Genomic DNA, 49,488 nt, shown 5'->3' with positions numbered 1-49,488 from the left:
ACTTCTATTTCGCCTTGTTTGTTGTAGAAGTTCTTGGTAAGATCTTTGACTTCTATTATTGTTTGCATTATGTCACTCCCTGTGATTTTTATTCATATAATTTATATTATTAAAAGATGACATGAATTTGGACCTATTTTAACTGAAACGGAATAATATAAGGAAAATATATAAAATTAGGATTAGAGGGGTCGAGTAATAGCCCAACATTAAACTAAAATATAAATCTATTTAGTAACGCTACATAAATTAGCAACTTCAGAAATAGATTTTGCAGTGATTAGGTTAAATTAGTATTAAAAAGTTAGCTTAGAATATTTAGAAATTGATTTATTTATATGTTTTGAAATGTTAATTAATAATTTAAATACAAAAATGTCTAAAAATAAAAAAAATTAAAAACATTTAATAAATTATGTTTTAAAAAATCGAAATTTGTGATAATATGTAATTGCAATAGTATTAAACTACAAAGAAGGAGGAATAGAAAATGGGAAATTTAATCAACAAATGGAATGAAATCAGTTTAGTTAAAAGAATTATAATAGGCTTAATCGTTGGTGTTATATTAGCTGTAACGATTCCCGATACAGCAAAGCCAATCGTTATCTTTGGTTCATTATTTGTAGGTGCACTAAAGTCTGTAGCACCTATACTGGTATTTTTCTTAGTAATGTCTGCCATTTCTCAACATAAAAGTGGTCAGAAAACTAATATGAAATCAATTATAGTTCTTTATCTTCTAGGTACATTTTTAGCAGGAGTTGTTGCTGTTGTAGCTAGCTTTATGTTCCCGGTAACATTGACACTTGGAGCAGGTGTTGAGAATGTGACACCACCTGGAGGTGTAGTAGAGGTTCTGAAAACGTTATTATTGAATGTTGTTGACAATCCAGTAAAAGCACTTTTTAATGCTAACTATATAGGCATATTGTCTTGGGCGATACTTCTTGGTCTTGCATTAAAAAATGCTCCTCAATCTACGAAAACGATGATAGTTAATGTTTCAGACGCATTATCACAAATAGTTAGATGGATAATTAACTTTGCACCACTTGGTATTATGAGTCTTGTATTTGATACTATTGCTACACAGGGTATAAAATCTCTACTTAGCTATGGACAGTTACTTGTTTTATTAGTTGGATGCATGTTATTTGTAGCTTTTGTAGTTAATCCAATTATCTCATTTGTGGGTATACGTAAAAATCCATATCCACTAGTATTTAAATGTTTGAAGGATAGTGGAATTACAGCATTCTTTACACGTAGCTCAGCTGCAAATATACCTGTAAATATGAAATTATGTGAAGAACTAGAATTGGATAAAGATACTTATTCAGTTTCAATTCCATTAGGTGCAACTATTAATATGGCAGGTGCAGCTATTACAATTTCAGTATTAACACTTGCAGCAGTTCATACACTTGGAATTAAAGTTGATGTGGGTATGGCAATAATATTGAGTATATTGTCAGCTATAAGTGCTTGTGGTGCTTCAGGAGTAGCTGGAGGTTCATTATTACTAATACCACTTGCATGTAGTTTATTTGGAATTTCAAATGATGTAGCTATGCAGGTGGTAGGTGTAGGATTTGTTGTAGGGGTTATTCAGGACTCTTGTGAAACTGCACTTAACTCATCAACAGATGTACTTTTTACAGCTGTAGCTGAATTTACAAAATGGCGCAAAGAAGGAAAAAAAATTAAAATCTAGTTTGTCTAGAAATTAATATAAATATAAAAAATCCAAGGGGCAATAATTAATTCCTTGGATTTTTTTTGTGATTTATTATGTGAAGTACAATTATCTTGATTTAGATAAAAATGTATACTTAGCATAAGAATTAGTAATATAAAGATCAGCAAATTAATTTATTGGCCTTGTTTCATAATATAGGAATGTTTTTTCACAGTCTTAACTTAATACTGCTTTTACCCAAAAAATTTTATTATTTAAGCTAATTTTATAGTAAAAAGTCTTTAAAAGGATATAATTATAATTGTTTTTTAGGAATAAAGATAACTTCAGGTGTTCTTTTGATATAATTAAATATTTTCAACCAATCTTCTTTATTTATTGACAATACAATATTATTTACATTAGGGTGACAGTCAAATGCCTTCTCATTCCAAATTTGTTCATCTATTAAAAGCCTTACCGTAGTATCTTCTGCATTTAAAAATGCTAACATAGAAAGAGCTCCAGCTTCTACATTTAAATATTCTTGAAGTTCTCCTTCAGAAGCCATACCTAGACTTTTTACACCTAATTGATTGGATAAGCTTTTTAAATCTACTAACTTATTTTCATTTACTACAACTACAAAATAGCTTTGTTTTTTTTTATCTCTTAAAAACAAATGCTTTGTTCTTACTCCTGGGATATCATCTGGTAGTAATGCAGTTGATTCTGCACAAGTCTTAACAGGTTCATGCTCATATTTTTTAAAATTCACTTCTAAATCTTCTAATATTTTGAAAATATTTTTCATTTAATTCCCTCCCATATTACATAATTATATCTAAATTCTTTCCTTTTATCTATATTTTCAAACCATAATATAATCTTATGAGTGCTAAGTAACTAATGTATAGAATATTAAAATTAACACTATATAATATAAATTAAAGTGTTAATAGGTTTATATATTGAAAAACTAGTAGATGCATGATATTATTTAAATATATAAAAAAATAAACACTTTTGTTTTGCTACCGAGTAAAACAAATCAAAGTGCTCAAACTCATTCCATTAGGTCTTAGGAGGAATGTTGTCTGGGCATTTTTTTATGGGAGGTTTTATATGAATAAATACTACGTACTAAAAAACTTTTTAAAATATGTGAGTCTTAATGTTATAGGAATGATAGGACTGTCATGTTATATTCTTGTAGATACTTTTTTTGTTTCCAAGGCACTTGGATCAAATGGACTCGCTGCACTTAACTTTTCTATTTCAATTTATTGCCTCATAAATGGTGCAGGCTTGATGATTGGTATTGGAGGTGCAACAAAATATAGTATTTTAAAGTCACAAAATGAAGATGAAAAGGCTAATTCAATTTTTTCTAACACTGTGATTATAGGAATGGTTGTAGGCATTATTCTGCTTATTATAGGAATATTTTTATCAACATCAATCGCAAAGCTACTTGGAGCAGATGGTACTACATTAACAATGGCGAGTAATTACTTAACAACAATACTTTGCTTTTCACCATTTTTTATTCTAAACAATATAATGCTTGCATTTATACGAAATGATGGAAATCCAAGATTGTCTATGGCAGCTATGCTTACAGGAAGTTTTTCAAATATTGTTCTTGACTACATCTTTATTTTTCCACTTTCAATGGGAATGTTTGGGGCGGCTTTTGCTACAGGACTAGCACCGATTATAAGTCTTTGTATTTTGTCATCATATTTTGTAAAGCGAAAAAATAATTTTGAATTTATAAAATGTAAGGTAAATATAAAAATCATAAAAAGTATTTTGGGACTTGGTTTGTCAGCATTTATTACCGAAATTTCATCAGGACTTGTTCTTATTCTATTTAATCTTGTAATATTGGATCTTACAGGAATTGTAGGAGTAGCGGCATATGGAATAGTTTCAAATGTAGCGCTTGTAGTAATTTCAATATTTACAGGAATTGCACAAGGAATACAGCCACTGCTAAGTGAGGGGTATGGAAAAAATGATAGTATATTGATTAAGCGAGTATTAAAATATGCTATTATTTTATCTTCAGGTCTAGCAACTGTTATATATATATTGACGTTCCTTTTATCGGATAATATCATTGTTGTTTTTAACAGCGAAAACAATTCAGAGTTAATTCCTATTGCTACAAGTGGATTAAGATTATACTTTACTGGATTTTTCTTTGCTGGATATAATATTATTATAGCAGCATTTTTAAGCGCAACAGCAAAAATGAAGAGTGCTTTTGTTGTTTCTATAATGCGTGGGTGCATAGCTATTATACCTATTTTATTCATTCTTAGAGCATTTTTCGGAATGAATGGTGTATGGCTATCATTTACATTTGCTGAGATTATAACAACAATAACTGCAATAATGTTTTTAACTAAATTAAAATCAAAAGAACAAAAGAATGTTGAAATAATAAATTATTAAATAGGAAAATTATGATATAGATAAAATTCTATGTTATAATGGTGGAATATATAAAGAGGGTATAAAAGATTCCATTAAGAAAATTTGAATTTCATAGTAATTATATTATATTTAAAAATATAATATAATTACTATGAAATGATAGTAAGATTATTTAAATACTATAATATAAATTGTATGATTTAACGTTAATAAAATCTAAAATTTAATAGGTATGCAAATAACAAATAAAATTTTTTCAAATTCAGTGGATATTAGTTTTATGCTTCCACCATGTTTTTCTATTATTTTTTTTGTTATAGCCAACCCAAGGCCACTTCCACTGGAATTACTATTGTCTGATTTTACAAAGGGATTAAATATCGTCTCACTTATGGATTTATCAATAGCATCTCCATTGCTGCCAATTTTTAAGATTAAATCATTATCTTTTAAATAAGATTCAATTTTTAAACTTGTATAATTTTCATTATGATTTAGAGCATTGTTAAAAATATTAGAAATTGCTCTTTTCATTAGTTTTTTATCAAATTTAAATATAATAGAAGATTCACTAATATTAAGTTCTAAGTTAAAATGTTTATTTTGAAATTCTTCATAATATTCTACAATAATACATCTTAGCCATTCATTAAATTCAAGTTCTGCTAAGGAAAGTTTGTATGCAGAATCCTCTAGTTTTGAAAGCTCAAATAGATCTTCAATAAGTACTGCAGAATATATTGCCTTACTATGTATTATTTTTAAAAACTTATCTCTTTCTTCAATAGTTATATTTTCCTCTAATAAAAGCTTGGAGAAACCTTGAATAGATGTTATGGGAGTCTTTAAATCATGGGAGATGTCAACTAAAAGTCTTTTCTTACTTTTATCAATTATTTTATTTTCTTCTTTTACCTCCTCAAGCTTTATTACCATTTCATTAAATTCATTTTGAACTTCTTGAAGCTCATTTAAACCTTTTAGAGTAGACCTAGTACCATAATCAAGTTTCTTGAAATTTTTTATACTGATTACAAAATTTTTCAGAGGAGTTGTTATAAATTTTGAACTTATAGCACTATAAATATATATACCTATTAATAATAAAAGAGCTTGAATTAAATATAATGTACCATAGGTTTTTAAAGAAAGAAAGCTATCTGATTTACTAGAAAAATTAGGCTTGTATATAAATGAATGTTTAACTTTTAATCTATCAATTTTACAAAGAAAAAGATAGTGCTCTCCATTTTTACCTTCCACTGGCAATACTTCTCCAACATAAGGATTTTCAGGTGAATCTCCTATAGAAGAACTTAATTCAAATAGTTGTTTTTCAGTATATTGCATTATATCATCTTTCTTTTCGCCTTTTACATAAATTACTTTTTTATTTTCATCTAGAACTTCTTCCCAAGCACCCATTTCTGAGAGAATTCCTAGTTTTATCTGACTAAAATTCTTATTATAGTATGTGGATATTGATGTAATATTAATTTGTTCATTATTAAAAATAAACTTTTCTAGAATAAAGGTTGAGGATTTATACGATAACTGCATAATTATATATAATATTAAAAAAGTTATTAAATAATTTATGATAAGAAAGCCTTTTACATCTAATTTTTTATTAAAAATATTAAAGTTTATCTTCATAACATCACTTACTTTCAAAAATATAACCAAGGCCTCTTATGGTTTTAATAAATTTAGGATCTTTAGGGTTATCCTCTATTTTATCTCGTAACTTACTTATATAAACCATTATAATTTTTTCATCTCCAAGATAAGATTGGCCCCATACTTGTTCATATAATTGACCTTTAGTAAAAACCTTATTTTTGTTTTTCATAAGAAAGCATATTAGCTTGTATTCAAATGAAGTTAGCTGAAGCTCTATATTATTTCTATATACTTTGCAAGTTTTTTCATCTAATTTTAAATGTTCATTAATGATTATGTTTGCACTTTCTTCATGTTGATTATTAAGTACAGTACTTCTTCTTAAAAGAGCTTTAACTCTTGCAATGAGCTCTATAGGATTAAAGGGCTTGGCAAGGTAATCATCTGCTCCAAGGAATAACCCATCAATTTTATCGATATCTTCACCTTTAGCAGATAAAAATATTATAGGTGTATTACTTTTTTTCCTAACTTTTCTTAAAACTTCTTTTCCATCAAGCTTAGGCATCATTATATCTAATATTATAAGATCTATCTGTTCCTCTTCAAAAATTTCTAATGCTTCTTTACCATTAAATGCTCTGTATGTATTATATTCATTATTCTTTAAATAGAAATCTATTAGCTCTACAATTTCTTTCTCATCGTCTACAACTAAAACTGAATTCAATTTTTTCACCTCTTATTTGATATATTTGTGTTTTATTATAATGCTTATCAATAATTAAACTACCATAGTTTAACAGCTAATTCAATTTTATTATAACAAAATTAGATTTTAGTTTTTATATTTCATTAAGCTTATATTAATAAGAGATTAATTTTAGTGATATATACTTTGGTTCATAAAGGAATTTTACAGAACAAGTTAGATAGAGTTTAGCACAATTAAGATGGATATTTTAAATTTAGGAGGCAAAGTTATGATAAAAAGAATATTACAAGTTTTATTGGCTATTTTGGTGGTGGTTTCATTAGGTTGGGGCATAGTATTTTTGTTACCAGATAGAACAACTAATGAACAAAGAATTTTTACTTCGGAAGAAATAGTAAATTTAAAGGAGATATCATTAAATGGAAATTTTGCTATTAATATTACAACGTCTGATTCGAAGGAGATAAAATGCAACATATCTAAAATCAAAAAAGGCTATGTGAGTGGAGACTATGGATTAGTCGAAAGTAAGATAGAGGATAATATTTTATATGTTAATGAAGGTAATAAAAAAGATATAGTATGTATTGGAGGAGGTATAACTGAAAAAATAGATATTGATATTCCGAAAAGTTATAAGAATAAATTATATATAAAATCCAAGTTAAACAAAATAAATATACTAAACTCAAACTCAAAAGATATAGAATGTGATGTTAAAAACAGCAATATTACAATTTCTTTAGATGATATATGTGGTAATATTACTGTAAATTCACACTTAGGAGATATAAATTTAAAACTACCTAAAGATGAAAAATTTAATTTATCTGCTGAATCAAGATTAGGGAAAGTAACTAATAATCTTTCTTCAAATGTAGACTCTTCAATAAAGGAAAAAAATATTAATTTATCATCTTCAGACAGTAATATAACTATAAGTGGAAACTGATAAGGAGAATCATATCATAAATAACGGAGGTTTTTACTAAATTTGGATTGAATGTTTTGGGGAGAAATATACTGTAAGTGATGCAGATTTTTTTTAAAAGGACTTACTATTAAAAGTAAGTCCTTGATGTGTCTTATAAGAAAATTGTAAATTAGTTTAGCTAAATATTTAGTAATACTTTTGAAATTTCATCAAGTCTTTCATCAGATACGCCAAGTTTTTTCTTAAACTTTTCATCATTTATTCTTTCAATAATTATCTTGTCTGGAGATAATTTATTAATAATGTTTTTTATCTTATTAATAGATTCTTCTGTGTCGTTATAGCCCTTGATAATTGTTACTTCTAAAATAAACTTGCCTTTATATTGTTTATTAAATAAAATCATATTGGAAATATATTCTTTTAGTGTATATCCTTCAATTGGTCTTTTAGAATTATCTATGCCATGACAAATAACAATTCCGATTTTTGCATTAGGAAATAGACTCCAAAAAGAATCTTCAATGGCAAAACTTTTCATTAAAATACCTCCTAGATTAGAATAATTAAAAAAAGCCTATAGAAATATTATTCAATATCTCCCAGGCTTTTATCCTTCCGTGTACACAGTTAACTGTGCGTTTTCTCTCGGACCTGCCAACTATAAATTGCGGAACCCTAGAAAACTAAATTATATATTTTGTGATTTTTAAGATAAACTATATATGAATTTTAGTGTAACATACTATTTAAATCAACACAATATTATTTCTTCACAAAATACGACTAGTTTGAATTAAAAAAAAGAATATATCATCTTATAATATAGGCACGTTATTTATAAAAAACTATACTGTTTTAGGTCAGTTTCCTATATCAAACTATATATACAGATGTATGAAATTAGTAGTGACATAGTATCTAAAAAAGATGATAGGTATGAAGAGTTTTTTTTAGTTTAGAAGAAGAAAAAGAAGTATTTAGAATCTAGAAGATGGAAAAAATATTAAAAAATATAATGTTATTTTGGGGAAAATGATGTATAATATATATGATAGACACTTTTTATGTTGAGTATTGTCGCTGAGCATAAGAAGTGTTTCTTTTTTTACACTGTAAATAATTACACTAATATAATAAGCAATATAGAAGGAGATACAATGTTATTTAAAGATTTAGATATAATACAGCCTATACAAAAGGCATTAAAAGAAGAGGGGTATTCAAAGCCTACTCCAATACAAGCAAGATCGATACCACCATTATTAGAAGGAAGAGACTTACTAGGATGTGCACAGACTGGTACTGGAAAGACAGCATCTTTTGCTATTCCAATATTACAACAAGTATATAACGAAAAGAAATCATCAAAAGAACCAAGAACTATAAAGGCAGTGATATTAGCCCCTACAAGAGAGTTAGCTATTCAAATTGGCGAAAGTTTTACAGCTTACTCAAAACATACGAATATAAAAAATCTAGTTATATTCGGAGGCGTATCTCAACATCCTCAAACAAAAGCATTAAAAGAGGGAGTAGATATATTAATAGCAACTCCAGGTAGAATGCTTGATTTATATAGTCAAAAATTCCTTAAGTTAAATAATGTAAAGTACTTTGTATTAGATGAGGCAGATAGTATGTTAGACATGGGAATGATTCATGATGTAAAGAAAATAATAAGCCATCTTCCAAAAGTACGCCAGAATATATTTTTCTCAGCTACTATGCCAAAAGAAATATCAAAGTTAGCAGATTCTATTTTCAAAAATCCAGTTAAGGTAGAAGTTGCACCTGTATCATCTACTACTGAAACTATTAAGCAAAGTATTTATTTTGTAAGTAAAAAGCAAAAGAGAGCTTTACTTATAGATTTATTAAAAGATAAGTCTATGGAGTCTGTACTTGTATTTTCTAGAACAAAGCATGGTGCAAATAAGATTACTGAAGATCTTATGGCTTCATCAATACAAGCAGCAGCTATTCATGGGAATAAGTCTCAAAATGCAAGACAGCTTGCACTAAAAAACTTTAAAGATGGAAAAATTAGAGTGTTAGTAGCTACAGATATAGCTGCAAGAGGAATTGATATAGATGAGTTATCACATGTAATCAATTATGACTTACCAGAAGTTGCAGAGACTTATGTTCATAGAATAGGACGTACAGGGAGAGCAGGAAATACTGGTACTGCAATAGCATTTTGTTCTATGGAAGAAAGAGAACTTTATAAGGCTATAGAAAAGCTTATAAAGAAGAAAATAGAAGTTGTAGAGGAACATGCTTTTATAGGTAGTGCTAATGATGTTGCAGAGGTAGTTAAAAGAGATAATAGAAGAAATAATAATAGAAATAATGGTAGTCAAAATAAGAGTGGTAATAAAAATCGAGCAAACACAAAAAAGTGGAATTCGAATGGAAGAAAAAAACCAGCTAATAAAAAAGCTGATAATAAATAAAATAATACGAGACTGTAGGTAGGTTTGTTTAAAAACAAACTTATTTACAGTCTCATTACAGTTTTTGAGAATAAGTATTATTAAGCTATCATAGAATATATAGCAAAACTATTACTTAGGAGATGAAATATTATGAAACAAATAATTATAGATAAAAGTATACTAAAAAACAATGATAAAATAGCTAGCAAAACCAGACAGCTATTAAATGATAAAAAAATATGCACTATAAATTTATTAGGATCTCCAGGATCAGGAAAAACATCATTACTTGAAAAAATTATAGTTAATATAAAAAAACAGTATAATATGGCAGTTATTGAAGGAGATTTGTACACAGTAAAAGATGCAAAAAGAATAGAAAATCACAATATAGATGTTGTTCAATTAAATACTAATGGAGCATGTCATTTAGATGCTTCTATGGTAGAGAAAGCATTAACTCATGTAAATATTGACAATTTAGATTTTTTAGTTATAGAAAATGTTGGAAATCTAGTATGTCCTGCATCGTATGATTTAAGTGAAGATATGAAGGTTTTAGTTATGAGTATTACAGAAGGAAATGATAAGCCTTTAAAATATCCTTCTATGTTTCAACGTTCTTCAGTAATTATATTAAATAAAATAGATATAATAGATTTTACAGATTTTGATAAAGATGAGTTTTATAGAGATATATATTCATTAAATAAAGATATTAAGGTATTTGAAGTTTCTTGTAGAGATAGTGAAGGAATAGATGATTTAAGTGATTATTTTATAGAAAAAATTAAAGAAAAGAAGAGAGATTAAGTTATAGATGATGGAGAGTAAATATGTAATAGTAAATGGTGTTGTTCAAGGGGTGGGCTTTAGACCATTTGTATACAAGCTAGCCTTAGAAAATAATTTAAAAGGTAATGTAAAAAATGCACCAAGTGGAGTATATATAAATATAGAGGGTAATAAAAAAGCTATAAATAATTTCTTATACAATATAAAGGATAATTCTCCAAAGTTATCAAAAATAGAGGAAGTTTTTGTACAAGATAAAAAGCTAAGAAATTACAAAAACTTTGAAATAATAAATAGTGATATAAAAGAAGATGGAATAACGCTACTTTCACCTGATATTGCTATTTGCAAAGACTGTATAGATGATATAAATAATAAAAGTGATAAAAGAAGATATAAATATGCATTTACTAATTGTACAAATTGTGGACCTAGGTTTTCAATAATAAAAAGTATGCCATATGATAGAAATAAAACATCTATGGAACACTTTGATATGTGTGATAAGTGTAAAAACGAATATAAAAATCCATTAGATAGGAGATTTCATGCGCAACCTACTTGTTGTAGTGATTGTGGACCAAGTCTTAGCTTATTAGATAAATATGGTAAAGAAGTGATTTTTAAAGAAAAAGTAGAAAATAAAGCAGAAAATATACAAACAGAAAGTATAATTGAAAAAGTAAAAGAATTATTAAAAGAAGGAAAAATTATAGCTATAAAAGGCTTAGGTGGATTTCATTTAGCTTGTGATGGAAAAAACTATAAAGCAATACAAACCTTAAGAAATAGAAAAAATAGAAAGTCAAAACCATTAGCCTTAATGATGAAAGATATAGATATAGTTAATAAGTATTGCAAAATAAATAACAAAGAAAGAGAAATTTTATTAGGAACTAAAAAACCAATTTTGATACTTAATAAAAAAAATAATAACCTACCAAATAATATATCATATAAAAACACTACACTTGGGGTAATGATTCCCTACACACCACTACACATTTTACTCTTTGACAATGATTTAGATATTCTTGTAATGACTAGTGCAAATATAAGCGGACTACCTATAATATATGAAAATAAACAAGCTCTAGATAGTCTGAAAAATATAGCTGATTACTTCTTGATTCACAATAGAGACATATATATACCAGTAGATGACTCCGTTGTAAAAGTAGTACTTAATGAAGAAAGGGTAATAAGAAACGCAAGAGGGTATGCTCCTATGAATTTTAAAAAAGATGTAGGAAGTATAATAGCACTTGGGAGTGAACTAAAAAATACATTTAGTATATCAAAAAAATCCTATATATTTATGAGCCAGTATATAGGAAATATGAGTTTTATTGAAACATTAAATAATTATAAACTTAGCATTAATCATTTAATGGATATATACAATATAAATCCTCAAAAAATAGTTTACGATAATCATCCAAATTCTTGGGATAAAAATTATTTAGGTAAATTTAATTGTGAAAAGATAGGAGTATATCATCACCATGCACATGTAGCTAGTTGTATGTTTGAAAATAATGTAGAAGATAAAGTTATTGGATTAGCTTTTGATGGTGTTGGATATGGGGAAGATGGAAACTTATGGGGAAGTGAATTTTTTATATGTGATTATAAAAACTTTATAAGAGTTGGACATGTAGAATATATGAAAATGCCAGGTGGGGATAATGCAACTAAAGAACCATGGAAAATGGCTATAAGCTTAATCAGTAAATTACAATATGAAAAGTTGGAAAGCAATAATTTAAAGTATCTAAAAGATAAAGATTATAAATTTATATTAACCATGTTGAAAGCTAATATAAATTGTCCACTAACTAGCAGTATGGGGAGACTATTTGATGGAGTATCAGCTATACTTGGATTTAAGGACAAGGTAACATTTGAAGGAGAAGCATGTATAGAACTTGAGAATCTAGCAAAAGAAAATCTATATATAAAAGATTATTATTATTTTGAAATAGATTATATAGATAAAGTATTTATTATAAATATTAATTCTATTATAAAAGAAATTTTAAAAGATTTAAAAAGAAATGTATCTAAATCTATTATAGCTATGAAATTTCATAATACTGTAATTAAATTTAGCCTTCAAATATGTAAAAATTTGAGAAGTTTATACAATATAAATAAGGTAGCTTTAAGTGGAGGAGTATTTCAAAATGACATAATTTTGATTAATTTATATAATGAACTTAAATATGAGAAATTTGAAGTATTAACTCATAAACTTTTACCATGTAATGATAGTTCTATATCAATAGGTCAACTAATAATAGGTAGTAACAGGGGGTAATAAGATGTGTGTAGCAATACCTGCTAAAGTAGTAAAGATATATGAAGGAGAATCTTTAGTAGACTTTGGAAAAATAAAAAAGAAGGTAAATACATTTTTTATTGAGGATATACAAGTAGGAGATTATGTATTAGTTCATGCTGGATGTGCTGTTGAAAAAATAAGTAAAGAAGATGCGCTTGATACAATAGAAGTATTTAAAATGATAAGTGATGAATTTTAGGGTGGAAAATATGAAGTATGTTGATGAGTTTAGAGATGTTGATATTACTAAAAAATTAATAAATAAGATATACAAAAAATTTGAGGGAAGAGATATTAATAAAAGAGTTAATATAATGGAAGTATGTGGAACACATACTATGTCTATTTATAAAAATGGAATAGATAAGTTACTTCCTAAGAATATAAATTTATTATCAGGACCAGGATGTCCTGTATGTGTTACAGACACTAGTTATGTAGATAGTGCTATAGATTTATCTAAAAATAAGAATATTATAATATGTACATTTTCAGATATGTTAAGAGTTTTAGGTAGCAAGAGCTCTTTAAGTAATGAAAAATTAAATGGATCAAATATAGTTTCCATATATTCTCCACTAGACTGCATATATATAGCTAATAAAAATAAAGAAAAGGAAGTAATATTCTTGGGTGTAGGATTTGAGACTACTATACCTATAATTGGACTTACTATAAAAAAAGCATATGAAAGTAATATAAATAATTTTAGTTTGTTATCTTCTCTAAAAACTATGCCTAATGCAATGAAGAAATTAATATTAGACCCAAAAGCTTATATAGACGGATTTATATGTCCAGGTCATGTTGGAAGTGTGATTGGAACAGATGATTTTGACAAGTTAGCTAGGGAAAATAATATGCCTATGGTTATGGCTGGATTTGAACATGTTGATATAGTTTATGCTATATATAGTCTTTGTGAGATGATAGAAAATAAAGAATATAAATGTAAAAACCAATATAAAAGAGCGGTAAGGGATAATGGAAATAAACTTGCTAAAAATGTAATAAATGAAGTTTTTGAGATAACTAATAGTAATTGGAGAGGACTTGGAAATATAAAAGATACAGGTCTTAAAATTAAAGAAAAGTATAAACAATTTGATGCAATATATAAATTTAAATTAAATATAGAAGAAAGTAATCATATAAATGGGTGTTTGTGTGGAGAAGTATTAAGAGGAGTAAAAAAACCTACTCAGTGTAAATTATTTAAAAGCAAATGCACACCACTAAATCCAATAGGGCCATGTATGGTGTCACAAGAAGGAACCTGTGCAAACTTTTATAGATATGTATTGGAGGATAATATATAATGGATCAAATAACTTTATCACATGGAAGTGGGGGAGAAGAAACTAATAAACTAATAGAAGAATTATTTTATAAATATTTTAATAATGATATACTTCTTCAAAAAAATGACTCAAGTATAATAGATAAAATAAATGGTAAGATAGCAGTTACGACAGATAGCTTTGTTATAAATCCAATATTCTTTAAAGGTGGAGATATAGGTAAGTTATCGGTGTGTGGAACAATAAATGACTTAGCTGTAAGTGGTGCAACCCCTCTTTATATTACAGTTGCATTTATAATAGAGGAAGGATTTTTATTAAGTGATTTAGAGAAAATAGTAAAATCAATAGGGAATACTGCAAAATATGCAAAGGTAAAAATAGTTGCAGGAGATACAAAGGTAGTAGACAGAGGAAAGTGCGATAAGATATATATAAACACCACAGGAATAGGAGTAATAAAAGATAATGACTATGAACCAAAAGTAATTGATATAAAACAAGGTGATAAGATAATTGTAAGTGGAAGCATAGGAGATCATGGAACTAGCATAATGACACAAAGAGAATTTTTTGAGGTAGATAGTGAAATAAAAAGTGACTGTGCTTGTCTTAATTATTTAATAATAGATATGATAAATGCAAGTAAAAACATAAAGATAATGAGAGACCCAACAAGAGGAGGACTTGCAAATACTTTAAAAGAAATAGTAATTAGTACAAATAAAAGTATGATATTAAATGAAGAAGATATACCTATAAAAGATGATGTAAAAAACTTTTGTGAGATGCTAGGTTTAGATCCACTATATGTTGCAAATGAAGGAAAGTTAGTATGTATAGTATCACAAGAGGAATCAGATAAAGTTCTAGAAGCTATGAGAAAAAATAAACTAGGAAAAGATGCAAGTATAATAGGTGAAGTAATAAATGATATTAATGCCAACTTATATATAAAAACTACATTAGGAGCAACAAAAATATTACAAATGGCTCACGGAGAACTTTTACCAAGGATATGCTAGTAAAAAGGAAGGAAATTTAATGATAAAGGTATTTGGAATAGGAAATATATTACTTGCAGATGATGGCATAGGGGTCTACATAGTAGAAAATATAAAAAATGAAATACTAGATTTAGGAAAAAATATAGAAGTAATAATAGGAGAAACAGACTATTTATATTGTCTAAATGAAATAGAAAAAGATGATTTGGTAATTATAGTAGATAGCACTTATTTCAATGAAAAACCAGGAAATGTAAGTTGTTTTAAATTACAAGAATGTGATAAATTTATTTCAGATAATATATCTTTACATGAAGAAAATTTATTTCAGATTTTAAGAAAAGAAAAGCCATATATAAAAGGGTATTTAATAGGAATAGAAATAGAAAAAGTAGATTACTCTTTGAACTTATCAGAAAAACTTTACAATAAACTTGAATATATATGTAAAGAGGTTTTAGATATGATTAAAAAATATTATAGAAAATGAGGAATAATATGGGATATATACTAGATGAAAAAAATCTAGAAATTAAAGTTGAAGGAAAAAATTTATATTATGCAAAATTATTATTACAAGACTATTCAGGAGCAATTTCAGAACTTACAGCTTCTACACAATATTTTAATCACGAAGGAATTTTATTTGAAAACTATAAAGAAATAGCAGAAGTTTTAGGGGATATAGGCAAGCAAGAAATTGTACATTTAAGAATACTTGCAAAGCTTATAAATCTTCTTGGGATAAACCCTAAATATAGAATAATCAGAGATGATAATATTAGGGTGTGGTGGTGCCCAAATTATATAAAATATGAAAAACAGTTATTAGAAATTATAAAAGTAAATATACAAGGAGAAAAAAATGCTATAATACAATACCAACATCATTTAGATATTATAGATGATAAATATATAAAAGAAATACTTAGATTAATCATATTAGATGAAAAAGAACATATAGAAGAATTAACAGAAATTTATAACAATATTAAAAATGGCAAATCAAATAGACCAAAGAATACAACTAAACAACTAACTTCTAATAATGAAAATATAATGCCAAATCAATTATTTACAATCGAAGAATTACAAAAATTTTATAACGGAGAAAATGGAAGACCAGCTTATGTTGTAATAGATAAAATAGTATATGATGTAAGTAATATAGGAGCATGGGGTGGAGGAAGTCACTATGGATTATTTGCAGGAGAAGATCACACAGAAGAATTTCTAACATGTCACGCTACTAAAATAGATAAGATTAAAGAAAAGCTACCTATAGTAGGATATTTAAAAGAATAAAGTAATGGAGGAATATAAATGAAATGTCCAGTTAGAGAAAGCAAAAATCATATACCTATGCCTATGATAAAAAATGCTATAGAATCTATAAGACAAGAAAAAATAAAAAAACCAAATTGTATATGGTTAGAAGCTTCGGGATGCTTTGGACAGATAATATCACTTTTAAATGGAGAAGATCCAGATGCAATGTATTTTCTAAAAGAAATGGTTAATGTAACATTTTTTAGTAGCATAATGGCAGATCAAGGAGAATATGCATATGAGAGAATACTAAAGACATTAGAAAGTGATGGAGATTTAATACTTATAGTAAGTGGGGCAATACCACTAAAAGAAAACTGTGCTATAGTTGCAACATATAAGGGAGAAAAAATAAGCGCATTGAAGCTACTAAAAACAATAGCTCCTAAGGCTAAATATATAATAGCAGTAGGTACTTGTGCATCTTTTGGAGGGCCAACGGCTGCTAGACCTAATTTATCAAGAGCGGTAGATGTATCAACAGCTCTAAGAGATAAAAATGTAATAAGAGTTCCTGGTTGTCCTACTAATCCAGTATGGATTCTAGGGACTATAGGATATATACTTTCCTTTGGAAAACCAGAACTTGATAATCAACAAAGACCAGTTACCTTCTATGGAATAACAATCCATGACAATTGTGAAAGAAGATATTATTTTGATAATGAAGTATTTGCAACTAAATTTGGAGATAAAGAGTGTATGTTTAAATTGGGGTGTAGAGGACCTATTACAAAGACACTTTGTCCAGTAAATAGATGGAATCAAAGTGATAACTGGCCAATAGGAGACAATACAACTTGTATAGGTTGTGCAGCTAAAGGATTTCCAGATGATATGGAGCCATTTGTAAGATTCTAAATATTAAAGTAGGAGGGGATTATGACAAAAATAAGTATAGACCCAGTTACTAGAATAAGTGGACTTCTTGAAATAGAAGTAGAAATACAAAATAATGAAATAGTAGATGCAAAAAGTAGCGGAATGCAATTTAGAGGTTTTGAAGAAATGTTTAAGGGAAGACCTCCACTTGATATTGTAAGATTGACACCTAGAATTTGTGGAATATGTTCTACACATCATGCAACAGTATCCTCAAAGGCTTTAGAAAATGCTCTTAATATAATACCAGATCCAAATGGTAATCTTATAAGGGAATTAACAAATGGATTTGAGTTTTTACAAAATCATTTAAGACATATTTATCAGTTTGTATTTCCTGATTATGTAGAATTAAAAGATATAAATCCTCTTTATAAAGATGGAGATAGAGAAAAATTTGATTATAGGTTACCTAAAAATATAAATTCAGTTATAGCAAGTCATTATATCGATTCAATTGAGTACAGCAGATTAGCACATAAGGCTATAGCTATCTTGTCTGGGAAAGCACCTCACTGCCACGGAATATTTGTAGGTGGAACTACTACTAATTTAGATATACAAAAATATCAAGAAATTAAATCTATTTTATATAAAATTAAAAACTTCATACAAACTAGTCTTATGCCAGATATTTTTACTATAACTAAATATTATGAGGAGTATTTTGATATAGGTAGAGGATATGGAAATTTAATGTCAACTGATTTATTTTATGATGAAAATATGCCTGTAAAATATTCAAAGGGTGGAGTACTTATAAATGGAAATATTGAAAATTTAGATGCAAATAATATAACAGAAAACGTTAAATATACATGGGAAATTTCAAATGATAATAAAGAAGATGCATATACTTGGGTAAATGCAGCTAGGTACAATGGATATGCTATGGAAGTTGGACCTTTAGCTAGAATGATTATTGGAGGTCATTACAAAGATAGTATATCGGTTATGGATAGATTAGTAGCAAGGGTATTAGAATCAGAGAAAATATGTGAAAGTTTAGAAGGCTTACTTCAAATAATTAGACTACAAAAGGCTTATCAAATTCAAATTCAAATTCCAGAATCAGCTAGTGGTATGGCTTTGATATCAGCATCAAGAGGTGTATTAGGTCATTGGATAGAGATAGAAAATAAGGTAATTAAAAACTATACAGTAATAACACCATCAGTATGGAATTTATCTCCTAAGGATAATAAGGGAATTAGAGGTCCAGTAGAACAAGCATTAGTGGGAACTAAGATAGATGATATAAGAAAAGCACCTACAATAATAGGTAGGATAGTAAGGTCATTTGATCCATGTTTAAATTGTGCAGCTCATATAATAAGTGATAAATATTCAAATTTTACTATAAAAATAGTCTAGAATATGTAATGTATAGGAGAAATAATATGCATGAAATATCTATAGTATATGATACTTTACAAATAGCAAATGAAAATGGTGAAAAGAATAATATAAAAAAAATTGATAAAATTTTCATGAAGATAGGTGAATTTACTTGCGTAGAGGAGAGTTCTTTGAAATTTGCATTTGAATCATTAAAAAAAAATACAATATGTGAAGATGCAGAATTAATTATAGAAAAAATAAAAGCAAAGGCTTTATGTAATTATTGTAATAAAGAGTTTATTATAGATTTTACAAATAAATTATGCCCAAAGTGTAATAGATATAGTAGTAATATAACTAGTGGATATGAAATTATGGTATGGCAAATTGAAGGAGAATAAATATAAAAATACCCTAATAAAAATTTAAATGTTTATTAGGGTATTTTTTACTTTAAAATTTCATAATGATAATTATTATTCATCATTTTTTACTTTAGATGAGATAATAGGTAATGCTGTGAAAATAACAAGGCATATAAGTAAAATTATTGCCATAGTATTGCTAGCAGCAAATCCATTTGGTACATTTCCTTTTATAACTCCTATTACTTGCAAGATGATACCTATTAATCCTAAGATAGAACCACCAGCAACAAGTCCAGATGATAAACTTATACCGTTAGAAACTTTAACTTCTTTCTCATCTTCAGTTTTACAAGTTCTTTCAATGAATAAACGAATTAAAGCTCCAACTAAAATTATAGAAGTAGTTGCAATTGGTAAATAGAACCCTATAGCAACAGTCATAATCGGAAGCCCTAAGAAGTATAAAACTATTGCAATAAATACACCAACAATTATCATAACCCAAGGTAATTGACCAGACATAATACCTGAAGTAAGTGTTGACATTAAGTTTGCTTGAGGTAAAGCAAATGGAGCATTATCTCCTGTAATTTTAAGCTGATTTGAAAGTAATAATATAGTACCTACAACAACAATTACACCTACTATACCAGCTATTGCAAAAGATTTTTGCATTTCATTTTTATCACCACCCATAATGTAAGTTACCTTTTGAGATTGAGAATATCCTCCAGCTATAGATATAGCAACAACTATAAAAGTACCAAATAAAAGTAATGATTTATTATCTTGTGTACTAGTCCATCCCATTATAACAAATAGTAGTGTTACAATAACTAAAGATGCTATTGTCATACCAGATACTGGAAGATTTGATGTTCCTATTGTACCTGTTAAACGCCCAGCTACTATAACAAATAATAGTGATAATAATAAAGAAATAATTGCTCCAACAATTGCCATAATAAAGTTACCAGAAACTAAGAATCCTCCTAAAAATCCAATTACAATACCAGCTAATAAAATAATAGTTTGCATAGATGAAGAACTTCCAGTTGAAGATTTTGCATTAAGTGTTTCTTTAACAGATGCTATAATAGTTGGGATAAGTTTTATTGCACCTATAATACCACCACATAGCATCATACCAGCACCTATATATTTGACATAGCTACCTGCTATTGAATTTACAGGCATTTGATTAATCGGCATAGCAGGATTGTTCCATACAGTAGAATTGTTTGCTGCCATATCAGCAAAGTAACCTATTAAAGGCATAATACCGAAGTTAGATAATATAGAACCTGCAAACATAGTTAAAGAAACTTCAATTCCTACTATAAATCCGATTCCTAATAAAAGAGGATTAACTTCAACCTCGAATTTCCATTTATAAAAGGTTTCACTTATAAAGCTTATAACATTATTAGTTAAATTTAAGAATGAAGCAGTTAGTATAGTTATAATACCGCTTATACCAAATCCAATCCCCATATATTTCATTGATTCTCCACCAGCATTAGAAGCAACAAGTGTTTCAGATATTGCCATGGACTCTGGATACATAAGTTTACCATGTTCTTCAATAATTAAATAATTATGAACAAGTGCTGAAACGCCTATACCAAATAGAACTCCACCAATACCAACAGCTAAGCCTTCTAAAAGAGTGACTTGACTATTAATTAAAAGAATAGCAGGTAATACAAATATCATACCACTAGCAACTGATTCACCACCACTTGCCATACCTTGTACGATATTTTTACCAAGGATTCCCTTTTCACGAGCAAGAGCTCCTATAAATGCTGAACCTATTATAGAACCTGGAATGCCAGCAGCTACTGTAAGTCCAGCTTTCATTCCTGAATAGGCAGTAGATGCTGCGAAAACAACGGCCAAAACAATACCTATAATTAATACTGTAAAATTTGACCCAGTTTTAGACTTGTCTGTTATATAAGGTATATAGTCCTTTCCAGACACCCCGCCATAGGCTTCTTTAGGTAATTTTTTATTCATAATGACAGATCTCCTTTTTTGATATATTTTCATTATTATATTTTACAAAGTATACTAACTCTATTCAATATACAAGATTTACATATTATTTAAACTTTAGTAGACGTAAAAGATGGAATTTATATGATAAGGTTGTTACAATAGAATCAATGTGTTATTATATATAAATGTAAAACTCTTGTATCTTTTGGTATAAGAGTTTTTTATTAAGATACATTTAAGGAGAAAACATGATAAAAAGAGAATTTGATGTAAATGATATTGCTTATATAGCAAAAAATAGAAGACTTAAAGCTCATATTGATGGAAGTGAAACCAATACTAAAACTATATCTTTAAAATCAGGAGATATGGTAAAGATATTAGATTATTATGAAGTTGATAAATATGGGTATTCTTATGAAGCTGAATTTAAAAAAGATGGTACATCATATATTATAAGAAAGCATTTAAGTCAATCAGATTTAAGACCTAAGAATAGATAATTAAATTAAAGCACTATGATAACTTAATAAGTTATCATAGTGCTTTAATTTTATCATTGAAAAATGGATAAAATATGAAAATTTACTTGTTTTGTATAAGAATATAAATGAATATATATATATGAAAATGAATAATTATTGATAATAAGAAAAATTCATTTAAGGGGGTAGATTTTATGCTATTTAATATGTCTCCATTAATAGCTTTAATTCCGTTAATACTTTATATAGTATTTGCGTTTAAAGACATAAATCCAATATTAAATGTTTTAATATGTGTTGTAATTACAGCAATACTAACACAACAGCCATTACTTTCAATGGGTAGTGTTATAGGAGAATCACTAGGATCATTTTTAGGATTAATTGGATTTATAATTATGCTAGGATCAGCATTAGGAGCAATTCTTAGAAAAACAGGGGTTGCAGAAAATTTAGTTATAACAGTAATGAAAAAAATAGGAATAAATACAGAAAGAAAAGCTATAATAGCAACAATGATTACATCTATGTTATTGTGTGCATTGTTAGGAACTCTAGCTGGAGCAAATGCTATTATAGCTCCAATAGTTATACCATTAGTAGCATCTATAGGACTAACACCGTCAGTTTTAGCAGCCGTATTTATGGGAGCAGGACTTACAGGTATGTTTATAGGGCCTTTTTCTCCACAAGTTGTTACTATAATGGAATTAACTCATCTACCATATGGTCAATATTTATTATCAGCTGGAATACCTGTAACAATAGTGTGTTTAATAGTTACTTATATCATGGCAAATAAAATTCAAAAAAATACTAAGGGCATATATATGTATGAAAATATAGAAAGCGTAAATACATCAAATGAACAATCTAAAGAAGTAAAAAATGCAACTTTAGCATTTATAATCACTATATTAGTATTTGTAATATATGGTATATATAGTAAAAGTGGAGCATCATACGCTATTGTAGTTATGTTTATTTCAGCATTAATAACAGGTATAGTAGCTAAAATGCCTATAAATACTATATTTGAGACATTAGTAGAAGGAGCTTCTAGAATGGTTTGGTTGTTTATAATGTTTGTGTTATTTACTCCATTTATAACATTTATAGAACAATCAGGAGCTTTTACAGAATTAGTAAATTTATTACAACCATTACTTGAGTCAGGGAATAAAATTGTTTTTTCTTTAGTATCAACATTAACTGGCATCTTTGGAATAGGAGGAGCAGCAGTAGCTCAATCCGTAGTAATGGATAAAATGTTTGCTCATATAGTAACTTCTTTGGATATATCACCAGGATTATGGGCTATGATTCTTTTAGTAGGATCTCAAATAACATCTTTTGCATACCCAGAAGCTGATATGTTAGGACAGATGGGATTGGCTAGATCTAAAGACTTGAAAAATATGGTTAAATTAGGAGTTACAGTAGTTATATGTACAGTATTGTTAGTAGGAATAAGATCAATTTTAGGATAAAACGGGAGGTATTATTGTGACTTTATATAGTGATATAAATAATATAATAAATAAATCCAAAGGCGATATTGGAGTAGTGATAGAGAAATTAGATAAAAGTATAAATATACAAATTAATGAAAATATGGTGTATCCATCAGCAAGTACAATAAAGCTTGTTATAATGGGTGCAGTTATGAAAGAAATAAAAGAAGGTAGAATAAATTTTGATGATAAAATACTTTTAAGTAGAGATAAAGTATGTGAAGGAGATGGAATATTAAAAGAACTAGATGAAGATCATCAATTTACTATAAAAGAAATAATGACACTTATGATAATATTAAGTGATAATACAGCAACTAATATATTGATAGATTTAGTAGGGATGGATGCAGTCAACAAAATTGGAAGCGATATGGGACTTAAATATACTAAATTAAGAAGAAAAATGATGGATTCAGAAGCGGTTAAAAATGGAAGAGAAAATACAACAACTCCAAAAGAAATGGCTAAAATTTTAAATAAGATTTATAGTGAAGAATTTATAGATGAAAATTTCAGTAAAATAGCCTTAGATATATTAAAAAGACAGCAAGTTGGGAATAGACTAACTCTATATATGCCAGAAGATGTTGTTGTTGCTCATAAAACAGGCGATTTAGATAAGTTAGAGCATGATGTAGGAATAGTATATCATGAATTAGGGAATTATATTATATGCATATTAACTAAAAATTTAGATACAAATAAGAATGGAAGGGAAGTTATAGGTAAAATATCAAAGTTAGTTTATGAAAATTTTATAAAAGAAAATAGTATCTAAATGTAAATTAAGGAGGGCTCTAATAGGCTTTAAAACTTTAAGACCTCCTTTTATTAATTTAAACAAAGTTAAAAAATAAATACTACTAATTAATTTCTATAAAAGAAAATTCATTTTGGCATGACTTTAAATATTTCTCAAAATCCAAAGAACTTATTAAAACTGTTGCGGTGTTAACATTAGGATGAAAACTAACTTTATCAGAATTTAATATTTCTCTATCTAAAAAAACTTTAACACATTTTTTAGTATCATTAATTAATCCAAAAGGGGTTACAGAACCTGAAGCAACTCCTAAGTATTTAAAAAGTCTTTCTTCAGAGGCAAATGATAAACTTGAAGTACCTATTTTTTTAGACAATTCTTTTAAATTTACTTTTTTAGTTTCTTCTACTATTACAAGGTAATGTTCATTACCTTTTTTGTTTCTAATAAATAAATTTTTTAGTTGGATACCTGGTACATTTAAATTTAGTTCTTTTATTTCATCTATTGTGTATACTGGCTTATGCTCATATCGTGTATATTCAATTTGCAATTCTTTTAGTAGGTCATATATTTTTTGTTCATCTGTTCCTATCAAGGATTTACCTCCTTATGGTTTAATATTTTATATATAACTTATTATATATTATTTACCAAAGATATTGATACAAAACAATATTAAATATTATTTATAGAATAGTAAATAAAAGAATTATTATTATTTCTAAATTTGGAAATAACACCAAAATTAGATTTATGAATAATATATAGTAACTAAGTTGGAATAGGGGGAAATTTTATGAAGTGTTGTAGTTATAAAAAAGGAATAATTGTTGAAATTAATAAGGATATAAGTGATGAATTTATATTTATTACTATAGCTGAAGATGTAAATAATATTTATACATTTGTAAGATTGGTTTATTCAAATGCAACTATTATATTAGATTGTGAGTACAATGAGATATCTGTAGAACAGCTAGATTTAGGCGATACTGTTTTTGTATATCATTCAAATATAATGACTATGAGTATACCACCTCAGACTCAAGCTTATATAATAGAAGTTAAATAGAATGATTTATCAGAAAGAAATGACTTGAATGTAAAATAGTGGTATTATTACTTTAAAGCATAACAAATTAAAATTCAATTAAGGGGGATTAGAATGTTAAAAGAAGAAAATAAGTATGTAGAAAAGGAAATAAAAGCCTTAAGTGGAATAGTAGCGCTAATAGGAGTTCTTTTATTTTTAGCATTTTCAATATGGCTTATTATATCAGGTATAATGAAAATTTCTCAATATACTAGTGGAGGGGGAATATCTTTAATACTAGGTATACTATTCATAATATTAGATATTATTTTAGCTAGTGGGCTTAGAATACTTAATCCAAATGAAGCTTTAGTATTAGTTTTATTTGGAAAATATTATGGAACTCTAAAAAAAGAAGGTTACTATTGGATTAATCCATTTTGTTCAGCAGTAAATCCAACATATTCTTCACCAATAACGACTCCAAAGACTTTAACTACAGATTCAAATGATGTAGCTATAAGTACAACTAGTAAGAAAATATCTCTAAAAACAATGACACTTAACAATGAAAAACAAAAAGTTAATGATCAATTAGGAAATCCTATTATAATTGGTGTTGTTGCAATTTGGAGAGTGGTAGATCCAACTAAGGCTGTATTTAACGTAGAAAATTATAAGACATTTTTATCTATACAATGCGATACTACTATTCGTAATATAGCTAGACTTTATCCATACGATGTATCTGAAGATGGAGATGAAAAATCTCTTCGTGGAAGTAGTCAAGAAATAGCAGATAAATTAAAAGAAGAGCTTCAAACTAGGGTTAATGTCTCAGGAATTGAAGTTACAGAAGTTAGAATAACACATCTTTCTTATGCACCAGAAATAGCAGCAGCAATGTTACAACGTCAACAAGCAGAAGCAATAATAGCAGCTCGTAAGAAAATTGTTGAAGGTGCAGTAGGTATGGTAGAAATGGCATTAACTAATTTAAATCAAACAAATTTAGTTGACTTAGATGAAGAACGCAAGGCTGCTATGGTAAGTAATTTACTAGTAGTATTGTGTGCAAATAAAGATACTCAGCCTGTAGTAAATAGTGGTTCTAATTATTAAGGCCAATAAAATGGATTAATTTGTAAGTGAGCGTTAATAATTATTTTACTGACAGGAAACTGACATCATTTATTAAAATTTCACTTAAATTCTTAGAAGCGTCTTTGTTCATCTCCTCTAAAACATGAGAATTTAAATTTCCGTTTTACTCCAAAAACCCAACAGACTAGGTAATATACACTGCCTAGTCTGTTTTTATATTTACAAAATGAATACTAACAAAAACTATGGGGAATCTAATTTAGAATTATAATTTTGGAGGTGCTTTATTTGTTTGAACATAAAAAACAATTATTACAAGAAGTAAAAGTTGAAAAACCAAATCCACAATATGCAGTGTTAATGCAAGAACAACTAGGAGGGGGAAATGGTGAACTTAAAGCTGCTATGCAATACATATCACAAAGTTTCAGAATTAAAGATCCTGAGATAAAAGATTTATTTTTAGATATCGGAGCAGAAGAACTTAGTCATATGGAAATGGTAGCTCAAACTATAAATTTATTAAATGGGCACGATGTAAATAATACTCAAGTTAATAGTGGAGAAATTCAAACTCATGTTCAATGTGGATTATCACCAGTTTTAATAAATTCATCAGGCGCTCCATGGACAGCTGATTATGTTACAGTTACAGGAGATTTAGTTGCTGACTTATTATCTAATATAGCATCTGAACAAAGAGCTAAAGTTGTATATGAATATTTATATCGTCAAATAGAAGATAAATATGTAAGAGAAACAATCGACTTTTTACTTAATAGAGAAGAAGCACATAATGCTTTATTTAGAGAAGCTTTAAATAAAATTAAAGATACAGGGTCTAATAAAGATTTTGGAGTTACAGAAGACTCTAAATTATATTTTGATCTATCATCTCCAGGACCACTACATCAAGCGCCTAATCCTACACCGGTATCTTTTGATAATACAAGAAGAGATTAATAAAAATATTTTAAAATATAAAATTTACTTTTTTAGGTAGAAAACTAATTCAAAGTATATTATTATTTAATTATATTTTCCATTAACGTTAAATTTCATAAAAGAATAATTAGATGGATTCTTTTACATAGTTTAATATAATGCTGCGTGGTTATGGTTATTAGATAATTTTATTTATTCTCCTTATAAAACTATAATATGTAAAATAGACTAGATTAACTTCTAGTCTAATTTTATGTTTAAAAGGTGATTGTGTATGAAAAATTGGGTAGATGTAAATGAAATAATTATGATAGAGAAATGAAGAAGAAGCCAACCCTTAGGATGAAGATGAATTTGTAAGGTCACGAATGTTGTATGATAGTATAAAATTATGCAAGAAGCATATTATACTCTTTATGGCTTTTTTTATTTGAAAATTATAATATTATTGTTATAAATTGTGAATTATATAAAGTTAAAATAATAAAAAGGTATAAATAAGAAGGAAAAGTAGGAAACATTGAAGAATATGTTAAGTTAAATCTTAAAAATATTGTTATAGATAAAAATATGCTAGAAAGTACAAAAAATTTAATTTCTTAAAGGAGAGGGATTTTCTTGTCATATAATAAAAAAATTATAAGAAGTGAAGAATATAAAATAAGTAAGTGGTCTGGAGGAACAACAACTCAAATATATATATACCCAGAAGAATCTACATACAATGATTTAAATTTTAAATGGAGATTAAGTTCTGCGAATGTGAATTTAGAAGAATCTACATTTACACATTTACCAGGGATATCTAGAAAAATAATGACATTAGACAATGAGTTAATTTTAGAACATGAAAATAGATATACAAGAAATCTTAAACCATTTGAAGTTGAAAGCTTTAGTGGAGATTGGAAAACTAAAAGTTATGGAAAAGTAACAGATTTTAATCTTATGATAAATAAAGATTGCGATGGAGATTTAAAAAGCTTAACTATTAATAAAAATAGCTCTGTAGAAATATATTTAGAAAATAAAGACAATAAATATAAATACATATCTAAAGCATTTTATTGTGTCGACGGGAATTTTAAAATAGTAATAGATAATGAAGAATTAAATGTAAATAAATATGATTTACTATTAGTAACTATGGAAAAGGAAGATACAAAATTATTAAAGATTATCAATGAATCTCATAATAATATTAAAGTTATTCAATCTGTTATTGTTTTTTAATAAATGCTGGGGTGTAAAACTCCAGCATTTATTTTTGAAAAATTTCAAATTTGTACCAGAAGTAAATACATTATGACAAGATATAGTAAAACATGATAAAATTATAATTGGGAATTAAAATTTAAGGGGGGAAAATTAAAAATGAAAAGAAATTGGTCTTTATTTTTAGCAACAACGTTAATTTTATCTATATTTTTGTCTGGATGCAGTTCATCTGAAAATCCAAATGCAAAGGAAACATTACAAGACGCATCTGAAAATCTTAAGGGAAAAAATTTATCAATCTACTGTGGAGCTGGAATGACAAAACCATTTGAAGAAATAGCAAATAAATTTAAAGAAAAAACTAAGTGTAACATAGAGGTAACTTATGCTAATGCCGCTCAAATACAAACTCAAATTAATACATCTAAAGAAGGTGACTTATTTATAGCAGGTTCTGCTGATGAACTTAAAGCCGTAGAAAAGATGGTATCTGATAGAAAAGATCTTGTAAAACATATTCCAATTTTAGCTGTGAAAAGTGGAAATCCACTTCAAATCACGGGAATTAATGATTTAACTAAAAAGGATGTAGAAGTTATACTTGGAGATTATGAGGCTACTCCTATTGGAAAAATTGCAAAAAAAGCTTTAACTGATGCATCTATATTTGAAAAAGTGAATGTAGTTGCAACAACATCTACAGCCCCAGAGCTTATAAATGCTATTTTAAATGATCAAAGTGATGCCATAATAGTTTGGAAAGAAAATGCTAAAAATCCTAAAATAGAAATAGTAGATACTAAGGATTTAGATTCTTACATAAAAACTATACCTGCTGCAAGTTTAACTTGTAGTGATAATAAAGAATCATTAGATACGTTTTTGAAATTTTTAGATTCTGATATTGCTAAAAATATTTGGAGTAACTATGGTTATGAATTATTAAATTAATTTAAGTATACATATTATGAAAAATAAAAAAATTAATTTATTTGAAGTTATTTCATACATAATTACTATAATGGTAGTCATATTTATGTCATTGATTGTTTTAACAATATTAGTTGAAGGTATTCCTTATTTAAGTAATTCATTCGCATCAAGAGAAGTTCAATTTTCAATAAAACTAAGCTTATTTACAACTAGTATATCAACATTTATATGCATGATATTAGCAATACCAACCTCATATATCCTAACAAGAGAATCTAACACTTTAAATAAATATATGCAAATAATAATAGAACTTCCACTTTGTCTTCCTTATTTAGTTTTAGGGTTAAGTTTATTGATTTTATTTTCATCTAATTTTGGAAAATCTTTAAAAGAAATGGGATTGAAAGTAGTATATAGCCAACTTGGTATTATTATAGCTCAAATTTCTGTAAATATACCTTATGCTATAAGATTTATACGGACAGCATTTTTAGAAGTAGATAGTCGTCTAGAATTTATTGCATCTACTTTAGGTGCATCAAAGTGGATTAGATTTTTAACTATTACTATTCCACTTTCAAAAAATGCTATAATAGGTGCTATGATTCTTACATGGTCAAGGGGTTTGGGAGAATTTGGTGCTACCTTAATGCTTGTAGGAGTAACCAGAATGAAGACGGAAACTTTACCAGCGAGCATATATTTAAATGTAGCAACAGGTGATATAGGAGTTTCTATGGCTTCTGCACTTATATTGCTTCTGATTTCGTCAATATCACTTTTTATTGCTAATTATTTTACTAATAAAAACTCTAATAGAAATCGTATGAAGGACGTGTATACAAAATGAAGAAGCTTATTGAGGTAGAAAATTTTTATATGAATTTAGGAAGTTTTTCTCTTAAAAATATAAATCTTGATATTTATGAAAATGAAATTGTTGCAATACTTGGTAAAACTGGTTCTGGAAAAACGGTACTATTAGAATCTATTGCAGGTTTTTATAAAAATTGTTGTGGAAGTATTAAAATAGATAGCAAAAAAGTAAGTGATACACCAATAGAAAATAGAAATATTGGTTTTGTATATCAAGATTTTGGATTATTCCCTCATATGAGTGTTTTCGATAATATTAGCTACGGACTAAAGATGCAAAAAAAAGATAAAATGTTTATAAGGGAAACTGTAAAGAAAATATCTGAAACTTTATCTATTAGTAATATTTTACATCAATATCCAGGAACTTTAAGCGGTGGTGAAAAACAAAGAACAGCCTTAGCTAGAGCACTAGTACTTAAGCCTAAAATTTTACTTATGGATGAACCTTTTTCAGCACTAGACCCTATTACAAAGGAAAAAATGTATGTTCAAATAAAAGAAATAAATAAAATATTCAGATGTACTATTCTTTTTGTAACACATGATTTTAATGAGGCACAAATAATGGCAAATAGAATAGGGATTATGATAAACGGTGAACTAAGACGTATTAGAAAAAGTATTAATTTATTTGAGAAATATAAAGATGATGAAATTAATAAATTTTTAGGTATAAGAGAGGAGCTTTATAGTGACTAAAGAAGAACTTTTCCAAATGATTAAAGAATCTTTTAGAGACTTAGTGATAAAAAATAACTTATATTCTACAGATATAAAAATAAATTCTAAGGCTTTAAGCGCAGACGAAGCTATAGGTATTACAAAGAGAAAGGACTTTCCAATTATAGTAGGGAAGGAAGTAATGTTACAAGCTGAATATTTAGGGTCTTATGGACAAGCTTTTACAGATGCACCTTCAACTTTTGAAGGGACTATAGAAGATATATTAGATTTTGATATTATAAATAATCGTCATTCAAGAGGTCTTTTTATAGCTAGTATGAATGCAGTTATGTGTAAGCTAGGTTTAACTGAAAATACTATTCACTGTAAAAATGAAGAACCTGAGCTTTGTGCTAAAAAGTTCATTGATTACATAAAAGAAAATTATAATAATGAAAAAATTGCCTTAGTTGGATACCAACCAGCAATATTAGAAGCTTTATCTAAGAATTTTGACATACGTGTTTTAGATTTAAATAAAGACAATATAAATAAAAGTAGATATGGTGTTCTTATCGAAGATGGGACTAAAGACTATGAAGAGGTTGTTTTAAAATGGGCAGATTGTGTACTTTGTACTGGAAGTACTTTATGTAATGGTTCTATCATAAACTTTATAGATATAGGTAAAGATGTTATATTTTTTGGAACTACAATAGCAGGAGCATCTAAGATACTTGGATTAAAGAGAGCTTGTTTTTATTCTATATAATGATTTGAAATATGTAGATTTTACAACTTTATGAATATATATAATAAATGCTAGGATGTAAATTTTAGCATTTCTTTTTTTGAAAATATTTACAATTTATTATAAATATAAAGTTAAATAACAAAAAATCGTATAAGTTATTTGGAGAATCATAGAATCTCAGATAAATTAAATAAAAGAAAGATATCTGATTTGAAAAAGTCTAAAAATCAAGTTACCTGGATTTATCCAGAAGATAAAATAAAGGTAGGCATAGAAAAGAAAGACAAGTATTTAGATGTGAAAATTAAATCTGAAAGTAAAGGTGAATCAAATTTCACATGCCTAAAGTAACAGGAGATAGTTACTATTTACCAATTAATGAAGGAAAATATATACCTAGTAGATATAAATACTTTAAAAAATTTTTAAATAACACTAGTTATAACACACTTGAATCATTTTCAATGCAATTTTTCACAGTAAATAAGGGAACTAAGTCAATAACATATGTTTCAATACGAAAGAAAATATAAATTTTAAGTTTAACCATGAATACCCAAGTATAAATGAAAACAAAGAATATGGATTTAGAATATACTTAACAGAAAATAATATTACACAAGTAGCTAAAACATATAAAAACTATATAGTTGAAAAAGGAGAATTTAAAAGTTTAAAAGAAAAAGCTAATTCTAATAAAGATATAGAAAAGCTTTATGGTGCTCCTAATATATATTTTTGGGATAAATCTATTATTTCAATAAATGATATCAAATGGAATATGTTAAAAAATGAATTATCAGATGATTTTATTAATCATATAAAAAATCTTTTAATTGATGCAGAAGACAAGGATGTAATAATAAAAGCATTTGAAGAAATAAAAAAACAAGATTATATAGATAAATATCAAAGGGGACAAATTATCAAAGGATTTAATTCTGTAATGTTATCAAAAGAGTTTTATAATCCTCAAATATTTAAAAATTTAGATAAAGAAACAAATAAATTAATAGATAAAAAAAGCATGGATAGGGTTTGATGATATAGAATCTGGATATATATCTTCTGATCTAGTAGATAAAGCAACTGATTTAGGATATCTTGTGGCACTTTATGATTCTTATCACTCTATACACAAGCCAGGAGAAGAGAAATGGAGTACTGCAAAATTTGAAGATAAATCAGGAAAAAAATTAACAGGATTCCAAGGTGAGAGCAGAAAATTAAATCCTACTTTATCTTTACCAAGTGTAAAATCAAGAGTAAGTAAAATATTAAATGATGGGTATAACTTTAATTCTTGGTTTATAGATTATGATGCAACAGGAGAAATATATGATGATTACTCTAAAAAACATACAACAACTCAAGAACAAGATTTAAATTCTAGATTAGAAAGGATGTCTTATATAAGAGATAAAGCTAAAACAGTTATTGGTTCAGAAGGCGGAAATGATTTTTCAAGCAAAACTATAGCATTTGCTCATGGTATAGAGACACCAGCATTTTCTTGGGTTGATGAAGATATGAGCAAGAATAAAGAAAGTGAGTATTATGTTGGAAGATATTATTCATCAACGGGTGGAGTACCAGAGGTATTTTCAAAGCAAATACCTGTAAAAGAGTTATATAAAAAAGTATTTATAGATGAAACATATTCAATACCTTTATTTAGACTTGTATATAATGACTCTGTAATAACGTCACATCATTGGCTATGGGGTACTTTTAAGATTAAAGATGAAATAGGTTCTAGAATGATGAAGGAAATACTTTACAATACACCACCTATGTACCATATTGATAGAGAAGAGTGGGATAAACACAAAAAAGACATAGTTTCTCATACGAAAGTATAGAGTAACTTTAATAAAAAAGCAATAAAAGAAGAAATGACAGATTTTAAATTTCTATCAAGTGATAAGTTAGTTCAAATGAGTAAATTTGGAGAAAACTTAAAGGTAGTAGCTAATTTTTCAGATAAAGAATATAAATATGATAATGACATTATAAAATCTAATTCATTAATAATATACGATAAAAATAAAAAAACAGTTTATTCTCCACATGATATAAAAAATAATTAAGACTTAGCATAATAAAAAATATGGTATTACAAATACTATTTAGGTAAAAGTTACTTTACAATATTATATTTTTTAGGAGGAACAAAATGGATTATCCAATGTTTTGTTATCAATGCGAGCAAACTGTAGGAGGCAAGGGCTGTACTAAACTTGGTGTATGTGGAAAAACTCCAGAAATTGCAGGTCTTCAAGATTTACTTATATATCAAATAAAGGGAATAAGTTGTTATGCAAAAGAACTTATAGAAAAAGGAGAAAATATAGAAAAAGATATAGTTAGTTTTGTTGAAAATACTTTATTTACAACTTTAACTAATGTCAATTTTGATGCAGATGTACATGTTGAAATGTTAAAGAAGTCTCAAGAAATAAAAGAAGCTTTACGAAGTAAGGTAGGTAGTATAAAAAATGATACAGACCATGCTACATATAATTTAAGCAATACTAAAGCAGAGATGCTACAAGATGCAAAAAAAGCAGGCATAATGTATGATCAAGATTTAGATGCAGATATTCGTTCTTTAAGACAAACTATATTATATGGATTAAAAGGAATAAGTGCATATGGACATCAATCAAGAGAATTAGGATACTATAGTGATCAAGTGGATAATTTCTATTTTAGAGCACTTGAGGCTATAACAGATGACAATTTAACAGTAGAGGATTTAATAAGATGGACTATGAGAACAGGAGATATGAGTGTAGCTATTATGCAAAAGTTAGATGAAGCAAACACTACAGTTTACAAAAATCCATCACCTCAAAAAGTTAATATACATAAAAAGAAAGGTCCTTTTATAATAGTATCAGGCCATGATTTAAAAGATCTTCAAATGATACTTGAACAAACAGAGGGAAAAGGAATAAATGTATATACACATGGAGAAATGATACCATGCCATGGATATCCAGAACTAAAAAAATACACTCATTTAGTAGGAAATTTTGGTGGAGCATGGCAAGACCAACAAAAAGAATTTGATAACATTCCTGGTTGCATTCTAATGACTACTAATTGTCTTATGAGACCTAGAGATTCTTATAAAGATAGAATCTTTACGACAAGTGTAGTAGGATGGGATGGAGTTAAATATATAGGTAAATCTGAAGATGGCAAAAAAGATTTCAGTGAGATAATAAATAAGTCATTAGAACTGGGTGGATACAAAGAAGATCAAGAACCATATGAAATTTTAGTAGGATTTGGACATAATGCTACATTAAGTCATGCTGAAACAATAGTTAATGCTGTAAAGGAAGGAAAGATAAGACATTTCTTCTTAATAGGAGGATGTGATGGAGCAAGACCAGGCAGAAATTATTATACAGAAATGGCTGAAAAAGTTCCTAATGATTGTATAATTTTAACATTAGCTTGCGGCAAATACAGATTTAATAAATTAGAATTTGGAGAGGTAGCAGGATTACCAAGATTATTAGATGTTGGTCAATGTAATGATGCATACTCAGCAGTGAGAATTGCCACAGCACTTGCAGATGCATTTGATACAGATGTAAATGGATTGCCATTATCAATAATTTTATCTTGGTATGAACAAAAGGCTGTTGCCGATTTATTAGCTTTATTGTCTTTAGGAGTAAAAGGAATATATCTTGGTCCAACATTACCAGCATTTTTGAGTCCAAATGTTTTACAATACTTAGTAGATACATTTGATTTAAGACCAATAAGCACACCTGATGAGGACTTAAAGACTTGTTTACAGCAGGGAATAAAAAATTAAATATATTTTACTAGAGATATACTTAAACATTTAAATATGTTTAGGTATATTTTTTGTTATAAATTAAAATTAGTAGATAAATATATTTTTATAAAACTTGATTCTAATAATTTAAAAGCTTAAAATATAATAATGATTATTTTAGAATAAACATTAAATTTATAATAGAGAGGAAACTAAATGAAAGAACAAAATTATGAAAAATTGCTAAATATAAAAACATCTGGAGAGGAAAAATGGGATGAAAAATTTACTCACTATCATCCATACCAACCAACATCGTATGAAGCTTTAGATATTTTATTTAAAAAATATAAATTAGAAAGTAGTGACTATATTGTTGATTTTGGATGTGGAAAGGGTAGACTTAACTTTTATATAAATTACTTTTTTAAATCATATGTTACGGGAATAGAAATGAATGAGAAGTTTTATAAAGAAGCCATTGATAACAAAAATAACTATGTAAAAAAAAATAGAAAAGATAAAGAGAAAATTAATTTCTTATGTTGCTTTGCACAAGAATATGAAATAACTAATCTTGATAATAAATTTTATTTTTTTAATCCATTTTCTATACAAATTTTTATAAAAATAATAGAAAACATTTTAGTTTCAGTTGAGGAATATGAGAGAAATGTTCAAGTTATTTTATATTATCCATCTGATGATTATATATATTATTTAGAAAATAATACAGCTTTTATGCTTTTAGATGAAGTTATATTATCTGATTTGTATAAAAAAGATAATAGAGAGAGATTCTTAATATATCAACTTAGCTATACATAAAATTTTAGTTTTAGATAACTTATTATTATGGTAAAATAAACTAGAAATTTCATAAAAGAGAAATAAAAGGAGAAAATTATGCAAGCTAAATTTTTAAGTAAAGATAAAATATTTATACAACCTACTAAATTTGCAGACATACTTATCAAAAGTAGCGGATATGAGGATTTTGATTCTAAAATTATAGAAAATAGTTTAGAGTATGATAATAAAAAAGTTTATGAAATAGCTCAAAGTGGATTTGTAGATTTTAATCAGCATCTATATGAAGATCTAAATGAAATGAATTCTATAAGCACAGGAATATATTTAGAAAAATCATTAATAACATTTAGAATTTTTATATGGGGATCAAAAGGTGAAGGATTTGAAATTTTTAAACATGTTTTACGTGGGGAAGAAATAAGCAAATTAAATGATATAACTAACATCAAAGAATACATTTATTCTCATATAGATGAACTAGAAAGAGGAATAATAAATACATATGATAATGATACTACTGAAGCATTTAAAAAATTTGGAATAGCTATAGAAAGTAGAAAATTACCACTTAAAAGTATACTTGAATTTTTAAGTATTGATAATAATATTAAAGATTTTAGCTAAAATGTATTTAGTATAAATTTAGTTAATAAAAAATGAAAGTGACATATTAAAGGTAGGAAATCCAATATATATATAGAAATTATAAGTATAAGATTATATATAGAAAAGGGATGATTTTATGAAAATATATACTAAAACAGGTGATAAAGGACAGACATCATTATACGATGGTAGTAGAATAGACAAAGATAGTTTAAGAGTAGAATGCTATGGAACAATAGATGAATTAAATTCATATATAGGTCTTTGTATGAATTATGCTAAAGAACTTGATAAGAATGTATTATTTGAAATTCAGAAAAAATTATTTAATGTATCTGGGGAACTTGCAACTAAAAAAGAAGGTAAATTTAATAATAAAGTAACTGAAGAAGATATAAAAAAATTAGAAAACATAATAGATGAATATACTAATAAGACAGAAGATGTAAATGCTTTTATAGTTCCAGGTACCAGCATAATTGCAGCAAATTTGCATGTTGCAAGAACTATATGTAGAAGAGCTGAAAGAAGAATAATCAGTCTTAGCAAGATTGAAGATATAAACTTGAATATTATAAAGTATGTAAACAGGCTATCAGATGTTTTATATGCTATAGCAAGATATAATGAAGAAAAATTAATTCCAATGGAATTTTAATAGGTTTTAAAAATAAAAAGTATAGCTGTATTAAGATTAGATTAACATATAAAATCTAATTTTAATACAGCTATTTTAAAATAGTTAATTAAGGTAATGTAATAAAAACTAAAGGTATGAATAAGGCTAAACCTATAAAATTATAAAGTGAAAATACCTTTAGATATTCTGAATTTTTAATTTCAAATTCTTTAGTGTATATTTTATAGGAAATTATACTAGCAAGAGATGCTATTAAAGTTCCAAGTCCACCTATATTTACACCAAGTAGCAATTCTCTAAAGTGATTTGTAAATCCTGATAAAAGCATTGTAGCAGGAACGTTACTAATAATTTGGCTAGCAAATATAGAAGATAAAAAAGTTGATTTATTACTATTTAAAACAGTTTGCATAAAGCTTCTAACGCAATCCATTGTTGAAATATTGCCTATAAATATGAAAAATCCAATAAAAGTTAATAGTAAAGAATAATCAACTTGTGAAAATAAATTTTTGTTTAAAATTAAAACCATAATTATTGTAATTAAAAAAGCAAATTTATAGTCAATAATGTGAAATACTGATAATAAAATTATCAAAAATAAGATTGAAAACCAAAGTACTTCTTTTTTATCTTCAATTTTAATATCTTTTAAATCAAGCTTTAATTTTAACTTTTTATCTCTTATAATTAAACATGATAAAAACAATAAAGCTAAAATAATTATAGGTGTAGTTATCTTAAAGAAATCTAGTGCACTTAAATTATAAAAAGAATAAATAAATAAATTTTGAGGATTTCCCATAGGAGTAAAACTACTTCCTAAATTAGCTGCAAGTGTTTGAAATACTATTATTTTTAGTATATCTATATCAGCTTTTTTTGCAATAACTATACTAAGTGGAACGAATGTTATAAGTGCCACATCATTAGTTACTACCATAGAAGATATAAATGTTATAAATACTAATGCAAATGATATTGATGTATATGAATTGCATTTTTTTAATAAAGCAACAGCTATACTATCAAGTACTTTAAGTTCTTTGAATGCTGAGACAACAATCATAAGATTAAACAATAGTATTATAACTTTGAAGTCTATATAAGATATCTTAGGTGTTGAAATTATTGAAGTAAGTAAAGCTAGTATTAATGAAACAGTTAAAATAAACTCTTTTTTAATAAAATTTACAAAAAAGTCTTTACTTAAAATTTTTTTATTAGTGCTTATTTGTGATTGCATAGTTTTCTCCATTTAATAAATTTTAACATGAAAAGTTTACACTATTACTTAAAATTTATCAAGTTAAATAACAATAGATTAATATTATGCTATTATATATGTAATAATATTTCTTAATTCATTTTATAAAATGGGGGAAAATATGAAAAATAATTATTATATTGCTTATGAAAAGGAATGGAAAGGTTTAAAGAAAAGAAAGCCAGAAGATGTAGCTGATATAGCAAATATATCTTATTGTAAAATTAAAAACCAGTTTAAAGTACCTTTTTTAAATCTAAACTATATATTAGATTGTAACAACGAGTCTATCTATAGAGAAAGTGATGGATACATACCAGATATTGAATCATCTATAATGATTCTTAATTATCTTACATTTTCAAAGTTATTCCATGTCCCTAATAATAATTGGGTAAGCCTTAAAGAAATACCTAACGGAGGAGCATTATTTTATCCAGCTTTTTACAAAAGTTCAATATTAGAACTTATAAAAAGTTTTGGAAAAGATTTAAAAAAATTTGAAAGAAGTTCAAAAGCTTTAAATGGAATTCCAACTACGCTAGGAGATGCATCATATATATTTAAAGTTTTTCCAAAGGTTATGATATGTGTTGTACTTTGGGAAGGAGATGAAGAAATATCTCCTAATGCAACTATACTTTTTAAACCTTCTATTGAACACTTAATGCATATAGAAAGTATAATAGGGTTAGGGTCATATATAGCAGGAAAGCTAATTAAATACTAAGGATAAGTAACTACAAATAAGACAGATTTTAATTTACATCTCTTATTTGTAGTTTTTTAATTTTTAAAATATTAAAAATATAATTTAAATCAAAAAATATTCTAATTAAATTTTTAAAAAAGGTTGAAATATAATTAAAAGTTTTGTATTATTGTATTAAATGATTAATACAAGGATGGTGATAGTAAGTCATGGATTGGAAGATAGATAATAACAAACCAATATATTTGCAGTTATTAGAGCAGATAAAATTAAAGATAATATCTGGAGAGATACCAATAGGTTCTAAATTAGATTCAGTAAGGTCTTTAGCTCAAGAAGCTGAAGTAAATCCAAATACTATGCAAAAAGCATTATCTGAGTTAGAAAGGGAAGATTTAGTTTATAGTAAAAGAACTAGTGGTAGATTTGTAACTGATAATAAGGATAAGATATATAACATGAGAGAGGAAATTGCAAGTGAAGAGATAAATTCATTGAAAGAAAAATTAATAAACCTAGGATATGATGAAAAAGAAATAATTAAACTTATTAAACATAGTTTAGAGGGGGAATTATAATGGAAAATATAGTTGAATTTAAAGACGTGCATAAAAGCTATGGAAAAAAAGAAGTTTTAAATGGGATAAACGTGAGTATACCTAAAGGAAAAATAGTTGGATTATTAGGTCCAAATGGTAATGGAAAAAGTACAATGATTAAGTTGATAAATGGGTTACTTAATCCTACAAAAGGTGAAATAACTATAAATGGAATGAAACCATCTAAAGAAACTAAAAAAATAGTATCATATCTTCCTGAAAAAACTTATCTTAATGATTGGATGAAGGTTAAAGATATAATAGAATTTTTTAAAGATTTTTATGAAGATTTTGATGTAAATAGAGCTAATGAAATGATTAAAAACTTAAAAATTGATGTAAATGAAAAACTTAAAACTATGTCAAAAGGTACAAAAGAAAAAGTACAATTAATTTTAGTTATGTCAAGAAAAGCAAGTATATATATATTAGATGAACCAATAGGTGGAGTTGATCCAGCTGCAAGAAGTTATATATTAAAGACTATATTAACTAATTTTTCTGAAGATAGTACTTTATTAATTGCAACACATTTAATTAGTGAGATTGAAAATATTTGTGATGAAGTAATATTTATATCAAATGGAGATATTATTTTAAAAGGAGATGTAGAGAGTATTAGAGAAGAAAGAGGTAAGTCTATAGATACTATATTTAGGGAGGAATTTAGATGTTAATAAAGTTAATAAAATATGAATTAAAAGCTTGTGGAAGAACATTCTTCCCATTATATGGAGCAATACTTATTATGTCAATTATGATAGGTCTGTTTTCAAATGTTAATTTATTTGCGATACAAGGCATACTTACTATTGTATTAACAGGTCTTTTCATAGCATTAGGTGTTTTAACATTAATTTTAACAATACAACGTTTTAGAAAAAATTTATTAGAAGATGAAGGATATTTAATGTTTACTCTTCCTGTAAGCTCTAAGGAATTAATTTTTTCTAAATTTATAGTATCTATCATGTATTCTATTTTAAGTGCTATAGTATCAATTATCTCTTTTATTATAATTACATTAATGATGTCAAAGATTAATATAATTGAGGTTATTCCAGATATTTTAAATCATATGAAAGATATATTTGCTTCTAATAAAGGAATTATTAGTTCATTATTAATATTGCTAACAATGGTAGTAGTATATTCAGAATTTATTTTAAAAATATATTTATCTATTTCAATGGGTCAATTACCTATATTCAACAAATACAGAAATTTGACTGCGTTTATATCATTTTTTATATTAAATATAATTATATTCAATATAAAAAAATTCATATTTGATATAATTAGTCCTACTTTTAATATTGAAATAACAGAATTTAATGATTTATTTGTAAATGTTTCCTCATATATCGTTATAGTATACGCTATTGTAAGTATAATATTATTTATGTTTATATCATACATATTAGATAAAAAATTAAATTTAGAATAACAAATTTAAAAATAGGAACCGTATAGGAATTAAATTTTCGTACGGTTCTTATTTAAATAAAGCAATTTACTTAAATTTATGAGATAATTTAATAGATACATATAATTTGAAAAAATTAGCAATTTACAAATTGTGAAAATATAATTATCCATATATGAAAAGAGGGAGAATTTAAGTATGAAAATAAGTAAAAAACTATTATTATTAATAACATCAATATCTATAGCATTAGTAGGTGTTCCTAAATCATATGCTTTATCTAGTGTAGATAAGATACAAGGTATAGATAGATATGAAACGGCAGGTAAAATAGCAGATAAACAAAATTATGATACAGTGATACTAGTTAATTCAGATCAGAGTTTAGCAGATGGTTTAAGTGCAGCAGGTTTATCAGGTGCAACAAATTCACCTATATTACTGGTTCAAAAAAATAAAATACCACAAGCTACAAATACAAGATTAAAAGGTGTTAAAAAAGTATTTATAATTGGAGAAAAAGATGCAATAAGTAATACCGTAGAAAATGAATTGAAAATTAACAACATTCAAGTTGAAAGAATAGGTGGAACAGATAGAATACAAACAAGTGTTAATGTATCAAATAAAATTTTATCTATAAAAAGTGTAGATAAGATTCTTTTGGTAAATGGATACAAAGGAGAAGCTGATGCAATGAGCGGTTCGGCTGTAGCTGCAAGAGATGGTGTCCCAATAATTCTTACTGATGGATATTCAGCTGATAATTTAGCAAAAAATGCTAAGATATATGCACTTGGGGAAAAAAATGTAATAAGTGAAAATTTAGTAAAAGAAAAAAATGCAATAAGAATAGGTGGAAAAGACAGATTCGAAACTAATAAAAAAGTTATTAAAGAATTTTATACGAGTAGTAGAGAACTTTACTTATCTAAAGGATATAAGCTGGTAGATGCTCTTACAGTATCATCATTAGCTAAAGATAAGCCTGTAGTTCTTGTTAATAATGGAAGTGATAAATCTATACTAAAAAATGCAACAAAGCTAATTGCATTAGGCGGAGTGGATGAAACTACTATTCAACAATGTATAAATATTACTAACGGAAAAGGAAATCCTATAACTGGTATTATTGAAAATGATTCAAATTCAAATGATACTGAAAATAATAATACAAATATAAATACAAGTAGTAACTTATCTTTAACTAATAAAAATGATTACATATATACTATAAATAATTTAAATATTACAGATAGTAAAATAACTCAAGGGATAAAAGAAGTTGGTGTATTTAAAAACATGGTTAACGCATGCGAATACTATAAAGCTTCTGATGTTAAAATAAATGATTTAAATAAAGATAAAACAACGGTAATATTAAAGTTTAGCTTAGAAAATAAAAATAATTTTATGATAAATACATATCCGTCTCAGGGAATAATTAAAACGAATACAGGAGAGATAGCAGAAGTAGACTGGATATCTAGTGAGCAGTTTGATGGATATATCTATGAGGGCGAGTCAAAGGAAGGATATTTAGTAATAACTTTAGAAAAAACTAAACCAGAAGAATTAAAAAGCTTTACTTTTGTATGGAATACATATCATCAAAATGGAACACCTATTACTAATAATGATGAATATTATAGTATAAATACATTTGAAATCAATTTATAGAATAAACATGTAACTTTATAAAGAAATATACATATTTATAAAATAAGACATAAATTAATTAAATTTATGGAGGTATGTATATGAAAAATAAAAAAGTGATGAAATCTAATAAAAAGGGTAAAGAAAATGGGAAAAATAAAGCTGAAAATAAAATAACATCAAAAGATTTAAATAACCAATTAAAAGATATATTATTAAAAAAATTAATTGATAAAATTAAAAATATATAAAATAAAAGCCTGAAGATATCTTTAGGCTTTTATTTTTTTAAAATTTTTTAAAGTAATTTATAAATTTAAAGTAAAATAAATAAAGAAAGCGTCGAATTATATTATATAGGATAAAAATAGATATTAAATTTTTATTTTATGTAATATAATTTAAATTATACAAATAAAACGGGGGTGAAAATATGAGCTTTATGGATTCAAGACAATTAGTTACTATTACATTATTAAATGCTTTGAAAAATACAAATGTTAATTCTAGTACATCTAGAGTATCAAATAATAATTCTATAAATAACTTAGATTTTTCAAAAATATTATTAAATACTATTACAGGAAGTTCTAATACTAATTGTTGTCCTATTCATGGTACATCAAGTAATAATAATTATTCTAATTTAACATCTAATACATCAAACTCTGAATTAGATAATGTATTAGGATATATTAATAATATGAAATTAGAAGACACTAAAAAACCAAAAGAAATTTCAACTTCAGAAACTTCAACAATTTCATCTACTATGAATAAGACAACAAAGAATAAAATAACAGAATTATTAAATAAACAATTAGGTAAAGATTATGTATGGGGGGCAACGGGTCCAAATAATTTTGATTGTTCGGGGTTAACTCAATATATTTATAAAAATGCACTTAATAAAGATATACCTAGAGTTTCATATGAACAAGCAAAAGTAGGAAAAGCTGTGGATAAAAAAGATTTACAAGTGGGAGACTTGCTATTCTTTGACACAATGAATAAAGGAAGAATAAGTCACGTAGGAATGTATGTTGGCAATGATGAATTTATCCATGCAGCGAATCCTAAGGATGGTGTTATTAAATCCAAATTAAGTGGATACTATAGTACAAAATTTAAGGGAGCTAGAAGACCATAATGATATATTTATAGATATCTATATAAACATAGGAGTATTTAAAATGTAATTTTTTAAATACTCCTATTTGCATTACAGAAAATAAGAATACCATTTATATAACTAGGACAAATTAATTAATAGAATTTAGTATATTTATAGGGAGTGTTAAATCATGACAGATAAAAAAGCAAGTATGATACAAAGTTCATTGGGATCTGTATTTTCTGTATTTAGTGAAGAAGAATTAAAAAATATAACAGATGAAAATAAACGTAATATAGCTATTTCTGGAAAAGTAAATAATCCAGGAATAATAGATGCTCCAGAAGGTGCTACTCTTAGAGATATAATAAATATTGCTGGAGGATTAATAAATGAAAGTGATTTTAAAGCGGCTCAATTAGGAATTCCTTTTGGAAGGTTTTTGACAAAGGAAAGCCTAGACGAAATTTTAGATTTTAAATTTTTTAATGAAAATAGAAAAAGAAGCATTATAATTTTATCAGAGGAAGATTGTATAATTCAATATGCTAAATTTTACATAGATTATTTAATAGGTAAAATGAAGGATGGTAGCTATGAAAATTATAAAAAGGTAGAAAATGAAATATGCAGAATGTGGAGAATATTAGATAGAATAGCAAAAGGCAAATCTAATATGCGAGATGTTTATCTTTTAAGAACTCTAGCAAGCAATGTTAAAACTAGAATGAATCAGACACATAACATTATGGAGGAAATAATAGGTGAATTTTATGAAGAAATTGAAGAACATATAGAAGAAAATAGATGCTACACTTCTCAATGTAATCATCTTATAAAACTAACTATAACAGATAGATGCATAGGATGTGGAGCGTGTAAAAGAGCTTGTCCAGTTGATTGTATAATTGGGGAGCAAAAGAAACAACATTATATAGATTATACAAGATGTACTCACTGTGGTCAATGCATTACTTCTTGTCCGGTTAATGCTATAACTGCAGGAGATAACACTTTGAAATTTTTAAGAGATTTAGCAACTCCTAATAAAATTGTTATAACTCAAATGGCGCCAGCAATAAGAGTAACTGTTGGAGAAGCTTTTGGATTTGAGCCTGGAGATAATGTTGAAAACAAGTTAGCAGCAGGACTTAGAAAATTAGGAGTAGACTATGTTTTTGATACTACTTGGGCAGCTGATTTAACTATAATGGAAGAAGCAGCAGAACTCCAAGATAGACTTGAAAGATATTTTTCAGGGGATAAAACAGTTAAGCTTCCAATACTTACTTCTTGTTGTCCTGCATGGGTAAAATTTATAGAACAAAATCATGCAGATATGCTAGATGTACCTTCTTCAGCAAAATCACCTATGCAGATGTTTGCAACAGTTGCAAAAGATTTATGGGCAAAAGAAAAAGGTTTTGCAAGAAATCAAGTAACATCAGTAGCAATTATGCCTTGTACTGCTAAAAAATATGAAGCATCTAGACCAGAATTTTCAAGAGGTTTAAATTATGATGTTGATTATGTAATTACAACTAAAGAACTTATAAAAATATTTGAAGATACAGGAATAAATTTAAAAGAAATAGAAGGTCAAGAAATAGACCAAGTATTAGGAGAATATACTGGTGCTGGAATTATATTTGGTAGAACAGGTGGAGTAATAGAAGCTGCAACAAGAACAGCAGTAGAAAAAATGACAGGTAAAAAAGTTGATAATATAGAATTTGAGTGCCTCAGAGGGTGGGAAGGATTTAGAACTTGTGAACTTGAAGTTGGAGATTTAAAGTTAAGAATAGGAGTAGCACATGGTCTTAGAGAGGCGGGTAAAATGCTCGATAAAATAAGATCTGGTGAAGAGTTTTTCCATGCTATAGAAATTATGGCATGCACAGGAGGATGCATTGGCGGAGGAGGACAGCCAAAGGCGAGAAATAAAAAAGAAGCTTTAGAAAAAAGAGCAGAAGGTTTAAATGATATAGACAGATCTAAAGAACTTAGAAGATCTAATGAAAATCCAGAAGTATTAGCTATTTACGACAAATACTTAGATTATCCTTTAAGTCATAAAGCTCACGAATTACTTCATACAAGATATTTTGCACGAATAAAAAAATAATTGAAAAAATTTGGAAATAGACTTACAATTATGGATAATAATATGTAAATTATATATTTAAATGTCTAAAATATAATTTACAAAATTTATTCTTTTAAAGGGAGTTGTATATATGGGAAAAGAACTTAGTAGAAAAGATGCATTTGATTTACTTAAAGAGTATAATAAATCAGAGCATTTGATAAAACATGCACTTACTGTAGAGGGTGTAATGAAGCATTTTTCAAGAATCTATAATGAAGATGAAGAAAAATGGGGAATTGTAGGTTTGTTACATGATTTAGATTATGAATTATATCCAGATGAACATTGTATAAAAGTTAGAGAAATAATGGAGGAAAAAGGAATATCTGAAGAATATATACATGCAGTACAAAGTCATGGATATGGATTAGTAGCAGATATAAAACCCGAAAATAATATGGAAAAAGTATTATATACTATAGATGAACTTACAGGACTTATAAGTGCAGCGGCAATAATGAGACCATCTAAAAGTATATTAGATTTAGAATTAAAATCTGTTAAGAAAAAATATAAATCTAAAGGATTTGCAGCAGGTGTTGATAGAAGTGTAATAGAAAATGGAGCGCAGATGTTAAATATGACATTAGATGAAGTAATTAATCAGACTATAATAGGAATGCGTGAAGTTGCAGAAGAAATAGGATTAAAAGGAAATATATAAATTTTATATAAAATTAAAGAATTATACTAAAAAGAAGGGACTAGTTTTACAATTCCTTCTTTTTAGTATGTCCGTAATATCAACAACTTGAATATGGATTTAGTTATACTAATTTTAAAAAGCATAAGGAGAATTTATGTGATATGTTGAATATATATAAGTATAGAAGTTTAATTATATATATAAAATTAATAAATCAAAATGACAATAGGGGGTTGTAATTCAAATGAAATATGACATTCATGCTAGAATTGTATGGTCTTTTCTAAAAAAAGACTTTAAGAATGAACTTGAAGTTTATTATAATAATAAAACAACAAAGGATATTCTAAAAAAGGCTAAAAAAAATTATAAAAAAATTATTTTAAGATCTCCTTATATTGGAGGAATTAAAAATCCATTTACTACAAATATTTTAACTGGAGCGATGGTAGTGTCTATTTATAAAGCTGGAGATGGTATGATAAAAAGCCAGGATGTAGGCAATATGCTAACTAATATATTTGAAAAGTCATCAAAGATCAAGATATATATTAAGATAAAATCAAAGAACTATTTTACACATGAGTGGCAAATCAAACGCAATCAATTATCTAAAAAATCTAGAATAAGAAAATACAAATCTAATTTTGTTTCGGAATTTATCTATGGACCAAGTGTAAATGAATATGGGGTTAATTTTTATGAGTGTGGAATTTGTAAACTTTTTAGTCAAGAAAAAGTTACAGAGCTTATTCCATACATGTGTAAATTAGATTTTATTATATCTAATTACATGGGAGCATATTTACAACGGACGAAAACTCTTGCAAATGGAGATGGGGTATGCAATTTTTGGTATCTTAAGAAATAATTTAACTTTCTATCTTACAGAGATTTTATATATTTCATGAAAAATTTATTATAATATGATATTCTAATAAAGGATTGTTATAATGCTAATTAATAATATAAAATCATTGTAAATAGGGGGGCATAAATGAATAAATTATCTTATATGGAAATTGCACTAGTAATTGCAGAGTTTTTAATGGGACTTGTTTTAGTGGTAGCGTCCATCTCTAAATCTAAGAAATTCATGTATCCAAATGAAGAAAAGTTTAAAATTAAAGATGAAAAAAAATTTATAAGAACTCAAAGAATTTTATATATATCTGTAGGTATACTGTATATTTTAATTCCGTTGCTTTTCATATTTAAAGTAATAAATCTTAGCATATTAGCGATAACTACAATAGCAGCAGCATTTATTTTACATGTATTTGGACTAAGAATAAACAAAAAATATATACGTGAAATTCAACATAATAATAACAATAAAACTAAAAAAAATAAAAAATAAAAAGAAATTCTTTAAAAGAAGTATAATACTTTGTCTTTGTACAAAAAATTATACTTCTTTTTATGCTAATTTTATATTTTAAATTAGCAATATAAAAAAAATTATTAAATAATATATGTTATAATTTTAGTATTAAAAATTAAGTTTACAAGGTGGGAATATGAATTATGTTATTTAGAAAAAATATAGAACAATTTATTCCAGATACAACTCAGGAAATAAGTGATAAAAGGGTAATACTTAAATATATAGATACTTTTCCTAATAATATATTAATTAGAGAAAATGAATTTGCTCATATTACTAGTTCTGGATTTATTATGAATGAAAATTTAGATAAAGTATTAATGGTACATCATAATATTTATAAAACATGGGCCTGGACTGGAGGCCATGCTGATGGTGATTCTGATTTGCTTAATGTTGCTATAAAAGAAGCTATAGAAGAAACTGGTGTAAGAGATATAAAGCCTTTAAATAATAAAATTATATCACTTGATATTTTACCTGTTTTAGGGCATATAAAAAAAGGAAAATATGTAAGTTCACATTTACATTTATCTATTGCATATGTTTTAATTGCAAGTGAAGAAAATAAACTTATAATAAAAGAAGATGAAAATAGTGGTGTAAGATGGATAGCAGTAGAAGATATTGATAAATTTAGCAATGAACCTTATTTGATTGAAATATATAAGAAGATAATTAATAGAGCTAGGGCATTTAGATAAATTGAATTTTTATTTTTAAGAAAATTAAAAATAAAAACAATAATACAAAATTAAAAACCTCTTCAAATTCATGAAAAATGACGAAAAGAATATACAAAGAAAAATAAAAGTCGATAAAAGTCTATAATTTACAATGGTTTTTTAATTATAATAACAAAAAAACTTATAACAAATAAATACCTTTTTTTCATTGACCATTACCTAGGGTAACATTATAGAATGAATTTAGACAGTGATTGAGATTAAGACTAAGGAAAATGTTTTTTTAAAAATGATTAAACATAAAGATTAATTGTTAATTAAAAATTAGAACTATAGAAATTCATACAGATTTTAAGTATGTTAATATATCTATAAGTCTTAATCATGAAGCTGTAATTGTTCAAAATGACAAAATATAATGATGGAGAGGTAATAGCTATGGGAATAAGAGTAACAAGTGAAATTAAACCAC

General features: G+C 26.6%; 53 protein-coding genes and 1 riboswitch. Of the genes, 46 read left to right on the top strand and 7 right to left on the bottom strand.

The genetic code is table 11. The features are described from left to right. Positions 1 to 490 precede the first annotated feature (490 nt). Positions 491 to 1,717, top strand: a complete 1,227-nt coding sequence (gene sstT, locus CHF27_RS09920) for a serine/threonine transporter SstT (protein ID WP_095406803.1) — start codon at positions 491 to 493, stop codon at positions 1,715 to 1,717. Positions 1,718 to 1,997: 280 nt separating this feature from the next. On the opposite strand, the gene CHF27_RS09915 is transcribed toward sstT, so the two are convergent. Further along, a complete protein-coding gene (locus CHF27_RS09915) occupies positions 1,998 to 2,495 on the bottom strand; it encodes a YbaK/EbsC family protein (protein ID WP_095406802.1) in 498 nt (165 codons plus the stop codon). A 311-nt stretch (positions 2,496 to 2,806) separates the two neighbouring features. Between CHF27_RS09915 and CHF27_RS09910 the strand changes: the two genes are divergently transcribed. Then, positions 2,807 to 4,144 carry an MATE family efflux transporter gene (locus CHF27_RS09910; protein ID WP_095406801.1) on the top strand — a complete coding sequence of 446 codons (1,338 nt, stop codon included), beginning with the start codon at positions 2,807 to 2,809 and terminating at the stop codon, positions 4,142 to 4,144. Positions 4,145 to 4,342: 198 nt separating this feature from the next. Here the strand turns inward: CHF27_RS09910 and CHF27_RS09905 are convergent, their stop codons facing one another. Together CHF27_RS09905 and CHF27_RS09900 are read right to left on the bottom strand one after the other, a co-directional pair. Beyond that, complete coding sequence (locus CHF27_RS09905; RefSeq protein ID WP_158534748.1) at positions 4,343 to 5,551, bottom strand: HAMP domain-containing sensor histidine kinase; 1,209 nt, start codon at positions 5,549 to 5,551, stop codon at positions 4,343 to 4,345. A gap of 235 nt (positions 5,552 to 5,786) precedes the next feature. Further along, complete coding sequence (locus tag CHF27_RS09900; RefSeq protein WP_095406799.1) at positions 5,787 to 6,479, bottom strand: response regulator transcription factor; 693 nt, start codon at positions 6,477 to 6,479, stop codon at positions 5,787 to 5,789. A 253-nt stretch (positions 6,480 to 6,732) separates the two neighbouring features. On the opposite strand from CHF27_RS09900, the gene CHF27_RS09895 reads away from it, so the two are divergent. After that, on the top strand, positions 6,733 to 7,416 hold the full coding sequence (locus CHF27_RS09895) for a DUF4097 family beta strand repeat-containing protein (RefSeq protein ID WP_095406798.1): 684 nt from the start codon (positions 6,733 to 6,735) through the stop codon (positions 7,414 to 7,416). A gap of 160 nt (positions 7,417 to 7,576) precedes the next feature. Here the strand turns inward: CHF27_RS09895 and CHF27_RS09890 are convergent, their stop codons facing one another. Further along, positions 7,577 to 7,939, bottom strand: a complete 363-nt coding sequence (locus CHF27_RS09890) for a hypothetical protein (RefSeq protein WP_095406797.1) — start codon at positions 7,937 to 7,939, stop codon at positions 7,577 to 7,579. A 56-nt stretch (positions 7,940 to 7,995) separates the two neighbouring features. Continuing rightward, positions 7,996 to 8,091: riboswitch (guanidine-I (ykkC/yxkD leader) on the bottom strand. Between the two features lie 467 nt (positions 8,092 to 8,558). Between CHF27_RS09890 and CHF27_RS09885 the strand changes: the two genes are divergently transcribed. The 11 genes from CHF27_RS09885 to hypA all read left to right on the top strand — a co-directional run bounded on the left by CHF27_RS09885 (position 8,559) and on the right by hypA (position 19,239). Next, positions 8,559 to 9,857: a DEAD/DEAH box helicase gene (locus CHF27_RS09885; protein WP_095406796.1), complete on the top strand. Its 1,299-nt coding sequence runs from the start codon at positions 8,559 to 8,561 to the stop codon at positions 9,855 to 9,857. A 132-nt stretch (positions 9,858 to 9,989) separates the two neighbouring features. Next, a complete protein-coding gene (gene hypB / locus CHF27_RS09880) occupies positions 9,990 to 10,652 on the top strand; it encodes a hydrogenase nickel incorporation protein HypB (RefSeq protein ID WP_095406795.1) in 663 nt (220 codons plus the stop codon). A 7-nt stretch (positions 10,653 to 10,659) separates the two neighbouring features. Then, positions 10,660 to 12,954, top strand: a complete 2,295-nt coding sequence (gene hypF / locus CHF27_RS09875; RefSeq protein ID WP_095406794.1) for a carbamoyltransferase HypF — start codon at positions 10,660 to 10,662, stop codon at positions 12,952 to 12,954. Positions 12,955 to 12,958: 4 nt separating this feature from the next. Beyond that, positions 12,959 to 13,177: a HypC/HybG/HupF family hydrogenase formation chaperone gene (locus CHF27_RS09870; RefSeq protein ID WP_095406793.1), complete on the top strand. Its 219-nt coding sequence runs from the start codon at positions 12,959 to 12,961 to the stop codon at positions 13,175 to 13,177. 10 nt (positions 13,178 to 13,187) lie between these two features. Further along, positions 13,188 to 14,297 (top strand): hydrogenase formation protein HypD, encoded by a 1,110-nt coding sequence (hypD, locus tag CHF27_RS09865; protein WP_095406792.1) that lies wholly within the window; start codon positions 13,188 to 13,190, stop codon positions 14,295 to 14,297. Then, positions 14,297 to 15,304, top strand: a complete 1,008-nt coding sequence (gene hypE, locus CHF27_RS09860) for a hydrogenase expression/formation protein HypE (RefSeq protein ID WP_095406791.1) — start codon at positions 14,297 to 14,299, stop codon at positions 15,302 to 15,304. Before hypD ends, hypE begins: the two co-directional genes overlap by 1 nt. Positions 15,305 to 15,323: 19 nt before the next feature. Next, positions 15,324 to 15,776, top strand: a complete 453-nt coding sequence (locus CHF27_RS09855) for a hydrogenase maturation protease (RefSeq protein ID WP_095406790.1) — start codon at positions 15,324 to 15,326, stop codon at positions 15,774 to 15,776. A gap of 8 nt (positions 15,777 to 15,784) precedes the next feature. Next, on the top strand, positions 15,785 to 16,591 hold the full coding sequence (locus CHF27_RS09850) for a ferritin family protein (protein ID WP_158534747.1): 807 nt from the start codon (positions 15,785 to 15,787) through the stop codon (positions 16,589 to 16,591). Positions 16,592 to 16,609: 18 nt separating this feature from the next. Continuing rightward, entirely contained in the window at positions 16,610 to 17,476 is an 867-nt protein-coding gene (locus tag CHF27_RS09845; RefSeq protein WP_095406788.1) for a hydrogenase small subunit, read from the top strand. A 21-nt stretch (positions 17,477 to 17,497) separates the two neighbouring features. Continuing rightward, positions 17,498 to 18,871, top strand: coding sequence for a nickel-dependent hydrogenase large subunit (locus CHF27_RS09840; protein ID WP_095406787.1), 1,374 nt, complete (start codon positions 17,498 to 17,500; stop codon positions 18,869 to 18,871). Between the two features lie 26 nt (positions 18,872 to 18,897). After that, positions 18,898 to 19,239: a hydrogenase maturation nickel metallochaperone HypA gene (gene hypA, locus CHF27_RS09835; RefSeq protein WP_095406786.1), complete on the top strand. Its 342-nt coding sequence runs from the start codon at positions 18,898 to 18,900 to the stop codon at positions 19,237 to 19,239. Positions 19,240 to 19,314: 75 nt separating this feature from the next. On the opposite strand, the gene CHF27_RS09830 is transcribed toward hypA, so the two are convergent. Further along, the gene (locus tag CHF27_RS09830; RefSeq protein ID WP_095406785.1) at positions 19,315 to 21,228 is read right to left on the bottom strand and encodes an OPT family oligopeptide transporter; all 1,914 of its coding nucleotides are present in this window, start codon (positions 21,226 to 21,228) and stop codon (positions 19,315 to 19,317) included. Positions 21,229 to 21,458: 230 nt separating this feature from the next. Here CHF27_RS09830 and CHF27_RS09825 point away from each other — a divergent pair, with 230 nt between their 5' ends. From CHF27_RS09825 to CHF27_RS09815, 3 genes are all read left to right on the top strand, one after another. Further along, positions 21,459 to 21,713: an RING finger protein gene (locus tag CHF27_RS09825; protein ID WP_095406784.1), complete on the top strand. Its 255-nt coding sequence runs from the start codon at positions 21,459 to 21,461 to the stop codon at positions 21,711 to 21,713. A 176-nt stretch (positions 21,714 to 21,889) separates the two neighbouring features. Next, positions 21,890 to 23,185 (top strand): SLC13 family permease, encoded by a 1,296-nt coding sequence (locus tag CHF27_RS09820; protein WP_095406783.1) that lies wholly within the window; start codon positions 21,890 to 21,892, stop codon positions 23,183 to 23,185. Between the two features lie 16 nt (positions 23,186 to 23,201). Next, positions 23,202 to 23,990 (top strand): serine hydrolase, encoded by a 789-nt coding sequence (locus CHF27_RS09815; RefSeq protein ID WP_243444997.1) that lies wholly within the window; start codon positions 23,202 to 23,204, stop codon positions 23,988 to 23,990. A gap of 85 nt (positions 23,991 to 24,075) precedes the next feature. Here CHF27_RS09815 and CHF27_RS09810 read toward each other — a convergent pair whose 3' ends face one another. After that, the gene (locus CHF27_RS09810) at positions 24,076 to 24,573 is read right to left on the bottom strand and encodes a prolyl-tRNA synthetase associated domain-containing protein (protein ID WP_095406782.1); all 498 of its coding nucleotides are present in this window, start codon (positions 24,571 to 24,573) and stop codon (positions 24,076 to 24,078) included. A 201-nt stretch (positions 24,574 to 24,774) separates the two neighbouring features. Here CHF27_RS09810 and CHF27_RS09805 point away from each other — a divergent pair, with 201 nt between their 5' ends. The 17 genes from CHF27_RS09805 (at position 24,775) to CHF27_RS09745 (ending at position 37,389) form a co-directional block, all read left to right on the top strand. Next, entirely contained in the window at positions 24,775 to 25,050 is a 276-nt protein-coding gene (locus CHF27_RS09805; protein ID WP_095406781.1) for a hypothetical protein, read from the top strand. 93 nt (positions 25,051 to 25,143) lie between these two features. After that, on the top strand, positions 25,144 to 26,133 hold the full coding sequence (locus tag CHF27_RS09800; protein WP_095406780.1) for an SPFH domain-containing protein: 990 nt from the start codon (positions 25,144 to 25,146) through the stop codon (positions 26,131 to 26,133). Positions 26,134 to 26,403: 270 nt separating this feature from the next. Then, the gene (locus CHF27_RS09795) at positions 26,404 to 27,078 is read left to right on the top strand and encodes a manganese catalase family protein (protein WP_095406779.1); all 675 of its coding nucleotides are present in this window, start codon (positions 26,404 to 26,406) and stop codon (positions 27,076 to 27,078) included. A 600-nt stretch (positions 27,079 to 27,678) separates the two neighbouring features. Next, complete coding sequence (locus tag CHF27_RS09790; protein ID WP_158534746.1) at positions 27,679 to 28,293, top strand: HutD/Ves family protein; 615 nt, start codon at positions 27,679 to 27,681, stop codon at positions 28,291 to 28,293. Between the two features lie 141 nt (positions 28,294 to 28,434). Next, positions 28,435 to 29,229: a molybdate ABC transporter substrate-binding protein gene (gene modA, locus CHF27_RS09785; RefSeq protein ID WP_095406777.1), complete on the top strand. Its 795-nt coding sequence runs from the start codon at positions 28,435 to 28,437 to the stop codon at positions 29,227 to 29,229. Positions 29,230 to 29,245: 16 nt separating this feature from the next. Continuing rightward, on the top strand, positions 29,246 to 30,064 hold the full coding sequence (locus CHF27_RS09780) for an ABC transporter permease (protein WP_095406776.1): 819 nt from the start codon (positions 29,246 to 29,248) through the stop codon (positions 30,062 to 30,064). Next, positions 30,061 to 30,792 (top strand): ATP-binding cassette domain-containing protein, encoded by a 732-nt coding sequence (locus CHF27_RS09775; RefSeq protein WP_095406775.1) that lies wholly within the window; start codon positions 30,061 to 30,063, stop codon positions 30,790 to 30,792. Before CHF27_RS09780 ends, CHF27_RS09775 begins: the two co-directional genes overlap by 4 nt. Beyond that, positions 30,785 to 31,528 carry a Rossmann-like domain-containing protein gene (locus tag CHF27_RS09770; RefSeq protein WP_243444996.1) on the top strand — a complete coding sequence of 248 codons (744 nt, stop codon included), beginning with the start codon at positions 30,785 to 30,787 and terminating at the stop codon, positions 31,526 to 31,528. The genes CHF27_RS09775 and CHF27_RS09770 overlap by 8 nt, the downstream gene beginning before the upstream one ends. A gap of 192 nt (positions 31,529 to 31,720) precedes the next feature. Further along, positions 31,721 to 31,861, top strand: a complete 141-nt coding sequence (locus tag CHF27_RS14480) for a hypothetical protein (RefSeq protein ID WP_243444995.1) — start codon at positions 31,721 to 31,723, stop codon at positions 31,859 to 31,861. After that, positions 31,849 to 32,043 (top strand): hypothetical protein, encoded by a 195-nt coding sequence (locus CHF27_RS14475; protein ID WP_243444994.1) that lies wholly within the window; start codon positions 31,849 to 31,851, stop codon positions 32,041 to 32,043. The genes CHF27_RS14480 and CHF27_RS14475 overlap by 13 nt, the downstream gene beginning before the upstream one ends. Before the next feature lie 248 nt (positions 32,044 to 32,291). Beyond that, on the top strand, positions 32,292 to 32,552 hold the full coding sequence (locus tag CHF27_RS14470) for a hypothetical protein (protein WP_243444993.1): 261 nt from the start codon (positions 32,292 to 32,294) through the stop codon (positions 32,550 to 32,552). Further along, a complete protein-coding gene (locus CHF27_RS14465) occupies positions 32,527 to 33,372 on the top strand; it encodes a glycoside hydrolase (protein ID WP_330409783.1) in 846 nt (281 codons plus the stop codon). Before CHF27_RS14470 ends, CHF27_RS14465 begins: the two co-directional genes overlap by 26 nt. Positions 33,373 to 33,405: 33 nt before the next feature. Then, complete coding sequence (locus CHF27_RS14460) at positions 33,406 to 33,600, top strand: hypothetical protein (RefSeq protein ID WP_243444992.1); 195 nt, start codon at positions 33,406 to 33,408, stop codon at positions 33,598 to 33,600. 86 nt (positions 33,601 to 33,686) lie between these two features. Continuing rightward, on the top strand, positions 33,687 to 35,348 hold the full coding sequence (hcp, locus tag CHF27_RS09760) for a hydroxylamine reductase (RefSeq protein WP_095406774.1): 1,662 nt from the start codon (positions 33,687 to 33,689) through the stop codon (positions 35,346 to 35,348). A gap of 180 nt (positions 35,349 to 35,528) precedes the next feature. Then, complete coding sequence (locus CHF27_RS09755) at positions 35,529 to 36,140, top strand: methyltransferase (protein WP_095406773.1); 612 nt, start codon at positions 35,529 to 35,531, stop codon at positions 36,138 to 36,140. Positions 36,141 to 36,218: 78 nt separating this feature from the next. Beyond that, positions 36,219 to 36,749 (top strand): hypothetical protein, encoded by a 531-nt coding sequence (locus CHF27_RS09750; protein ID WP_095406772.1) that lies wholly within the window; start codon positions 36,219 to 36,221, stop codon positions 36,747 to 36,749. A gap of 118 nt (positions 36,750 to 36,867) precedes the next feature. Continuing rightward, positions 36,868 to 37,389, top strand: a complete 522-nt coding sequence (locus tag CHF27_RS09745; RefSeq protein ID WP_095406771.1) for a cob(I)yrinic acid a,c-diamide adenosyltransferase — start codon at positions 36,868 to 36,870, stop codon at positions 37,387 to 37,389. A gap of 88 nt (positions 37,390 to 37,477) precedes the next feature. Here CHF27_RS09745 and CHF27_RS09740 read toward each other — a convergent pair whose 3' ends face one another. Further along, a complete protein-coding gene (locus CHF27_RS09740; protein ID WP_095406770.1) occupies positions 37,478 to 38,617 on the bottom strand; it encodes an SLC13 family permease in 1,140 nt (379 codons plus the stop codon). A gap of 142 nt (positions 38,618 to 38,759) precedes the next feature. Here CHF27_RS09740 and CHF27_RS09735 point away from each other — a divergent pair, with 142 nt between their 5' ends. The 12 genes from CHF27_RS09735 to CHF27_RS09685 all read left to right on the top strand — a co-directional run bounded on the left by CHF27_RS09735 (position 38,760) and on the right by CHF27_RS09685 (position 49,034). Beyond that, positions 38,760 to 39,368 carry a DUF3786 domain-containing protein gene (locus tag CHF27_RS09735; protein ID WP_095406769.1) on the top strand — a complete coding sequence of 203 codons (609 nt, stop codon included), beginning with the start codon at positions 38,760 to 38,762 and terminating at the stop codon, positions 39,366 to 39,368. A 191-nt stretch (positions 39,369 to 39,559) separates the two neighbouring features. Next, on the top strand, positions 39,560 to 39,928 hold the full coding sequence (locus CHF27_RS09730; protein WP_095406768.1) for a GntR family transcriptional regulator: 369 nt from the start codon (positions 39,560 to 39,562) through the stop codon (positions 39,926 to 39,928). Next, positions 39,928 to 40,626, top strand: a complete 699-nt coding sequence (locus CHF27_RS09725; RefSeq protein ID WP_095406767.1) for an ABC transporter ATP-binding protein — start codon at positions 39,928 to 39,930, stop codon at positions 40,624 to 40,626. Before CHF27_RS09730 ends, CHF27_RS09725 begins: the two co-directional genes overlap by 1 nt. Continuing rightward, on the top strand, positions 40,620 to 41,396 hold the full coding sequence (locus CHF27_RS09720; RefSeq protein ID WP_095406766.1) for an ABC-2 transporter permease: 777 nt from the start codon (positions 40,620 to 40,622) through the stop codon (positions 41,394 to 41,396). Before CHF27_RS09725 ends, CHF27_RS09720 begins: the two co-directional genes overlap by 7 nt. A 177-nt stretch (positions 41,397 to 41,573) precedes the next feature. Further along, entirely contained in the window at positions 41,574 to 43,055 is a 1,482-nt protein-coding gene (locus tag CHF27_RS09715) for a cell wall-binding repeat-containing protein (RefSeq protein WP_095406765.1), read from the top strand. Between the two features lie 80 nt (positions 43,056 to 43,135). Further along, on the top strand, positions 43,136 to 43,285 hold the full coding sequence (locus CHF27_RS14225; RefSeq protein WP_158534745.1) for a hypothetical protein: 150 nt from the start codon (positions 43,136 to 43,138) through the stop codon (positions 43,283 to 43,285). Between the two features lie 182 nt (positions 43,286 to 43,467). After that, positions 43,468 to 44,184 carry a C40 family peptidase gene (locus CHF27_RS09710; protein WP_095406764.1) on the top strand — a complete coding sequence of 239 codons (717 nt, stop codon included), beginning with the start codon at positions 43,468 to 43,470 and terminating at the stop codon, positions 44,182 to 44,184. A 154-nt stretch (positions 44,185 to 44,338) separates the two neighbouring features. Next, positions 44,339 to 46,273, top strand: coding sequence for a [FeFe] hydrogenase, group A (locus CHF27_RS09705; RefSeq protein ID WP_095406763.1), 1,935 nt, complete (start codon positions 44,339 to 44,341; stop codon positions 46,271 to 46,273). Positions 46,274 to 46,385: 112 nt separating this feature from the next. Then, the gene (locus tag CHF27_RS09700) at positions 46,386 to 46,961 is read left to right on the top strand and encodes an HD domain-containing protein (RefSeq protein ID WP_095406762.1); all 576 of its coding nucleotides are present in this window, start codon (positions 46,386 to 46,388) and stop codon (positions 46,959 to 46,961) included. Between the two features lie 226 nt (positions 46,962 to 47,187). Further along, positions 47,188 to 47,814 carry an L-2-amino-thiazoline-4-carboxylic acid hydrolase gene (locus tag CHF27_RS09695; RefSeq protein ID WP_095406761.1) on the top strand — a complete coding sequence of 209 codons (627 nt, stop codon included), beginning with the start codon at positions 47,188 to 47,190 and terminating at the stop codon, positions 47,812 to 47,814. Positions 47,815 to 47,940: 126 nt separating this feature from the next. Further along, positions 47,941 to 48,303, top strand: a complete 363-nt coding sequence (locus CHF27_RS09690) for a hypothetical protein (protein WP_095406760.1) — start codon at positions 47,941 to 47,943, stop codon at positions 48,301 to 48,303. A 167-nt stretch (positions 48,304 to 48,470) separates the two neighbouring features. Then, on the top strand, positions 48,471 to 49,034 hold the full coding sequence (locus CHF27_RS09685; protein ID WP_095406759.1) for an NUDIX hydrolase: 564 nt from the start codon (positions 48,471 to 48,473) through the stop codon (positions 49,032 to 49,034). Positions 49,035 to 49,488 lie beyond the last annotated feature (454 nt).

The sequence above is a fragment of the Romboutsia maritimum genome, from assembly GCF_002251085.2.
Classification (GTDB): Bacteria; Bacillota; Clostridia; order Peptostreptococcales; family Peptostreptococcaceae; genus Romboutsia_B; species Romboutsia_B maritimum.
Note: the sequence above shows the minus strand (reverse complement) of the source record. Positions and strands in the feature narration are given on the sequence as shown.

What these genes read in the sequence shown, in the direction of transcription:
- CHF27_RS09915 (WP_095406802.1), bottom strand. Translation starts at nt 2,495, where the DNA reads ATGAAAAATATTTTCAAAATATTAGAAGATTTAGAAGTGAATTTTAAA.
- CHF27_RS09870 (WP_095406793.1), top strand. Translation starts at nt 12,959, where the DNA reads ATGTGTGTAGCAATACCTGCTAAAGTAGTAAAGATATATGAAGGAGAA.
- hypD (WP_095406792.1), top strand. Translation starts at nt 13,188, where the DNA reads ATGAAGTATGTTGATGAGTTTAGAGATGTTGATATTACTAAAAAATTA.
- CHF27_RS09845 (WP_095406788.1), top strand. Translation starts at nt 16,610, where the DNA reads ATGAAATGTCCAGTTAGAGAAAGCAAAAATCATATACCTATGCCTATG.
- CHF27_RS09690 (WP_095406760.1), top strand. Translation starts at nt 47,941, where the DNA reads ATGAATAAATTATCTTATATGGAAATTGCACTAGTAATTGCAGAGTTT.
- CHF27_RS09775 (WP_095406775.1), top strand. Translation starts at nt 30,061, where the DNA reads ATGAAGAAGCTTATTGAGGTAGAAAATTTTTATATGAATTTAGGAAGT.
- CHF27_RS09805 (WP_095406781.1), top strand. Translation starts at nt 24,775, where the DNA reads ATGAAGTGTTGTAGTTATAAAAAAGGAATAATTGTTGAAATTAATAAG.
- CHF27_RS09710 (WP_095406764.1), top strand. Translation starts at nt 43,468, where the DNA reads ATGAGCTTTATGGATTCAAGACAATTAGTTACTATTACATTATTAAAT.
- CHF27_RS09885 (WP_095406796.1), top strand. Translation starts at nt 8,559, where the DNA reads ATGTTATTTAAAGATTTAGATATAATACAGCCTATACAAAAGGCATTA.
- CHF27_RS14460 (WP_243444992.1), top strand. Translation starts at nt 33,406, where the DNA reads ATGACAGATTTTAAATTTCTATCAAGTGATAAGTTAGTTCAAATGAGT.
- CHF27_RS09695 (WP_095406761.1), top strand. Translation starts at nt 47,188, where the DNA reads ATGAAATATGACATTCATGCTAGAATTGTATGGTCTTTTCTAAAAAAA.
- hypE (WP_095406791.1), top strand. Translation starts at nt 14,297, where the DNA reads ATGGATCAAATAACTTTATCACATGGAAGTGGGGGAGAAGAAACTAAT.
- sstT (WP_095406803.1), top strand. Translation starts at nt 491, where the DNA reads ATGGGAAATTTAATCAACAAATGGAATGAAATCAGTTTAGTTAAAAGA.
- CHF27_RS09820 (WP_095406783.1), top strand. Translation starts at nt 21,890, where the DNA reads ATGCTATTTAATATGTCTCCATTAATAGCTTTAATTCCGTTAATACTT.
- CHF27_RS09780 (WP_095406776.1), top strand. Translation starts at nt 29,246, where the DNA reads ATGAAAAATAAAAAAATTAATTTATTTGAAGTTATTTCATACATAATT.
- CHF27_RS09850 (WP_158534747.1), top strand. Translation starts at nt 15,785, where the DNA reads ATGGGATATATACTAGATGAAAAAAATCTAGAAATTAAAGTTGAAGGA.
- CHF27_RS14225 (WP_158534745.1), top strand. Translation starts at nt 43,136, where the DNA reads ATGAAAAATAAAAAAGTGATGAAATCTAATAAAAAGGGTAAAGAAAAT.
- modA (WP_095406777.1), top strand. Translation starts at nt 28,435, where the DNA reads ATGAAAAGAAATTGGTCTTTATTTTTAGCAACAACGTTAATTTTATCT.
- CHF27_RS14475 (WP_243444994.1), top strand. Translation starts at nt 31,849, where the DNA reads ATGCCTAAAGTAACAGGAGATAGTTACTATTTACCAATTAATGAAGGA.
- CHF27_RS09720 (WP_095406766.1), top strand. Translation starts at nt 40,620, where the DNA reads ATGTTAATAAAGTTAATAAAATATGAATTAAAAGCTTGTGGAAGAACA.
- CHF27_RS09825 (WP_095406784.1), top strand. Translation starts at nt 21,459, where the DNA reads ATGATAAAAAGAGAATTTGATGTAAATGATATTGCTTATATAGCAAAA.
- CHF27_RS09685 (WP_095406759.1), top strand. Translation starts at nt 48,471, where the DNA reads ATGTTATTTAGAAAAAATATAGAACAATTTATTCCAGATACAACTCAG.
- CHF27_RS09840 (WP_095406787.1), top strand. Translation starts at nt 17,498, where the DNA reads ATGACAAAAATAAGTATAGACCCAGTTACTAGAATAAGTGGACTTCTT.
- CHF27_RS09890 (WP_095406797.1), bottom strand. Translation starts at nt 7,939, where the DNA reads ATGAAAAGTTTTGCCATTGAAGATTCTTTTTGGAGTCTATTTCCTAAT.
- CHF27_RS09855 (WP_095406790.1), top strand. Translation starts at nt 15,324, where the DNA reads ATGATAAAGGTATTTGGAATAGGAAATATATTACTTGCAGATGATGGC.
- hypF (WP_095406794.1), top strand. Translation starts at nt 10,660, where the DNA reads ATGATGGAGAGTAAATATGTAATAGTAAATGGTGTTGTTCAAGGGGTG.
- CHF27_RS09745 (WP_095406771.1), top strand. Translation starts at nt 36,868, where the DNA reads ATGAAAATATATACTAAAACAGGTGATAAAGGACAGACATCATTATAC.
- CHF27_RS09755 (WP_095406773.1), top strand. Translation starts at nt 35,529, where the DNA reads ATGAAAGAACAAAATTATGAAAAATTGCTAAATATAAAAACATCTGGA.
- hypB (WP_095406795.1), top strand. Translation starts at nt 9,990, where the DNA reads ATGAAACAAATAATTATAGATAAAAGTATACTAAAAAACAATGATAAA.
- CHF27_RS09700 (WP_095406762.1), top strand. Translation starts at nt 46,386, where the DNA reads ATGGGAAAAGAACTTAGTAGAAAAGATGCATTTGATTTACTTAAAGAG.
- CHF27_RS09895 (WP_095406798.1), top strand. Translation starts at nt 6,733, where the DNA reads ATGATAAAAAGAATATTACAAGTTTTATTGGCTATTTTGGTGGTGGTT.
- hypA (WP_095406786.1), top strand. Translation starts at nt 18,898, where the DNA reads ATGCATGAAATATCTATAGTATATGATACTTTACAAATAGCAAATGAA.
- CHF27_RS14470 (WP_243444993.1), top strand. Translation starts at nt 32,292, where the DNA reads ATGTTAAAAAATGAATTATCAGATGATTTTATTAATCATATAAAAAAT.
- hcp (WP_095406774.1), top strand. Translation starts at nt 33,687, where the DNA reads ATGGATTATCCAATGTTTTGTTATCAATGCGAGCAAACTGTAGGAGGC.
- CHF27_RS09750 (WP_095406772.1), top strand. Translation starts at nt 36,219, where the DNA reads ATGCAAGCTAAATTTTTAAGTAAAGATAAAATATTTATACAACCTACT.
- CHF27_RS09735 (WP_095406769.1), top strand. Translation starts at nt 38,760, where the DNA reads ATGAAAAATAATTATTATATTGCTTATGAAAAGGAATGGAAAGGTTTA.
- CHF27_RS09800 (WP_095406780.1), top strand. Translation starts at nt 25,144, where the DNA reads ATGTTAAAAGAAGAAAATAAGTATGTAGAAAAGGAAATAAAAGCCTTA.
- CHF27_RS09715 (WP_095406765.1), top strand. Translation starts at nt 41,574, where the DNA reads ATGAAAATAAGTAAAAAACTATTATTATTAATAACATCAATATCTATA.
- CHF27_RS09705 (WP_095406763.1), top strand. Translation starts at nt 44,339, where the DNA reads ATGACAGATAAAAAAGCAAGTATGATACAAAGTTCATTGGGATCTGTA.
- CHF27_RS09740 (WP_095406770.1), bottom strand. Translation starts at nt 38,617, where the DNA reads ATGCAATCACAAATAAGCACTAATAAAAAAATTTTAAGTAAAGACTTT.
- CHF27_RS09725 (WP_095406767.1), top strand. Translation starts at nt 39,928, where the DNA reads ATGGAAAATATAGTTGAATTTAAAGACGTGCATAAAAGCTATGGAAAA.
- CHF27_RS09910 (WP_095406801.1), top strand. Translation starts at nt 2,807, where the DNA reads ATGAATAAATACTACGTACTAAAAAACTTTTTAAAATATGTGAGTCTT.
- CHF27_RS09830 (WP_095406785.1), bottom strand. Translation starts at nt 21,228, where the DNA reads ATGAATAAAAAATTACCTAAAGAAGCCTATGGCGGGGTGTCTGGAAAG.
- CHF27_RS09905 (WP_158534748.1), bottom strand. Translation starts at nt 5,551, where the DNA reads ATGGGTGCTTGGGAAGAAGTTCTAGATGAAAATAAAAAAGTAATTTAT.
- CHF27_RS09730 (WP_095406768.1), top strand. Translation starts at nt 39,560, where the DNA reads ATGGATTGGAAGATAGATAATAACAAACCAATATATTTGCAGTTATTA.